We start from the raw sequence: 57,671 nt of genomic DNA on the forward strand, positions 1-57,671 counted from the left end.
CTGGTTTATTAGCGCTGATTTATGGGGATTCCTCAGCGCAGGGCCGGGGCTATTTTTATGCGTCGCTACGTTACTTGCCGCGCGTAAAAATAGCCGCCAGCAGTATCCATGCTGGATTAAGGGACGCGGCCTAATGTTTCCTGAAATTCTGGTCGTCGTATCAATAGTCACTTATCGGAAGATATTCGCCGCTGTTTCATCTGACAAGCGCCGGAGGATAAAAATTTACGCTTTGTGACGCCGCATAATTTGATTTGCAACCAAAACGTCGCGCGCAGTGAAAGCTGAAAAAATTAATCTGGATCATTAAATGTAAATTCAGGTCGTGAAATGTGATCGCGGTGAAAGTGTTTTCTACCCCTTACCAGGTATATTTGCGCTGCAGCAAACCATAATAAGGACAGGGAAATGAAAACATTTGTAGTAGCACTGCTTGCATTAAGTTGTTATTCCAGCGTGACTTATGCGCATGAAGCCGGGGAGTTTTTCGTGCGGGCCGGGAGCGCAACCGTCCGCCCGAGCGAAGGTTCCGAAAGCGTGATGGGCAGTTTGGGGAGCCTGAGCGTTAATAATAATACCCAACTGGGACTGACGCTGACCTGGATGGCAACTGATAATGTGGGAATTGAACTATTGGCCGCGACGCCGTTTCGTCATCGCGTGGGGCTGGCGGCGGCGGGAGGAGAAATTGCGACAGTTAATCACTTACCGCCATCGCTGATGGCGCAGTGGTACTTTGGCGACGCCGGTAGCAAAGTGAGGCCCTATGCGGGCATTGGCCTCAACTATACGGCTTTTTTTAATGAAAAATTTAACCGCCGGGGTAAGGAAGCGGGATTGAGTGATTTAAGCCTGAAAAATTCATGGGGCGTGGCCGGTCAGGTTGGGGTGGATTACCTGATTAATCGTGACTGGCTGCTCAATGCCTCGCTGTGGTATATGGATATAGATACAGAGGTAAAATTTAACGCAGGCGGTACGCCTCAGAATGTTGATACCCGCATCGATCCGTGGGTGTTTATGTTCTCTGCGGGCTATCGTTTCTGATAGCGCCTGCCTTAAAAATTTTTAGAGGGAACGGGGCGTTACCTGTTCTCTTTTTTTTACTGTCGTTTTCTCTCAACAAGCGTAAGGGTAAATAATACGGTCTGGTTAACTGGCTACGGCGACCCGCCGGCAGGAAGACTTAAGCGCGCCGCGTGTAAGGTGAACGTTGAGAAGCACACGACCAAAGCAGGCAAAAAACATAAAAAAGCCGCTGGCTTATAAGCCGGGACAATAACACAGGAATCAGAAAATATATAAACACGAAGCGGGGCGACTGAAAAACGTATTTACGCCATTACCGGATATGAAATTTTATGGCTGCGGGCTGGAAATAATGTTTAAAAATGCCGATCGCGTTAAGCAACCGGCATCGTGATATGCCTGCGCTATGAGTATATTAATTGTACTCTACGGTCAGAACGCCGGTTGTATGGCTGTCGTTCATCCAGCGCATCCATGTTTTACCTTTATCAGCAGGCAGTGGGTTCAGTGTGCCGTCTCGTGGGAGGAGCTGTGTAGTGAGTAAGGTTCCATCGCTGTCGCGGCAGGTGGAGTGAATGGTGTTCTGTTTCTGCACCACAGTGCAGGGATCTTCGATTATTTCGCCAGAAAATTGAATAACACCGTCGGTGTCAGCGAAAGCGGTCGTTGAGTTCATCATCCCTGATACGATTACGCCAGCGGCGGCCAGCGTAAGGCGGTTTAGAGCATTCATGATGAACCTCATATATTATAAAGAATAAAAATGTGCGCATGCGCACTATTTAGAGTAAAAGGCGTTGACATGGTTTACCAATCACATTTCCAGATATGAGAGATCTATTGAGAAAATAGTTACCTGTTGCAACAAAATAAGATAAGTCTGTAATCAATTCACAATAATCTGAATAAAAATTGATATGCCCGGGTAAAATGGGCGACGAATGAACAAAAATTCAGCATTCAGGCGAAAAGGATTTACGCGACGGGCTTTTTTGCGACAGGTATCGTGGCGGAACGGGACATGACAGGAAGGAAAGCAGCCGCAGGCATTTAAGGTTGGGTTATATAGCCGCGGATTGGCCAGTCAGCGAAATGCCCATTCAGGTGGGTAAACATAAAGAGGGCAAAACGTAGTTTTGCCCTGAGACTGCCGACAACCCCCATCCTGTCGCAGACAGGATGGATGAAACACAATAAAAAATAAGGAAAATCAAAGCATCGATTTTCGCCTGCTTACCGCAAAGAAGGAAAAAAACCGTTTTTTCCTTCTTTGTCAATAAGCTGCGGGTAAAACGTAATTTTGCCCTGAGGCTACAGATAAACAGCGATACATACGTCACCGGCCCGAAAAGCAGAAAATAAATCAGGTAAAACACTGTATTGCTTTTTTCGCGCGATCGCCGCAAAGAGGACAAAACTACGCTTTTGCCCGCTTTGATATAAAACCGGGAGTAAAACGTGGCCTTGTCCTGTGCATTAATCTGACAGGGCCGACAGCCGGCCCTGGGGGATCAGGCGCGGCGTGTGGCCGCTTTCATGCTCTGTACGAAAGCATTCAGTTCAACCAGCATCTGTGCGGGCTGTCGCACATTTTTTTCGATGATTTTAACAATAGCGGAACCGGAGATAGCGCCTGCGGCACCGGCATCCAGCGCCGCGCAAACCTGTGAAGGGTCGGAAATGCCAAAGCCCTGTAATGGCGGCGCGGCGCGGTACTCTGCGAGCTTTTCGACCAGATGACGCAGCGGCGTGCTGGCGCGATTTTCCGCGCCGGTAACGCCTGCGCGCGATAGCAGGTAAGTATAGCCGCGTCCGTAAGAGGCAAGTTGACGTAATAGTTCATCATCGGCGTTAGGCGGGCAGATAAAAATGGGCGCAACGTTATGGCGCAGCGCCGCCTGGCGAAAAGGAGCCGACTCTTCTACCGGAACATCGGCCACCAGCACAGAGTCAACGCCTGCGCTCGCACAGCGTGCATAAAATGCGTCAATGCCCCCGTTCCACACCAGATTGGCATACATCAACAGGCCAACAGGCAGGTCGGGGTATTTCTGGCGAATGGTCGTTAGCATTTCAAAGCACCGATCTGGCGTAGTGCCGGATGAAAAAGCGCGCAGGGTCGCGTTCTGAATGGTCGGGCCGTCAGCCAGCGGATCGGAGAAGGGAATACCTAATTCCAGCGCGTCCGCGCCGCCTTCAACCAGCGTGTCGATAATTTTCAAAGACTGTTCCGGGGAGGGATCGCCCAGCGTGACAAAGGGAACAAACGCCCCTTCCTTTTGGGCTGCAAGCCGTTTAAAAAGCTGTTCATAGCGTTCCATCAGATTTCCCCTCGTGCTTTCAGGATGTCGTGAACGGTAAAAATGTCTTTGTCGCCGCGACCGGAAAGGTTAACGACCAGCAACTGCTCTTTTTGCGGATTTTCACGCATCATGCGCAGGGCATGCGCCAGCGCGTGGGAGGATTCCAGCGCAGGCAGAATGCCTTCCTGGCGACACAGAATCTGAAATGCGTCCAGCGCTTCGTCGTCGGTAATGGATACGTAGTCGGCGCGCCCGGTGCTGTTCAGGTAGGCGTGCTGCGGGCCGACAGACGGGAAATCAAGTCCGGCGGAAATCGAGTAAGATTCTTCAATCTGGCCGTCTTCGGTCTGCATCATAGGCGATTTCATCCCGAAGTAAATGCCCGTGCGCCCGTGTTTGAGCGGTGCGCCGTGTTCGCCGGTCTCAATACCGTGACCGGCTGGCTCAACGCCTATCAGACGCACTGAGGTTTCGTCAATAAAATCGGCAAACATGCCGATGGCGTTGGAGCCGCCGCCTACGCAGGCTATCACGGCATCCGGCAGGCGGCCCTCTTTTTCCTGCAGTTGCGCCTTCGTTTCTTCACCGATCATGCGCTGAAATTCGCGTACAATCGTTGGAAACGGGTGGGGGCCGGCGGCGGTGCCAAGCATGTAGTGCGCGGTTTCATAGCTGCCTGACCAGTCGCGCAGCGCCTCGTTACAGGCGTCTTTAAGCGTTGCGGAGCCGCTGTGTACAGGGATGACTTCCGCGCCCATCAGACGCATACGGAACACGTTTGGCGACTGGCGTTCGGCGTCCTTCGCACCCATGTAAATGCGACATTTCAGACCGAGCAGCGCACAAACGATTGCAGAAGCGACGCCGTGCTGGCCTGCGCCGGTTTCAGCGATAATTTCTGTTTTGCCCATGCGTTTGGCCAGCAGCGCCTGGCCCAGGACCTGGTTTGTTTTGTGCGCGCCGCCGTGCAGCAAATCTTCGCGCTTGAGGTACAGCGTGGTTTGTGTACCTGCGGTAATATTGCGACACTTTGTGAGCGCCGTCGGACGCCCGGCATAATTTTTCAGCAGATCGGTAAACTGTGCCTGAAAATTAGGGTCGCTTTGCGCTTCAACGAACGCCGCTTCAAGCTGGCGCAGAGCGGGCATCAGAATTTGTGGAACATACATTCCGCCAAATTCACCAAAATAGGGGTTCAGTAATGTGCTCATCGTCTTTTCCTTAGTAAGCCCGCAGCGTGCGAAATACCGCCGCCAGCTTGTTGGCATCTTTAATTCCCGGCGCGGATTCCACACCGGAATTGAAATCCAGGCCAGCGCAGCCTGACTTTGCCGCTTCCACACAGTTGTCGGCGCCGAGGCCGCCTGCAAGCATCACGTTGTCAAGCTGGCTGGCGCCTGCGAGCAATGACCAGTCGAAGCGTTGTCCGCTGCCGCCCTGGCCGTTATCCAGTACGTAGCGGTCAACGTGGCTAAAGCTGCGCGGCGGCAGCGTTTCGCCTACGCTCAGCGCCTTCCAGATAGCCACGCCTTGCGGCAGGGCGGCGCGCAGCGTGTCGATGTACGCCTGATCCTCGCGGCCGTGAAGCTGCAGCGCGCTTAATCCCAGCGACTGCGCCAGTGAAACGGCATCGCTTACCGGCATATCTCGCACCACGCCGACGTAGCGCAGTGGAGCGGCGGCCATAATGTCACGCGCCCGGGGGGCATCGATCGCACGCGGCGAAGCAGGCACAAAAATCAGCCCGCCATAGATGGCTCCTGCGTTATACGCCGCATAAGCGTCTTCTGCGCGGGTCAGACCGCATACTTTGTTGTCGCCCAGTAACACTCGGCGCACGGCGCAGGATAAATCATCTTCGCCCATCAACGCAGAGCCAATCAGAAAGCCGTTGGCGAAGTGGCTTAGTTCGCGCACGTGGGCGTAGCTGCCAATGCCGGACTCGCTAATAACCGTGACATCTGGCCCGAGGCGCGGCGCCAGTTTGCGGGTGCGGTTAAGATCGACCGACAGATCGCGCAGGTCGCGGTTATTAATGCCAACGACTCTGGCTTTAAGCCGAATGGCGCGCTCAATTTCTTCTTCATTACTGGCTTCCGTTAGCACGCCCATATTCAGGCTGTGGGCCACGGCGGCAAGTTGACGGTATTGGTCGTCGTTCAGTACGGAAAGCATCAGGAGGCAGGCATCGGCCTGATAGTGGCGCGCAAGATAGATCTGATAAGGGTCGATAATAAAATCTTTGCACAGCACAGGCTGGGTTACGTTACGGCTTACTACGCAGAGAAAATCAAAGCTGCCCTGGAAATATTTTTCGTCGGTCAGCACGGAAATGGCAGACGCATAATCTTTGTAGATGCCCGCGATACGCGCCGGATCGAAGTCCTTACGAATCACCCCTCTGGATGGAGAGGCTTTCTTACACTCAAGGATAAACGCAGTGCGCGTGCCGCTCAGGGCGTCATAAAAGCTGCGTGTGCTGGGGACGATATCATTCTGAAAGGTTGCCAACGGCTGTTGCTGCTGGCGGGCCTTTAGCCAGACGGCTTTATCCGAAACGATTTTTGCTAAAACAGTGTCCTTCATCTGTGTTTTATCCTCTCGATGCCAGCGCGGCGACGCGGGCGTATGCTTCGCCGCTGCGTATAACTTCCAGCGCGTGGCTGGCATTTTCGCGTAAATTTTCATGGCCATGCAGGCGCATTAACATTGCGACGTTGGCGGCCACGGCTGATTCGTGGGCGCGCTCGCCTTTACCTTGTAACAGGCGCGCCAGAATGTCACGGTTTTCTTCCGGCGAACCGCCAGCCAGCGCCTCTTTTGTATAGGGCTGAAGGCCAAAGTCGTCAGCATCCAGATGATAATGGTAAAGCTCGCCGTTTTTCAGTTCGGCGACCTGGGTTGGGGAATGGAGCGACACTTCATCCATACCGCCGCTGTGCACGACGGCCGCGCGCCGGTAGCCGAGCACTTTCAGCGTTTCGGCAATGGGCAACACCAGCTCGGCGCTGTAAACGCCAATGAGAGTCAGCGGCGGATGCGCCGGGTTGATGAGCGGCCCAAGCACATTGAACAGCGTGCGGGTTTTCAACTGCTGGCGTACCGGCATGGCGTGGCGAAAGCCGGTGTGATACTGCGGCGCGAACAGAAAGCACACGCCCAGCTCATCAAGCGCCGCACGCGACTGCGCAGCGCTCATATCCAGTTTAATGCCAAACGCCGCCAGCAGGTCAGAAGAGCCGGATCGGCTGGAGATGCTGCGGTTGCCGTGTTTGGCAACTTTCATGCCGCATGCTGCGGCAACGAAAGCGCTGGCCGTGGAGATATTGATGCTGTTGCTGCCGTCGCCGCCTGTGCCGACGATATCGGTAAATGTATAGTCCGGGCGTGGGAATGGTTCGGCAGCCTCAAGCAGCGCGAAAGCCGCGCCGGCAATCTCAACGGGATCTTCGCCGCGCACCTTCATGCCGATCAGCGCAGCGGCAAGCTGGCCTTGCTCCAGTTCGCCGCGCACTATGGCGGTGAAAAGCTGGCGACTTTCTTCAAGAGTGAGCACCTGAGCCTGAAACAGTTTTTCTAAAATCGGTTGCATTGTGCCTTCCCTCTTGCTTACGCCAGCGCCCAGGCCAGCGTTTGCTCAAGAAGCGTTGCTCCCTGAGTGGTTAAAATAGATTCCGGGTGAAACTGAAAACCGCAGACCCGATCGGCGTCGTGGCGCACGGCCATCACCATATCGTTGAACTGCGCTGTGACTTTCAGCGACGCAGGAATATCGCTGCCTACTAACGAATGGTAACGCGCGACCGGCAGCGGCGAAATCAGTCCGGCGAACATAGCTTCGCCGTCGTGTTCAACCGCGGATGCTTTGCCGTGCAGAATTTCTCCCGCCTGGCCAACATAGCCGCCATAGGCTTCGATAATGGCCTGATGGCCAAGACAAATGCCTATGATCGGCAATTTGCCGCGCAGGCGAGCAAGCAGCGCCGGCATACAGCCTGCTTGCGACGGCGTACCGGGGCCTGGTGAGAGCATCAACACCGGATTTTCCATATCCGCCAGGCGTTCAAGCAGCGTCTGTACCGGCGCATGATTGCGGTAAATCACTACGCGGTAGCCGCTGGCCCGCAGTTGATCCACCAGATTCCAGGTAAAGGAGTCCACATTATCGAGCAGCAGAATGTCGGCCATCAGAAGATCTCCTTTGCATGATGCGCAGTTGCGATAGCGCGCAGTACCGCGCGCGCTTTATTACGGGTTTCGTCAGCTTCGGCCTGAGGAACGGAATCCAGCACCACCCCTGCGCCAGCCTGTACGGTAGCGATGCCGTCTTCCACATAGGCAGAGCGAATAACGATACAGGTGTCGAGGTCGCCGTGGGCGGTAAAATAGCCTACGGCGCCGCCGTAGCTGCCGCGTCGACGGCCTTCCTCCCTGGCGATAAGCTGCATGGCGCGCACTTTTGGCGCGCCGCTTAGCGTGCCCATATTCATACAGGCCCGGTAGGCGTGCAGGGCATCCAGATCGTCACGCAGTTCCCCCACCACGCGAGAGACCAGATGCATAACGAAAGAGTAGCGGTCAACTTTGGTTAAATCGGCCACGTAGCGGCTGCCCGGCCTACAGATACGCGCCAGATCGTTGCGCGCCAGATCAACCAGCATCAGGTGTTCAGAAAGTTCTTTATGGTCGGTGCGCATTTCCAGTTCGATGCGGCTATCAAGATCGCGATCAAGTTCGCCGTTTGGGCGCCGACCACGCGGGCGGGTGCCGGCGATGGGGTAAATTTCAATCTGGCGCGCGCGGGCGTCGTATTTTAACGAGCTTTCCGGGGATGCGCCGAACAAAATGAAATCATTATCCTGCATATAGAACATATAGGGGCTGGGGTTGCTCTTTTTCAGCACCTGATAAGCAGCAAGCGGCGAAGGGCAGGGCAGCGAAAAGCGGCGTGACGGCACGACCTGGAAAATCTCGCCCATGCGAATGGCCTGCTGCATTCGGCTGACCGCCGCGCCGAACTCTTCGTCGCTTTGATTACAGCTTAGCGACATTGTTTCCTGTTTCTGTACCGGCAGTTCAGCGCGAATGTTGCGCATTTGCCCGGCCAGCGCGGCAATGCGTTGGCTCAGGCGTTCATGTTCGGCGCTGACGGGGGTAAACAGACTGGCCTGGATGCGGGTGGATTTTTGTTTATGGTCGATAACCAGCAGCGTTTCGGCCAGATAGAAACAGTAATCGGGGCAGCGGTTCTCCTTACGCAGTGTGGGCAGGTCTTCGAAACCGGCCACTAAATCGTAGGCGAACAGACCGCCGAAGAACAGCGCTTCACGCTCGTGCTCCGGCACGGTAACCAACGTTTGCAGGATGCGCAGGGCATCAAATACCGACATGGACTGTAGGCGGCTGTCTTCGTCGAGCGTGCCTTCAGGGGCGGGGAAGGTCAGCTCGCGTCCCTGCGGCAAAGCGCGATTTCCCACGCACGGCGGCAGCGCGGCATCAAGCAGCGTCAACAGCGCGCAGCCGTTGGCGGAAAGCGCCTGGATGTTGACGGTGTTGCCCAGCGCCGTGATGCGCAGCGCGCTGTCGGCCAGCAGCAGGCTTTTCAGGTCATCTTTGCTGTCGATATCTGCCGATTCCAACAGCAGCGTGGCCGGGCGAGCGCCGCACAACTGGTTAAACAGCGCAGTGGGGTTTTCGCAATAGGGGGCGGCGAGAGTTAACAGCGCCAGTGCTGGTTTTGTATTTTCCATATAACCTTCCCAAATTCTGTTCATAAAAAAGCCCGCGTAACGGCGGGCCGGGTATCTGCATTGAAAACGCTACTATGCAGGCACGCTGCCCTGTTCAGAAAACGCGCCGCCAGAGGTTATGAGTGTGGATAGTTGTCTGCATAGCCCGATACCATGATTTTGTTTGAACTTGTGTACTAGTTAACTGGTTCGAGCGCGCAATGTCAATAGCGATTTTTTATTACCGGAGGGCTATGATGGCGTTCTTTTATTGCAAATATTCCAGGGGTCGACTTGAGCGAAACCAGCAATCGGTTAATTTATGATTTACACAGCCATACCACCGCGTCTGACGGCCTTCTGTCACCGGGGCAACTGGTGCAGCGCGCCGCAGAGAAAGGTGTGGGCGTACTGGCGATTACCGATCACGATACCGTCGCGGGCATTGCCGGGGCGCGTGCGGAAATTGCGCGTACCGGGCTGGCGTTGCGACTGATTAGCGGCGTGGAAATTTCCACGGTCTGGGAAAATCAAGAAATTCATATTGTCGGGCTAAATGTGGATGAGCGCCATCCGGCATTGCTGGCGTTTCTGGCGCAGCAGCATACGCTGCGCGAGTTGCGGGCCAGGATGATTGCCGAGCGTCTTGAAAAAGCCCGTATTCCGGGGGCCTGGGAAGGGGCAAAAAAGTATGCCAATGGCGCAACCGTAACGCGTGGCCATTTTGCCCGCTATTTGATTGAGTGCGGGCGTGCGACCGATATCGCCGGGGTTTTCAAACACTACCTGGCGCGTGGGAAAACCGGTTATGTTCCCGCGCAGTGGTGTACAATAGAACAAGCTATTGAAGTTATTCATCATTCAGGTGGTCAGGCGATTGTGGCTCATCCGGGTCGTTATCAACTGTCGGCCAAATGGCTTAAGCGGCTGCTGGCGCACTTTGCGCAATGCGGCGGTGATGCGATGGAGGTGGCGCAGTGTCAGCAATCGCCCGACGAGCGTAATCAGTTGACGCAGTATGCGCGGCAGTTTGCGCTGCTGGCCTCTCAGGGATCGGATTTTCATCAGCCCTGCCCGTGGATAGAACTGGGGCGCAAACTGTGGCTGCCGGAGAGCGTGACGCCGGTCTGGCAGCGCTGGAGCCAGAACGAACAGCAAGAGAGGGCAGTATGAGTCAGTTTTTCTATATTCACCCGGATAATCCGCAGCCGCGCCTTATTACTCAGGCGATGGATATTGTGCGTAAGGGTGGGGTTATCGTGTATCCCACTGATTCCGGCTATGCGCTGGGCTGTAAGCTGGAAGATAAAGATGCGATAGAGCGTATTTGTCGTATTCGTCAACTGGAAAGCGGCCATAACTTCACGCTGATGTGCCGCGATTTATCCGAACTGTCGACGTATGCCTATGTCGATAATGTGGCCTTCCGCCTGATGAAGAACAACACACCGGGTAATTACACTTTTATTCTCAAAGGGACGAAAGAGGTACCGCGCCGTTTGCTGCAGGAGAAACGTAAAACAATAGGCCTGCGCGTACCGTCGAACCCGATAGCGCTGGCGCTGCTGGAGGCGCTGGACGCGCCCATGCTTTCCACTTCGCTGATGTTGCCGGACAGCGAATTTACCGAGTCCGATCCGGATGAGATTAAAGATCGTCTGGAAAGACAGGTGGATCTTATTATTCACGGCGGTTATCTGGGCCAGAAACCCACAACCGTAATCGATCTTACCGACGATGTGCCGGTTATCGTGCGAGAAGGCGTTGGCGATGTGAGGCCGTTTCTTTAACCCAGGCCCTGGCGCAGCGGCGTCTTGCCTCGACATTATTGAAGCAGCCCCCCTGACGCTCGCGTTCGCAGGTTTAACCCAACACAGAATAACCCGGCGGCGAAAACATTTGTGGGAAACGCATCAGCCTCTGTCAGGCTGCTGCGCTGATAACGGCAGCCTGTCTGCGCGTGTTGACGCCTGCCGCGGTGAACCGGGCCTGGCGGGCGGATAATCCGCCTCCATTTCTGTATTCAACGCGGCCTGTGGGCGTTGTACTGCTTTTGACACCTGCCGTTTCGCCAGCTATACCCATAACAGCGCTGTGACGGGGAAAGGAGGCGCGCGTCGCGGTGTATTTCATCTTTTTGGGAGTAAAGCGATGACAAATACCGACAAAGCCCTCATCAATTTTTCTGAAGAACACGAACTGAATCATATTCTGCGTAAGCTGGGTAAAAAACAGTCCCAGGCCAACCGTGCGACGCTCCAGGAGGAAGGGAAGAAACTGAAAGCATCTTCCGGCAAACGCATTCTGACGCACGCTGAGTTCGAAGCCCATCTGATAGCCGAAAAAACCGTGCTGGAATAAGCATCGCGCCCGGGATCGTCGACAAATGCCAGGCCGAATGAAGTGCGAATTAAAGCAGTAAATTTTTTGTTGGCTAATCGCTAAAGAGGGGGCAGGTCACCGTTTTTGCTCCTCTTTGTTATCATTATGATCCCCGCCACAGAGCGTTTGCCTGTCTGGTGAAACCTGCGCGCAGCGCTTTTAATATGGCTATGGTTGATTCCTGCTCCTGTCTTTTATAGTCGCATCTGAACTTAGCGTGAACAGTTAACTTCTCTTTAGTTTGCAGACGTCTACATCACTGCGCTTAACAAAAGTGAGCCGGGCTTCGCGCTACATTTTAGCGATAGCCTGGTCCGAGCCGTATAGACAATACGGCAGAAGCGAAAGCACAAATCTGGCTTAAGATGCCCCGGCGCGCTTTTGGTTAACGGTAGCGGGAGCCAGCGGAACAAAACTTGTTGAATCATTTAGTGTGAAGTTAGTGTAGTATGTGCGGCCATAAAACATGGCGCGGCAGCTTGCGTGATACGTTGTTTATTATGCTGTTTAACGCGAAATTTTTACAAACCAGCGAGTTAGGCGGTTGCTCCGCCTGGCGCGCTGTTTTAAAAAGCATACCAGACGCCTGTGAAGGCGACACCCGAGGAAGCTCAATGAACGACAAGAGCGAAAAGCTACAAAAAGTGCTGGCGCGAGCCGGTTATGGTTCCCGCCGCGAAATCGAAACCCTTATCTCTGCCGGCCGCGTTAGCGTTGATGGTAAAATCGCCACGCTCGGCGATCGCGTTGAAGTGACGCCAGCGCTGAAACTGCGTATTGATGGCCGCATTATTTCCGTGAAGCCTGCGACAGGCCAGATTTGCCGCGTGCTGGCCTATTATAAGCCGGAAGGTGAACTCTGTACCCGTAGCGACCCGCAAGGGCGGCCAACAGTATTTGATCGTCTGCCAAAGCTTCACGGCGCACGCTGGATTGCCGTAGGACGCCTGGATGTAAATACCTGCGGACTACTGATTTTCACCACAGATGGCGAGCTGGCGAACCGTCTGATGCATCCGAGTCGTGAAGTTGAACGTGAATATGCGGTGCGCGTTTTTGGTCAGGTGGATCCGGCGAAACTTAACGAGTTGACCCGCGGCGTTCAGCTTGAAGATGGCCTGGCAGCCTTTAAAACTCTGCGTTTTAGCGGTGGTGAGGGCATTAATCAGTGGTATAACGTCACTCTGACGGAGGGCCGCAACCGCGAAGTGCGTCGCCTGTGGGAAGCCGTAGGCGTGCAGGTAAGTCGCCTTATCCGCGTGCGTTATGGTGATATTCCGCTGCCGAAAGGGCTGCCGCGCGGCGGCTGGACGGAACTTGACCTTGCGCAAACTAACTACCTGCGCGCGCTGGTGGCGCTGGCGCCGGAAACCACCAGTAAAGTGGCAGTAGAAAAGGACCGCCGGCGCACCAAGGCCAACCAGATTCGCCGCGCGGTGAAGCGCCACAGTAAAACCAGCGCCCGCCGCACCGGCGGCGGACGTACGAGCTGACGGCCGCGCATTGCGCGGATATGCGCGGGAGGCCCAAAAGAACAGAACCAAAGGCGAATAGTGGGCAAGCAGACGCAGGACGCGCGAGGTTTGCGAAAGCGGCAGAACGCTGTTATCAGGCTGTGTCCTTTAATTCTCATGATGCCGGCGCTGAGCGAAACCCCCGCAGACAAGGCGAAGGGCGCAGTGGCCCTCTGTTCAGGCCCAACAACGCAGTCAGCGGGGGTTTCGCACGCGCCCCGGAGGGCTGGGGTTATTTTTACGCGCCGCTGATTTGGACCTGCCAAACTGCGCAGCTTGTGCCTTGCCGCGCGTAAAAATAGCCGCCAGCAGCATCCATGCTGGATTAAGGGACACAGCCTAGTAATCAATCCCGATACTGGCCTTCACGCCGGCATCGAATGCGTGCCTGACCGGGCGCATTTCAGTGACGGTATCAGCCGCTTGCGTAAGCGCGCGATGGCATCCCCGGCCCGTAATAATAACGCTTTGATGCGCGGGCCGCGCCGCCAGCGCGGTCAGTACCTCGTCCAGCGCCAGATAACCGTAGGCTATCATGTAGGTTAATTCATCCAGCACCACCAGATCCAGCGCAGGGTCTGCCAGCATACGCCGCGCATGCCGCCACGTTTGCTCACAGGCAGCGGTATCGCCGTCGCGGTTTTGCGTATCCCACGTAAAGCCCGTCGCCATAACCTGAAATTCCACGCCGAGCGGTTCAAGCAGCGCGCGCTCGCCGTTTGGCCATTCGCCTTTAATAAACTGAATTACGCCGGCGCGTTTGCCATGTCCTGTGGCGCGGGTGACGGTACCAAACGCTGCCGTGGTTTTACCTTTGCCGTTGCCGGTAAATACCATCAGAATGCCGCGCGATTGCTGCGCGGCGGCAATCCGCGCGTCCACTTTTTCTTTCAGCCGCTGCTGGCGCTGCTGGTGGCGCTCGTCGCTCATTCGGCTATCCCCGGCTTGCGTCCGGGTTGGGCGTCAAAGCACATGCCGGTTTTGCGACGGCTGTCATCGCCCATCAGCCACAGGTAGAGCGGCATCAGATCGCGCGGGGTTTTAAGCTTGTCGGGATCTTCCTGCGGAAAAGCGCTGGCGCGCATTTTTGTGCGGGTGCCGCCAGGATTGATGGTATTAACCCGCAGGTTACGATGGCGATACTCCTCTGCCAGCACCTGCATCATTCCTTCCGTGGCGAATTTGGACACCGCATAGGCGCCCCAGCCCGCCCGCCCCTGGCGACCAACGCTGGAGCTGGTAAAAACCAGCGAGGCGGCTTGCGATTTTAGCAGCAGCGGGAGCAACGCCTGCGTGAGATAAAAGGGGACGTTGACGTTAACCTGCATTACGCGCTCCCACACTTGCGGATTTTGTTCGGACATGGGCGTAATATCGCCAAGTATGCCGGCGCTGTGCAGCACGCCGTCAAGGCGCGGCACTTGTGACGCCAGGCGTTGACCGAACTGCTGGCAAGTTTGCGCATTGGCGCTGTCATAATCCAGCACCAGCCACTGCGCCATAGTCTGCGTGCGCGTATTAATCTCCCGGGCAACGGCGCGCAGTTTCTCTTCATTACGCCCAACCAGAATGACGCTGGCGCCGTAGCGGGCATAGGTCAGGGCCGCTTCGCGACCAATACCGTCACTGGCGCCGGTGATCAGAATAATACGGTTTTCAAGCAGGTCGGTTTTGGGTTGGTAATGCACAATCTTCTCCTCATTACCAGGGGGTGAGCAAAAGGGGCGGCAATCAATCATTTCTGTAGCTTCGTTTTATGCCTGATTCGCCCGTTGATTTCAATGAGCGGGGAGCGAAGGCAGAGAAATGTTAACATTTTGCAAATATTTCCTGGCGGAAAGCGGGAGGGCGGCCATTATAGTGAGCAAGGCGACCCGTGGGGCGCTACAATAGCGCGTTTGTGATTTTTATGGGAAAAGGCGGAACTGTGGATTTGATTGTAGAGTATGGATTATTTTTGGCCCGGGTGGTTACAGTGGTAGCGGCAATCGCTGCTGTGGCGCTGATTGTGTCCAGCCTGGCGCATCGTAAAAAACAGCAGCGCGGCGAGATGCAGGTGACCCGGCTGAATAAACAATATGAAGAGATAAAGGAAACCATGCAAAGCGCGCTGCTGGACGGCAATCAGCGTAAAGTCTGGCTTAAGGAGCAAAAAAAGCGCCTTAAGCGGGAGAATAAAGCCGCCAAAGAAAAGGCAAAGCGCGGTGAGAGCGCCGTAGTAAAGCCGGTAATGTATGTTATTGACTTTAAAGGTAGTATGGATGCGCATGAGGTTAGCGCGCTGCGTGAGGAAGTGAACGCCGTGCTCTGTGCTTATAAACCGAATGATGAAGTGCTGCTGCGCCTGGAAAGCCCCGGCGGCGTGGTACACGGCTATGGCCTTGCGGCCTCGCAACTGCAGCGTTTACGCAGCCGCGGCATCCCGCTTACGGCAGCGATAGATAAAGTGGCGGCCAGTGGCGGCTATATGATGGCCTGTGTCGCCAGCCATATCGTCAGCGCGCCCTTTGCAATTGTCGGATCAATTGGCGTAGTGGCGCAGGTGCCGAATTTTCACCGCCTGCTTAAGCGCAACGATGTGGATGTGGAATTGCATACGGCGGGGCAATATAAGCGAACGCTGACGCTGTTTGGCGAGAATACCGAAGAAGGGCGTGAGAAGTTTCGCGAAGAGCTGAACGAAACCCATCAGTTATTTAAACATTTCGTTGCCGATATGCGCCCGACGCTGAATATTGACCAGGTAGCAACCGGCGAACACTGGTACGGTAGTCAGGCTCTCGAAAAAGGGCTGGTGGATGAAATCAGCACCAGCGACGACTGGCTGTTAGCGCGCCTGGAACGCTTTGAGGTAGTGAAAGTACGTTATGTTATACGCAAAAGCCTGACCGATCGCTTAACGTTTAGCGCGGCGAACAGCGTTGACAGGTTAATGCTGCGCTGGTGGCAGCGCGGCGAAAAACCGCTGCTGTAAAGTTTAACGCGGCTATTTGCGTAGCGCTAAGTTTGATGATGAAGCAGGCAAAAACGGCGTTTTCTCCTTTGCGAATATCCGATAAAAGTTAATAAAGCGTTTCGGGCCGAAACCGCTCGGCCCTGCATCTGTTAACCGCCTCAGCGCCGCCTGCCTACCCTAATTTTTATCGGTTGTCGCTTTTATGGCAAAAAAGCGATTAACGTATAAAAACGTTTGCGTACCTTTTAACAACGATAAAAACCGGCTTTTTTATATTGCATCGCTCTGTGGCTGATAGCGTGTAGTCGTTGTAAAGACAGTTTACGCTGACAGGTGATATTTTCCAGACAGCACATGGGCCAGGTGTTTAAACATATTAAATACCGCTGTGCTTTTTGCCGTCGGCAGCCCCTGCTCATCAAGAAAATATTCGCCACGAAAAATCAGCACGCCGTTTTGCTGTACGACGTCGGTTGCCACCATGCCATTAAGATAATCCTCATGTTCACGGATAATTTTATTGGCCTCTTTGAGCAATGTTTCTCGATCGATCGGTTGCGTATTCGCTTGCATCATCTTCTCCTTACAAACTGCGCATAGTTTACGTCTGCGTTCATTGCAGGGCAAATTTTGCTGCCGTTTATGCACGGGCGCACAAAGACTTGCAGGCTGGCGGAATGTAATAACTCATGCTAATAAAGTTGCGTATCAAATTTTATCAGGTACAGTGTGACGCTTTCGCAGATCAGATAACAGAATTGCTTGACATTCCGGTGAACCTCCGTCGTGCGGGAAAGAATTTGCGTGAAAAACCTGTTTTTCGGCACCTCTGTATGGGCGTTGCGCTGGCTGTCAGGCGAAGGAAAAAGAGGGTTGATAACCCTGTTCGCCGTCGCAATATTGAAAGCTCATCGCCTGAGAGGGTGAATTAACGTGCGACGTATTCCTGGAAGAATCAGATTAGGTATAGGTGAATATGGGTAAAGCTCTCGTCATCGTTGAGTCACCGGCAAAAGCCAAAACGATTAACAAGTATCTCGGCAATGACTACGTGGTGAAATCCAGCGTAGGGCACGTCCGCGATCTGCCGACCAGCGGCTCGACGCAGAAAAAGAGCGCTGACTCTGACTCCGCCAAAACGACCAAAAAGGTCAAAAAGGACGAACGCGGCGCACTGGTAAAACGTATGGGTATAGACCCCTGGCACAACTGGGAAGCGCATTATGAAGTGCTTCCCGGCAAGGAAAAAGTGGTTTCCGAGCTCAAGGCGCTGGCTGAGAAAGCTGACCACATTTACCTTGCAACCGACCTCGATCGGGAAGGGGAGGCGATTGCCTGGCACCTGCGGGAAATTATCGGCGGCGATGAAAAACGCTACAGCCGCGTGGTGTTTAACGAAATTACCAAAAATGCTATCCGTCAGGCGTTTGATCAACCGGGCGAGCTGAATATTGACCGGGTTAATGCCCAGCAGGCGCGCCGTTTTATGGACCGCGTTGTGGGATATATGGTATCGCCGCTGTTGTGGAAGAAGATTGCCCGCGGCCTGTCTGCCGGGCGCGTGCAGTCTGTGGCGGTGCGCCTGGTTGTTGAGCGCGAACGCGAAATTAAGGCGTTTGTACCGGAAGAATTTTGGGAAGTAGACGCGAATTTAACTACGCCGAAAGGCGATGCGCTGCCGGTGCAGGTTACGCATTATCATGACAAACCTTTCCGCCCTGTTACCCGTGATGAAACGATGGCCGCCGTAAGCCTGCTTGAAAAGGCACGCTATACCGTCGTTGAGCGTGAAGATAAACCGACCAGTAGCAAACCGGGCGCGCCGTTTATCACATCTACTTTGCAACAGGCAGCCAGCACGCGGCTTGGCTTTGGTGTGAAAAAAACCATGATGATGGCCCAGCGTTTGTATGAAGCCGGTTACATCACTTATATGCGTACGGACTCCACTAACCTGAGCCAGGACGCGCTGAACATGGCGCGTGATTATATCGGCGGCAATTTTGGTAAAGATTATCTGCCAGGGGCGGCCAATCAGTATGCCAGCAAGGAGAATTCGCAGGAAGCGCACGAAGCGATTCGCCCTTCCGACGTTAACGTGCTGGCAGAAACGCTAAAGGATATGGAAGCCGACGCCCAGAAGCTATATCAGTTGATCTGGCGCCAGTTTGTGGCTTGCCAAATGACGCCGGCAAAATACGACTCCACTACGCTGACCGTTGAAGCGGGTGATTTCCGCCTCAAGGCGCGGGGCCGTACGCTGCGGTTTGACGGCTGGACAAAAGTAATGCCTGCGCTGCGCAAGGGCGATGAAGATCGCACGCTTGCGCCGGTTAAAAAAGGCGAAACGCTAACGCTTATCGATCTTCTTCCTGCGCAACACTTTACCAAACCGCCCGCGCGCTTTAGCGAAGCGTCGCTGGTGCGCGAGCTGGAAAAGCGCGGTATCGGCCGTCCGTCCACTTATGCATCCATTATTTCGACCATTCAGGATCGCGGCTATGTGCGTGTGGAAAACCGTCGCTTCTATGCAGAAAAGATGGGAGAAATCGTTACCGACCGCCTGGAAGAGAACTTCCGCGATCTGATGAATTATGACTTCACCGCGCAGATGGAAAATAGCCTGGATCAGGTGGCTAACCACGAAAAAGAGTGGCGGCGCGTGCTGGATAGTTTCTTTAGCGATTTCAGCGAAAAACTGGAAACTGCGAGCAAGGATCCGGAAGAAGGCGGTATGCGCCCGAACACGATGGTACTGACCAGCATCGACTGCCCGACCTGCGGACGGGAAATGGGGATACGCACCGCCAGCACGGGCGTTTTTCTCGGCTGTTCAGGGTATGCGCTGCCGCCGAAGGAACGCTGCAAAACCACGATTAATCTTGTGCCAGAAAACGAAGTGCTCAACGTGCTGGAAGGGGATGATGCGGAAACCAACGCGCTGCGCGCCCGGCGTCGTTGTGCCAAATGCGGTACGGCGATGGACAGTTACCTTATCGATCCCCGACGCAAGCTACACGTGTGCGGTAATAATCCCGCCTGCGACGGTTATGAGATTGAAGAGGGCGAATTTCGCATCAAAGGCTATGACGGCCCGGTTGTCGAGTGCGAGAAATGTGGTTCGGAAATGCACCTGAAAATGGGGCGCTTTGGCAAGTATATGGCGTGTACCAACGAAGCGTGCAAGAACACGCGCAAGATCCTGCGCAACGGTGAAGTGGCGCCCCCGAAGGAAGATCCGGTACCGCTGCCGGAGCTGCCTTGTGAAAAGTCTGACGCTTATTTCGTGCTGCGCGATGGGGCCGCAGGCGTATTCCTTGCGGCTAATACGTTCCCGAAATCGCGTGAAACCCGCGCGCCGCAGGTAGCCGAGCTTTATCGCTTCCGCGATCGTCTGCCGGAGAAGCTGCGCTATCTGGCCGACGCGCCGCAGGAAGACCCTCAGGGCAATAAAACGATTGTGCGGTTTAGTCGTAAAACGAAGCAGCAGTATGTTGCTTCAGAGAAAGACGGCAAAGCGACCGGCTGGTCGGCGTTTTTCGTTGACGGGAAATGGGTTGAGGCGAAAAAATAGACTTATTTTAAGAAGTAACAGAGGGGGTCGGCACGTTCCGGCCCCCTTTTTTATATGCCGTTAACCACTTTTTTCATATCTATACAGGAGAGCGATCGGTGATATAGTGGTTATCATTGCTTTCTTTTTTATGATGAAATCGTCTTAAACGACGCTTTATTTCCCCCCGGATGGCAGGCTATGAAACTACAGCAGCTTCGGTATATCGTTGAGGTGGTAAACCATAATCTCAACGTCTCTTCGACAGCGGAAGGACTTTACACCTCGCAGCCAGGCATCAGCAAACAGGTAAGAATGCTTGAGGATGAACTGGGGATACAGATCTTTGCTCGCAGCGGTAAACATCTGACGCAGGTGACCCCCGCAGGCGAAGAGATAATCCGTATTGCGCGTGAAGTGATGTCCAGAGTTGACGCTATCAAAGCTGTGGCGGGCGAACATACCTGGCCGGACAAAGGCTCGCTGTACGTAGCCACCACGCATACGCAGGCACGTTACGCGCTGCCTGAGGTCATTAAAGGTTTTATTGAACGCTATCCGCGCGTTTCACTGCATATGCATCAGGGGTCGCCGACCCAGATTGCAGAAGCGGTTTCCAAAGGTAACGCGGATTTCGCCATTGCAACGGAGGCGCTGCACTTATATGACGATCTGGTGATGTTGCCGTGCTATCACTGGAACCGTTCTATTGTCGTTACGCCCGATCATCCGCTGGCTTCGAAAACCCATACAGGCATTGAGGAGCTGGCGCAGTACCCGTTAGTGACTTATACCTTTGGCTTTACCGGGCGCTCTGAGCTGGATATGGCTTTCGGTCGGGCAGGGCTGACGCCGCACATTGTTTTTACCGCAACGGATGCCGATGTCATAAAAACTTACGTGCGCCTGGGGTTGGGCGTTGGCGTTATTGCCAGTATGGCAGTCGATCCGGTTTGCGATCCTGATTTGGTGCGTCTGGATGCGCAGGATATTTTTAGCCACAGCACAACCAAAATAGGTTTTCGCCGTAGTACATTTCTGCGCAGTTATATGTATGATTTTATTCAGCGATTTGCGCCGCACCTTACGCGTGATGTTGTGGATACCGCCGTAGCGCTGCGATCGAATGAGGATATTGAGGCGATGTTCCGCGATATTAAACTGCCTTGCCGTTAACCTTTGCACGGTATTTTAGTTGTTAAAAATACCGTGCGTTTTTACGCCAGCACGTCTGTTTTACGTTACGACTATTTTTTCTGTTTTTTATCCTTATTCCCGGAAGTATTACCAGGTTACCTGGGCGCCATAAAAGAGAAAATTAACCGTAACCAGGCAAATTCAATATTTCATTTAATGTTAAGCGGCCAACAGGTTACTTTTCTGTACAGAAAATATTCGTAAAAACGATGGCATTTCGTGGCCGGTTTAATTGACTTTAATCCGAAAGCGTTACGCCTGAACTACCGCCTGGCGTGAACAAAATGAGGGATGCCGATTATAAGTAACCAGCGATGTCAGTCGATGAGGAAACGCTGTCGCAGGAGGACTTCGCGCTGAAGCAAAAAGCCCGGGTCGCGTTTTCCTGGTATCGGCGCTTTTCTGGCTGGTTATTAATAGCGAATGCGTTTTCTTTTTAAAATGTAATAATTAACTAACCGCCAGGTCGCCCGTTGTGATATTAACGCTTATTCAGCGAGCTGAATATAAGCGATATGCGTTAAATAAATTACGGCGGCGGTCCGGCGCCCTGCGTTTATTGTTAGCGTGTCCGGCTCCATGCATCTGGTTGCCGGATATTATAAAGCGCCTGGGTTTTCCGGGCGTTTTGCTTACTGGCGCTGCCGGCGAAGGCCATTTGCCGGTTTTGTTGCCAAATGGTTGCATAGTTTTTGTGTTATCTTTAAATGCAAACCCGAAAAATAGTCGGGTACCGCTTTTTAAGTGAGACGGAGGAGCTATGTCGCTAACCCTACGTGAAACCTGCCAGGATATGCTGCAGGTACACAATAAAAGCTATCGCTATTACAGCCTGCCAAAAGCCGCAGCCATTCTGGGCAATATTGACCGCCTGCCAAAGTCGCTCAAAGTTTTACTGGAAAATTTGCTGCGCTGGCAGGATGGTAATTCCGTTACCCATGAGGATATCCACGCGCTGGCTCACTGGGTGAAAACGGCCCATGTAAATCGTGAAATAGCCTACCGTCCGGCGCGCGTGTTAATGCAGGACTTTACCGGCGTACCGGCTGTTGTCGACCTTGCTGCCATGCGTGAGGCGGTAAAACGCCTCGGCGGCGATGTGGAAAAGGTCAATCCGCTTTCGCCGGTCGATCTGGTGATTGACCATTCTGTTACCGTCGATCATTTTGGCAATAACGACGCCTTTGACGCCAACGTCAGGCTGGAAATGGCGCGTAACCACGAACGTTATGCTTTTTTGCGCTGGGGACAGCAGGCTTTTAACCGTTTCAGCGTGGTGCCGCCTGGCACCGGTATCTGTCATCAGGTTAATCTTGAATATTTAGGTAAAACCGTATGGAGCGAAGAACAGAACGGTGAAGGGGTCGCCTGTCCTGATACGCTGGTCGGTACGGACTCCCATACCACGATGATTAACGGCCTTGGCATTCTGGGCTGGGGGGTTGGCGGTATCGAGGCCGAGGCGGCAATGCTGGGCCAGCCGGTTTCGATGCTTATTCCTGACGTGGTGGGTTTTAAACTGACCGGTAAACTGCGCGAGGGCATCACGGCGACCGATCTGGTGTTAACCGTAACGCAAATGCTGCGCAAGCACGGCGTGGTCGGGAAGTTCGTAGAGTTTTTTGGCGACGGGCTGGACAGCCTGCCGTTGGCCGATCGCGCAACCATTGCCAACATGGCGCCGGAATATGGCGCGACCTGCGGATTTTTCCCGGTTGATGCGGTTACGCTGGAATACTTGCGCCTGAGCGGGCGTAGCGAAGCGCAGGTGGCGCTGGTTGAAGCGTATATGAAGGCACAGGGAATGTGGCGTAACGCCGGCGATGAACCGGTATTTACCAGTGCGCTGGCGCTGGATATGGGCGAGGTTGAAGCAAGCCTGGCCGGGCCGAAACGCCCCCAGGATCGCGTGGCGTTGCGCGATGTGCCCCGGGCTTTTCGCGCCAGTGAAGAACTGGAAATTAACGCTCCACAGCCCCCGCGCCAGCCGGCGCCCTGCCTGCTGGAGGGTAAAAGGGTAGATTTGCCCGACGGGGCCGTTGTGATTGCTGCGATTACTTCCTGCACTAACACTTCTAACCCGGGCGTACTCATGGCTGCCGGTTTGCTGGCGAAAAAGGCTGTTGAACGAGGACTGGTGCGTAAACCGTGGGTAAAAGCATCGCTGGCACCGGGCTCGAAAGTGGTGTCGGATTATCTGGCGAAAGCCGGCTTGACGCCGTATCTCGACGAGCTGGGTTTTAATCTGGTCGGCTATGGTTGCACTACCTGCATTGGTAATTCCGGCCCGTTACCGCAAGCGGTGGAAAATGCGATCCGCGCCGCCGATTTGACCGTAGGCGCGGTATTGTCCGGTAACCGAAACTTTGAAGGCCGCATTCATCCACTGGTAAAAACTAACTGGCTGGCTTCGCCGCCGCTGGTGGTTGCGTATGCGCTGGCGGGTAATATGAACGTAAATCTGGTCCAAAATCCTCTGGGAGAAGATAAAAACGGCACGCCGGTCTATCTGAAGGATATCTGGCCGTCTACGCAGGAGATAGCCCAGGCGGTAGCCGATGTTTCAACGGCTATGTTTCATAAAGAGTACGCTCAGGTGTTTGAAGGGACGCCGGAATGGAAGGCTATCGACGTTGTTCATTCCAGCACCTATCATTGGCAGCCTGACTCCACCTATATCCGCCTGACGCCGTTCTTTGATGACATGCTTCACGCACCGAAGCCCGTTGAGGATATTCACGGCGCGCGCCTGCTGGCGATACTGGGCGACTCCGTGACCACTGACCATATCTCACCGGCAGGCAGCATTAAAGCAGACAGCCCGGCCGGGCGCTATCTTCAGGAACATGGCGTAGCGCGTGAAGAATTTAACTCTTACGGTTCAAGGCGCGGCAATCATGAAGTGATGATGCGCGGTACGTTTGCCAATATCCGTATTCGTAATGAAATGGTGCCCGGCGTGGAAGGCGGTATGACGCGCCTGTTGCCAACACAGGAAGTGATGTCTGTTTATGATGCGGCGATGGCGTATAAAAAGCAGGGCGTCCCGCTGGCTGTCGTGGCGGGCAAAGAGTATGGTTGCGGCTCCAGTCGCGACTGGGCGGCGAAAGGGCCACGCCTGCTTGGCGTGCGCGTGGTGATTGCGGAAACTTTTGAACGAATACACCGCTCCAACCTGATTGGGATGGGAATACTGCCGCTGGAGTTCCCGGATGGCGTTAACCGTAAAACGCTGCGTTTGACCGGGGAAGAGCGGATTGATATTCATAATCTGGCTGCACTGGAACCGGGGGCGACGGTATTGGTAACAATAACGTTCCCCGCAGGTCACGTCGAAACCGTTAATTGCCGCTGTCGCATTGATACGGCGACGGAACTGACGTATTACCGCAACGACGGTATCCTGCACTATGTTATACGCAGCATGTTGAATTAAAAATAATCCACCTGCGTAGCAGGTGGATCGAGACGGCTGACAAACCCCATCCTGTCGCAGACAGGATGGATGAAACACAATAAAAAATAAGGAAAATCAATAGTTTGATTTTCGCCTGCTTACCATAAAGAAGGGAAAGGCCCGTTTTTTCCTTCTTTGCCAACAACCTGAATCCACCTGCGTAGCAGGTGGATCCCGGATGTGCGGCTTGCGTTATTCCGAGAGCAGGTGACCCATACGCGCGGCCTTCGTATCCAGATAGTGGGCATTTTTGGGATTACGCCCGACAATAAGCGGTACGCGCTCCACAATATTAATGCCCGCTTCAGTCAGTATTTCAACTTTGCGCGGATTATTGGTCAACAGGCGAACGGCCTCCACACCAAGCAGTTTGAACATATCGGCGCACAGGGTAAAATCACGCTCGTCGGCGGCGAAGCCCAGTTGATGATTCGCCTCCACTGTGTCATATCCCTGATCCTGGAGCGCATAGGCGCGAATTTTATTCAACAGACCAATGTTACGGCCTTCCTGGCGATGATAGAGCAAAATACCTCGCCCCTCCTCAGCAATGCGCGTCAGCGCCGCCTCTAACTGGAAACCGCAATCACAGCGCAGGCTGAACAGCGCATCGCCGGTAAGGCATTCTGAGTGGACGCGCGCCAGTACAGGCCCGCTGCCGCTGATATCGCCATAAATCAGCGCGACGTGATCCTGCCCGGTCGCCAGTTCTTCAAAACCCACCATCAGGAAATCGCCCCAGGGGGTAGGCAGTTTGCACTCTGCCACGCGTTTAAGCTGCATGTGATTCTCCAGATAAACCTAAACCGCCCGCCGGAATTCGGGCTGTATGCCATTATTATCCGTTATTTTGCCATATTCAGGCCATTAACGCCTCCTTGCTGTCCAGGCTGCTATCTTCGCCGTTTCGCACGCTCAGGGTTTTACCGCAGATGCACTTTTTCAGTTATCCTTGACGAGCTTTGTAAAATAAGGGAATACCATGCTGACTATTGCCAAACGTACTGCTTTTGCCGCGCTGCTGCTGCTTATCGTACCGGTATTTGCCATGCTATCAGGTTGGGTATGGCGACCAGATCAGGATGCGCTGTGGTTAAAAATGATGTACTGGATAACGGAAACGGTCACGCAGCCCTGGGGGATTATTACCCATGTGGCGCTTGTCGGCTGGTTTCTGTGGTGCCTGCGCTTCAGGTTGAAAGCAGCGCTGGCGCTGTTTACGCTTCTTGCTATTGCGATACTGGCAGGTCAGGGCGCTAAGTCTGTCATAAAGGAGCAGGTTCGGGCGCCTCGCCCGTATGTGGCGTGGCTTGAAAAAACTCACAACGTTCCGGTTGAGCAGTTCTACAATTTAAAGCGTAAAGTTCGTAGCCAGTTGGTGGCGCGCCAGTTGCAGGATGAAACGCGCATTCCTTCATGGCTGCGCGCGCACTGGCAAAATGACACCGGCTTTGCTTTTCCATCAGGGCATACCATGTTTGCCGCAAGCTGGGCGCTGTTAGCCGTGGGGCTACTGTGGCCGCGGCGGCGTATTATCTCTATCTCGCTGCTGATGCTGTGGGCCTGTGCGGTAATGAGCAGCCGGCTGCTGTTGGGCATGCACTGGCCGCGTGACCTGATTGCGGCAACGCTCATTTCCTGGCTGCTGGTGACGCTGGCCTGCTGGCTGGCGCAACGGTTTTGCGGGCCGCTGGCTCCGCCTTGCAAAGAACAAACTGAAATTGATAAACGCGCGCGCTGATAGCTTAATGGAGTACAAAAGCCGCAAGCGGCTTCATAAATTAAGCGTTGCCAGGCGGTTAGTGATTCCCCGTCAGTAAGGGAAATGGTAATTTATAGCGCTGAACATGATGTTCCGATCAGTTTTTACCCAATAACAACATATGGGAAGTGATGTGAAATATATACTTATTTTATTACTGGTTCTGGCGATTTTTATCGTTTCAGTCACCCTGGGCGCGCAAAACGGGACCCAGGTGCACTTTAACTATCTCATTGCGCAGGATGATTTTAGTATTTCTACGTTGCTGGCCGTGCTGTTCGGCGCAGGCTTTATTATTGGCTGGCTCATCTGCGGCCTGTTCTGGCTGCGCGTTCGCGTCTCGCTAATGCGCGCCGAGCGCAAAATCAAGCGTCTTGAACAACAGCTAATTACGTCCAGTGTCGTGAATCCAGCGACGTTGCCTGCGTCCGCAAAGGAATAAATTTTTATGCTGGAGCTGTTATTTCTGCTGTTACCCGTTGCCGCAGCCTATGGCTGGTATATGGGCCGCAGAAGCGCGCACCAGGATAAACAACAGGAAGCGAATCGCCTGTCGCGTGAATATGTGGCGGGGGTTAATTTCCTGCTTACAAATCAACAGGATAAAGCAGTTGATTTGTTTCTTGATATGTTAAAAGAGGACACCAGCACCGTTGAGGCTCACCTCACGCTTGGCAATCTGTTTCGCTCGCGCGGCGAAGTTGACCGGGCTATACGTATTCATCAGTCCCTTATGGAAAGCGCGTCGTTGAGTTATGAGCAGCGTCTGCTCGCAGTGCAGCAACTCGGGCGAGATTACATGGCGGCAGGTCTGTACGATCGTGCGGAAGATATGTTTAATCAACTGGTGGATGAGACCCATTTTCGCGTCGGCGCGCTTCAGCAACTGCTGCAAATTAACCAGGCCACCAGCGACTGGCAAAAAGCTATTGATACCGCAGAGCGCCTGGTGAAACTGGGGCAGGAAGGGCAGCGCGTTAAAATTGCGCATTTTTACTGTGAGCTGGCGCTGCAAAGTATGGGAAATGACGATCTCGATCGCGGTCTGGCTTTATTAAAAAAAGGGGCTGCGGCAGATCGCAACAGCGCACGCGTGTCCATTATGATGGGCCGTATTTTTATGGCGCGCGGCGACTATGCCAGGGCGGTGGAGCATCTGAAGCGGGTCATTGAGCAGGATAAAAACCTGGTCAGCGAAACGCTGGAAATGCTGCAAAACTGCTATCAGCGTCTCAATAAACCGCAGGAGTGGGAAGCGTTTCTACGCCGCTGCGTGGAAGAAAACAGTGGCGCAACAGCGGAACTGATGCTGGCAGAAATCGTTGAGCAAAAGCAGGGCAGAGAGGCCGCGCAGGAATATATTACCCGGCAGTTGCAGCAACACCCGACGACGCGTGTCTTTCACCGGTTAATGGACTATCACATCAGCGAAGCGGAAGAAGGCCGCGCCAAAGAGGGCCTGATGGCGCTGCGAGATATGGTGGGCGAGCAGTTGCGCACCAAGCCGCGCTATCGCTGCGAAAAATGCGGATTTACCGCTTTTACTATGTACTGGCACTGTCCGTCCTGCCGCGCCTGGTCCACCATTAAGCCGATTCGAGGACTTGACGGGCAGTAATATTTCTAAAAAAATCGCACTTTAGTTACAACATGCTAAACAGAATCTTTATGTCCACCCGGCATACATCGTGCGAAAACGCAGTCAGACAACAACACAACTGTCAATTTGCCAGGGGGGCGGGTAAAATGCGTGCCGTTTATTTACTGTGACACGCAAAAGGAACAGCCATGAAGTCTGCCGAAACCGTTTCACGCTCTGTTACGGATTCCCCCATTATTGTCGCGCTGGACTATAACGATCGCAGCCAGGCCCTGGCGTTTGTCGATCGTATTCAGCCGGCGTCCTGCCGTCTTAAAGTTGGTAAAGAGATGTTCACGCTGTTCGGGCCGCAGTTTGTTCGTGAATTGCACCAGCGCGGTTTTGATGTTTTTCTCGACCTGAAATTCCACGACATTCCGAACACCGTGGCAAAAGCCGTAGCGGCGGCGGCAGAGCTGGGCGTATGGATGGTCAATGTTCATGCCAGCGGCGGCGCGCGCATGATGCGCGCGGCACGAGAAGCGCTACTACCGTTTGGTAAAGACGCGCCGATGTTGATTGCCGTAACGGTGCTTACCAGTATGGAAGCCAGCGACCTGGCAGACCTGGGCCTGACCACGTCTCCGGCCGATTACGCTATGCGCCTGGCGCGTCTGACGCAGACATGCGGCCTGGATGGCGTGGTGTGTTCGGCACAGGAGGCAGTAAGCTTTAAACGTGAATTGGGGGCTGGATTTAAGCTGGTGACGCCCGGCATCCGCCCGGCAGGTAGCGAAGCAGGCGATCAGCGACGTATCATGACACCGAAGCAGGCGTTGCGTGCGGGAGTGGATTATATGGTGATTGGCCGCCCGATTACCCAGGCCGCCGAACCAGCCCTGGCGCTGTGTGATATTCTTGCCTCATTGAACGGAGAGGCCTAATGCGTGATGACAACAGCCGACTGGTTTATTCAACTGAAACGGGCCGTATTGATGAACCTAAAGCAGTAGCTAAGCGGCCGGTCGGTGACGGTATTGTGCGGATTCAGCGCCAGGTCAGCGGGCGAAAAGGCAAGGGCGTGTGCATCATCGCCGGCATTAACGCTGATGACGATGAGCTGGCGAAACTCGCAGCGGAACTAAAGAAAAAATGTGGTTGTGGCGGGGCGGTAAAAGAGGGGGTGATTGAAATTCAGGGCGATAAACGCGAGCTACTAAAATCGCTTCTTGAAGCAAAGGGCATGAAAGTAAAACTTGCCGGCGGCTAAAAAACGCCGGGCTGCGGTTTGCGCCGCAGCCCTTTGTATAAACTGACTCGTATCGTACTATGACAGTAGTGCGCTAATAAATTATCAGCTTATTTAACCTGGTGGCCGATAATCCCGCCGACGGCAGCGCCGCCCAGCGTTCCCAGCGTACTGCCGTCAGTCAGAATAGAACCACCGATGGCTCCCGCACCTGCGCCAATTGCCGTGTTGCGGTCGCGTTTAGACCAGTTACTGCACGCGCTCAGAGACAGCGCCAGGGTAACAGCCAGAACAGCAGCAGCGATTTTTTTGCTATTTAACGACATAATACTTTCTCCCGAATATAAGATTCACAGAAGCAAGTTTCCGTTCAAGTATAGTGTTCTTTTACACTTAAGGCGCTTCTGTGAGAGATGCTGCGATAAAAAGCGAAAAATCACTGGTGTGATCGTTTTGCCTTACTTATCAAGGTTGATGATTGTAGATTTTGCAGGGCATTAAGACAGGTAAATATTCTTAAAATAATTGTGCGACAGGAACCCCGCCATACGGATCAACGCCACCGCTGAGGCATCTGTCAGCGGTGGCCTGTCTCCCCGGGCAGTAAGATAACAGGGCTCAACCGCTGCGGTAGGACGGGCGAGAGAAGTATTACGCCGGGCTTGCCGCTGTCAGCCAACGCGGTATTACACTATCAGCACGCATTACAGCGTGACCGATAAATCCAAATGGCTATCTGCGTATTATTCCCGGTTCGCATGCAAGCAGAGCATGGCTGTTTCCCTTTTCGTTGCATATCGTCACTTAGCTATCCACGCTTTCGCATATTCAGAGGCGGTGTCTAAAGTGAAATTATCCAGCGTATTACACGTCGTCGATTTTCAGCGGTATGACATAGCTATCAGCGCGCCTGATGGCGACAGCAATAAAAATTAACATCAACGCAATGTGCTTAAGCTTATGTCTGACGTATAAAATAAAAACTTATCTGCACTCACTTTATTACTATTATAAGGGTGATGTGTGAAGGAATATCCTTTATTATCAGTAATAGCCATTAAATAAGTTCGATGAAAATAGTGAGTTATGCTAAATGGAAGTGCTCATTAAAACTTTGGTAAGGAGGCTGACATTATCGCTGGCGCTCCAGGAATTGTTAGTGGTTTACTAATAAATTACGATTGGTTGAACCTTTTAAAATTTATTCATCGATCTGTAAAAACTATTTGACTTTATTTTACTAAAAATGCACTATTTTACCGCGGGTGATTCTTTTTAGTATTACTTTTGCCTGTGTTGTAGTGTTATTTAAATATCTATCATAAACAAAAAATAGCGGCATGGATGGCGTCGTGCGTAAGCTATTGTCTGAATAAGTCCCCCAATCCGTTTCATCTTTATTAATGCCGGTGCATTATTGCCGCCTGTTTTATTCCATTAATATCTTTCTTTTTAATTACTTGCAATTTTCAACCTGACACCGTTAGTTATAAAAAGCTAAATTTCCTGAAGCAAAATTAAATTCTGCAGTTTTCTAACTCTTGTCTTTCTGATTCTTTTTTCTGATATTACCAGGGTGTGGGAATGCGCACCCTGAAAAAATCGACATTTTTAATTAATAAAAATGGGCAGGGATAACGCATATAGAAAAAGTTTTTTAACGTCAATAGCCCGGATAAGGTAAAATAAGGAACATTCAATGCAATTCGAGACCGGTGAAAAAACAGTGTGGTGCCTGCTACGCTGTAAACAAAATACGTGGCGCACAACAATGCTGTCGCTTGAACAGTTAGGACTGCGCGTACATTGCCCGCTCATTCATGAACGCAGACGGCGTAAAGATACACAAAATAGCTTTCGCCTGGTCTGTTATCCCGCATTTCCTGGTTATATCTTTGTTTGTCTCAATGCCGAACGGTTTTCTGTAACGCCACTGTATTCCATTCCGGGAATTTTAGGGCTGGTTAAATGGGGAAAAAGAATTGCCCGTATTGATAGTGCTACGATGTCAGCATTAATCATGGCAGGAACCAGAGTTCTGGAAGCCACAACGTCAGAGTTTCAGTGTATTGGAATCCCGGATAAGCTTACTGCAACAATAAAAAGGATTTATGAACAAACCGATCCTGATGAACGCGTTAATTTTCTGCTTGATTTAGTTTCCCGGGAACGTATTGCGCTGATAAAGAAAGAAGAAAACCTGTCATATTAATTTTACTGCTTCTCACCATATTTACGCTAACCCCATCCGATGGCTACGTTGGAAAATTAACGGGCTATATTTTTAAAACCATACAGGAGTTATTGCTATGTCATTTCATGAACTTGTTAAACAACAAATATCGGATCTTACCGATTTTGATGTGAATCAACTACGAAATGAGACGTCGGTAGCGGAAATTGGCCTGGCAAGCCTCGATTTTCTCTCCATACAGGTAGCGATTAAAAGAAAGCTGGATATAGAAATCGATCTTAATCGATTAACTACTGCCAATGTTACTACATACGGGGACCTCATTACTTTTCTGGAAACATATTAACAGGAGTATACGACATCATGAACAGAGTCGTTGTTACGGGGTATGGCGCTATTTGCCCACTGGGTGATAACAGTGGCGATATCTGGCAGGCCATTATGAGAAAAGAAAGAGGCTACACGCGTGTCGACAACCCAGGCGAGGGCATTAATGCCCGTTTCTTTGGGAAAATCGAGCGCCCGCTTAACCTCCGCGCTTTTTCTAAAAGAATACTTAAAAATACGCCGCGCTTTGCACAACTTGCCCTGATTGCAGCAAAGGATGCTATTGCTATGGCGTTTGCCGATACTCACACCCCGCTTGCGCACTATTCGCCACGGCAATGCGGCGCAATTGTCGGCACCGGTTGGGGAGGGTTTGATGATACTGCTGCGAATTTTTATCAGTACCGTGAAGGTACGGCGTCCATTCAGAGCTGTTTTCACACTATGCCCAGTATTGCAACATCGGCTGTTGCCATTAACTGGGGTTTAAAGGGCTATCAGAATACGCCGGTCGCCGCCTGCGCTACCGGAAATATTGCGATTGGCGATGCCTGGGCACTGCTTAAAAGCGGCACAGTGCAAATGTTGCTGGCTGGCGGGGCGGAAAGTACGCTCACGCCTTTTCCTGTGTGGTCGATAGACGTGCTCGGCGCGCTCAGCAAGGAGCAGCACGATCCGGTTAAAGCCTGCTGCCCGTTTAGCCGGGAGCGTAGCGGTTTTGTGATGTCGGAAGGCGCAGCCATGCTTTGCCTGGAGACGCTGGATAACGCCCGGCGGCGTAATGCGGTTATCTATGGCGAAATTGTTGGATACGCCAATCACAGCGATGCCTGGGTAAACCTGACCGCGCCAGCTCCGGATTATGAAGGAAAAATTGCCGCAATGACGGGCGCGTTGCACAGCGCGGGCCTGACGATTAATGAGATTGATTATATCAATGCGCACGGAACGTCAACGCCGGCCAATGATGTGAACGAGACAGAGGTAATTAAAAAAGTTTTTGGTGAGCGCGCCCACTCTGTCCCGATATCCAGCACAAAATCGTATACCGGCCACCTCATTGCCGCTGCCGGAGCGATTGAAACGATATTTTGCCTGAACAGCATAAATGGCGACGTGGTTCCGGCGACCATCAACCTCCGCCACCCTGATCCGGCATGTGATTTAGACTACGTTGCCAACGAACACCGTTACCTTTCGCAGCTTAAGCATGTCATGAACGTTAACTATGGCTTTGGCGGCGCGAATAGCTGCCTGATTATCAAAAGGATGTTGAATGATTAAGGCGTTTGATAATGAAGATATAAAGCGTTGGGCGCATTTTTCCGGGGATTACAATGGTATTCACTTTGACGCTGAGCTGGCGAGGAAAAATGGTCTCAGGGATATAATCATCCAGGGGATGCTGGCTCTGACAGAAGTAAAAATACAATTGTGCCCCAGGGTGGATAAACCCTCTACAATACATTTCTATCTGAAAGAACCTGTCGCCAGAGACACCGATATCCATTATCAGCTCTGCGCACGCCCGGGCGGCTATTTTTGCTCGGCGTCCACATCGGATAAAACGTGTATTACCGGCAGACTGAAAGAGGGCATCCCGGGGGCAATAGCGCGAGCCGCTACGCCTGTCGATATCGATAATAGGTTTATTCATGAACAGCTAACGCTCCTTCGCATGCTATTTCCGGATATGAAAGAAAGCTGGATATTAATGGATGCCTTTCTTTTCAGCGTTTGCTTTAAATATCAGCATGGCGATCCTTTCTTTATGAAAGCGAAGAAGATAACGCGCCAGCCGGATAAGTCCAGAGTCGTCACATACCAGGTTGACCAGACCATTATTCTCACTGATGGCATATTTAACTATGATTTTACCGATCTTGCAGGATTAACTTTTTATTTTCAGGACAGGGATATTATTAAGGAAGACTTTTCAGTCTATAGCATCCTTGATTATCAGGTCTATTATCATCAGAAACTTCTTTTTCAGTCCTCAATGGGAAGCGTCACCCGGGCCTCATTAAATGAAGGGCAGCAATAATATGGTCAGAAAAAATAAATGGGTGCTGGTCACGGGCGGCAGTCGTGGTATCGGAGCCTGTATTGTAACGACATTAGCCGGTGCCGGTTATGACGTTATCTTTACCTGCCATGACAGCCAAAAAGAGGCGCTACGGTTAGTTGATGAGGTCAGTCATGATAACAGCCGGTGCCAGTATTACCGATGCGACGTTAGCGATGCTGAGCAGGTGAAAAAGCTCTGTAAGCATTTAATCACAGAGTATGGCGCGCCTTACGCTATCATTAATAATGCCGGAATAACGCTGGATAACCTCCTGATTAATACACGTTCCGAAGACTGGCATCGCATTATTGCGACAAATCTGGACGCACAGTTTTATTTTTCTCAACAACTTTTACCGGCCATGCTCTCAACCGGAAGCGGTTGCATTATTGGTATTAGTTCGGTTGCGGGTATCAGAGGAAATATTGGCCAGACAGCCTACTCGGCCTCAAAAGCGGCGCAGACAGGCTTTACCCGTAGTCTGGCAAGAGAGGTCGGACGATTTAATATTCGTGTTAACAGTATCGCCCCAGGCATTATTGATACCGCTATGCTCAAATTATTGCCTCCAAAAGCTTTAACACGGCTGGTTTCTCAGGTTGCACTTGGTAAACCCGGTTGCACGGAAGATATAGCTGCTATGGTGGAATTCTTATTAAGCGATCGTGCGCGTTATATTACCGGCCAGACGCTGGTGATAGACGGTGGATTGTCAATTTAACAAAAAGGTTAACTGTATGAAATTAAGGAAAGTACCGAATGAGGTATTCAGCATGATGGATCTTAATGCGAAATTTAACTATCGCTGGATGCCGGATACGACATTTTCACTGATGGGGTTGGGTATATCCTACTTGCTGGAATTCTTCGAGTTTTACGGCGATGCAATCAGTAAATATTATGACCGGTTTATTAAAAACACCCCCTACGAAGACTCGCGATTTCATGATTTTATTTCTCAGGAGCGGCGGCATGCCGCCGCGCACAAGCGCCTGAATATGTTTATGGCTAAAAACCATCTGCCGCCGACGCGGGAAAAATACCACCCCCGCGTTTATGATTTCATGTATATGACGTATAAAACGTTTGTTGAACCGAATATTCAGGGGATTGAGGCAGATGAAAAAGACGGTAAAACGCTTGATGGCGATAGCTTTCGTGAAGCGCTAAAAACACTTGCTGTATTTGAAACGGAAGTGTGTATGGCCGCATTTTCTTTTTTTGATAATTTATTTGATAAAGGAAAAATTGAGCATATCGCATCGTTATCCGAGAACCTGGCCGTGCTGTATCTTCTCGGCTATCACTATGCTGAAGAGATGGAGCATTGTCATGTTTCTATTGAAACCTACGAAAATATCTATGGTGAAACACTCTGGAATGAGAAGTCAATAGAACAATATAGTGGCAACAACGATATCCTCTCACACCGTATTATTAACGCCACGCTGTTTGTCGCCCGGGAAATGGGCGTAGAAATCACGGTTAAACAGATAAACTCACGACTGCCGGACAGAAAAAGAAGTATACGTCCGGGGTTTAATGCCAAAAGCGCGCGGGAAAAATCTAAAATCGATTATTTAGTCAATAAATGGGATTTGGAGTGGGAGCCGCTGCTGCTCAGTAAAATTAAACAACAGCTACAGGAACGGGCAGCCTGAGGCAGGAAAAACGGCTGATAACGAATAAGGATAAATACCCTATGAATATGCGCTCCCGGCCCACGCGGGATGACGACAGGACGCCGCGCCTGGATAATTCACATAACCGCCACGTGACTCAAAAACCTGCCCTTGTCATTATTTTTTATTATCAACGTTGCCCGCAGGTGTTGTCTGAAGCTCTCACATTGCTTTGTACGTCAGCATATACCCTGCGTACCGTGAATTTGTGCGAGTGCCCGTTGCAGGAAGAAGGCGATAGTGCAACGTTAACAACGGTGCAACGGATTAATGCGGCGTTTGAACGGGCCGTAACCGGACATCACACGATAATAGCGATCGGCGCAGGCGAAGCGGCGTTGCCGGCGGCCTGCTGGGTTCACGACTATGCGCCTGCGCTGGCAGCGCTAATACTTGCGGCGCCGCGCTTTTTGAGCAGCCCTGGCGGGATGGCGACATCTTTTCAGCGTGAAGCGACCTGGATGCGCCGCCGGTTATTCTCAGACTGCGCGGCCATTGGCATACCTGTGCTGCTGGCCTATACCTGCCGTATTTTACGGCGGGAAAAATCGGCGCTCGCAACGCTTAAGGCAGGGCTGGCAACGGCCGTTGTCCATCAGGAAATCGTCGAAGTTGACAAGCCGTCTGCATATGCCCGGCTGGCAACGTTATTTGAACAGTTTATCCAGCATAGCCGCAGCCTGTCGGCTGATACGCTGTCTTTGCTGTATGCCGACTGTGCCGGTAATACCTGTGAGGAGAGAAACCGGCTTAGTGAAGCGGAAACAAACAGGATTAAAAGAGTGTACTGGCAATTAAGTCGTGCCGCGCTCACTGTGTGTGGTCGTCATTCGACAGGTATTGCTCTGGGGCTGGAACACGGGTTTGATTCCGGTGTGATGCTGGATTATGTCTACAGCAATCAGGCGACCGGCAAAAATGGGGTAGGCCGGTTTATTGACAGGCTTTATCTTAATAGTATTCCCTGGCGGGGGGTAAGGATCAGAGAGCAACTGGTTGCGCAGTTTATCGCCGGGGCTGTCGGCAGGTTAAAGGGCAGGGGGAATGAGATCAACCTGCTGGATATTGCCGCAGGCTATGGCCGGTATTTCTTTCAGCTTCCTGAACAAACGCTGCTGGCGATTAACGCGGCTTTACTCAGGGATTACGATCCGCTAAACGTTGCGCGCGGAAACGCGCTTATTCAGGAAAAAGGGCTGGAAAACAGCGTAACTTACCAGCAAGCCGATGCTTTTTCTGAAGCAGACCTGACGGCGCTTCCTGCGGATCGCACGCTTGCGATAGCTTCCGGGTTTTATGAACTTTTTAGCGATAATGCGCAGGTTTTAATGTCTCTCAGGGGGATTTCACGCTCGCTGATGCCGGGGGGATATCTGGTTTATACCGGTATCCCCTGGCACCCCAGGCAGGAGTTTATGGCGAGGGTTATGGTGCGTAATGGCGATAAAAGCGCATGGGTTTTGCGCCGACGCACGCAGCGTGAACTGGATTTTCTTATTGCCAGCGCTGGCTTTGTGAAATTAACCCAGCGTACCGATCCCTGGGGCATTTTCTCCGTGTCGTTAGCCTGTAAACTCCCGACAGAGAGCGCTCCTTAATGCGGCTGCTGAGACTGCTGACAAACCCCATCCTGTCGCAGGCAGGATGAAACACAATAAAAAATATGGAAAGCCAACGCCTTGGTTTTCGCCCGCTTACCACAAAGCAGGAAAAAACGGAGTTTTTCCTGCTTTGTTAATAAACTGAGCAGCCGCTTTGCGGCTGCTTTTTTGAACCCGGTAATCAGGCCGTCGGCCGACAGATGATGCTACGGGTTTCCATGCGCACTTCAGCGATAGTTACATCTATTACATCGGTGACTTTATAAGCGGTTTCACCTTTGATTTGCACCGTACCATTTTCCTGACTGCATACCAGCTCATCACGTACCGCGTGCAGGAACGGCGCAGGGATAAAGGCAATGGCGCCGTTATCAACCAGACGAATGCGCATACCGCCACGGCTGATATCGATAATTTCCGCCGGGAAGCGGGTATCGGTACCGGCATGTTTTTGTAAAAAACGGGCGTACAGCCAGTCCCCCACGTCGCGCTCCGCCATGCGATTCAGGCGGCGGCGCTCGCTCATCTGCACTGTCAGATCTTCCTGCGGACGCGGTGCGGATTCGCCTTTAATAATCGCTTTCAGCAGACGGTGGTTAACCATATCGCCAAATTTGCGGATAGGCGATGTCCAGGTTGCATAAGCCTCCAGACCAAGACCAAAGTGCGGGCCGGGCTGCGTGCTGATCTCTGCGAAAGATTGATAGCGGCGGATGCGGCTGTCTAAAAAACCGGTCGGCTGCGCGTCGAGTTCGCGGCGCAGTTTGCAGAAACCTTCAAGCGTCAGCACCTCTTCGGCGTCAATATGCACCCCGTAGGTTTTCAGCATTGCGGCAAGTTGTTCAGTATTAGCCGGGTCAAAACCGGTATGAACGTTATAGATGCCAAAACCCAGGCGCTCGCGCAGCACAATAGCGGCGCAGACGTTAGCGGCAATCATGGCCTCTTCGACGATACGGTTAGCGATGCGGCGCGGTTCGGCGACAATGTCCAGCACTTCGCCTTGCTCGCCAAGTACAAAGCGGTAATCCGGGCGATCTTTAAATACCAGCGCATGTTCGTGTCGCCAGCCGCTGCGGCATTCGCATACGCGCTGCAATAGCGTTAACTGCTGTGCGATAGCGTCGCTTTCCGGCTGCCAGCTTCCCTGGCCTTCAAGCCAGTCAGAGACATCGTCATAGACCAGCTTCGCTTTGGATTCTATCGTGGCGGTAAAGAAGCGAATGTCGTCGATAGCGCCATTATCGAGCAGCGTCATACGGCAGGCGAGCGCCGGGCGCACTTCATTTGGACGCAGCGAACACAAATCGTCGGACAGCTCGCGCGGCAGCATCGGGATATTAAAGCCCGGCAGGTAGTTGGTGAAAGCGCGTATCCGGGCGGCTTTGTCCAGTTTACTGTCTGCGGCGATCCACGCGGTTGGATCGGCGATAGCGACCGTCAGGCGCAGTTTGCCCTCGGCGTCCTGCTCCACGTATAGCGCATCGTCCATATCCTGCGTGCTGGCGCTGTCGATAGTGACGAAATTCAGCGCCGTTAAATCTTCACGCGTCAGCCCCTCGTCAAGCATCTGCGTTGCCACGCCGTCTGGCGCTTCGCGTTCGAGATTGTGACGCGCCAGGGTGACCCACCACGGCGCGAAATGGTCATCGCCAAAGGTAATAAAGTGGGTCAGTTCAGCGTAAAAACCGCGATCGCCTTTCAGCGGGTGGCGGCGCATTTCCGCCACGGCCCAGTCGCCTTCCTGGAATTCATGCTTCAGGCCGCGTTCGGGGCGACAGGGGATGGCATCTCTTAATAAAGGATGATCCGCAATGATAGCGTAGCGATCCTCTTTTTTTTGCACGCGGCCCACAAAGCGAGTGAGAAACGGTTCGAGCAGCGCTTCCGGTTCGGCGGTTTCACGATCTTTGTCGGTGTGAATCACAGCGGTTACGCGGTCGCCGTGCATAACTTTTTTCATCTGCGGGGGCGGTATGAAGTAGCTTTTGTTGGCATCCACTTCAAGAAAGCCAAATCCTTTTTCTGTGCCTTTTACCACCCCTTCGACGCGTGGCGTTTGAGCGTGGAGTTGCTGTTTTAGCTGAGCAAGCAGCGGGTTATCCTGAAACATAGCATTGAGTTTTCGTGGCCTAAGAGCGGCAGACATTTTTACGCGAATACGCCTGTTGCAGCAAGCGCTGTTTCGTCTTAATCGGCGCAGCCCAGCCCTGTAGGGGCTGTCCAGCCAGCCGCAACGGCCACGCCATTCGGCCAAACCCCATGGCTAAGCGTGTAAAGCGGCGCCAGCGCAGTGTGGGTAACGACCGGGCAGATTGAGGTGAAAGAAAGGCGATAACGCATAGCGGAAAAAGCATAAGAAGCCGGGCGACGTCAGCCGCCCGGCGGGCGCTTATTTCAGTTCCAGTTCGTTCATAGCGGCGATGCTGAAGCCGCCGTCTACGTGAACCACTTCGCCAGAGATACCGGCGGAAAGGTCAGAGCACAGGAAGGCCGCAGAGTTGCCTACATCTTCAATAGTGACGGTGCGGCGAATAGGGGTAACCGCTTCGCAATGCGCCAGCATTTTACGGAAATCTTTAATGCCGGATGCCGCCAGGGTACGGATCGGACCTGCGGAGATAGCGTTAACGCGCACGCCTTCCGGTCCCATAGCGTTAGCCATATAGCGAACGTTCGCTTCCAGCGAGGCTTTTGCCAGACCCATGACGTTGTAGTTCGGAATTGCGCGCTCGGCGCCCAGGTAGGAGAGCGTCAGCAGGGCGGACCCCGGGTTTAGCTGACTGCGGCAGGCTTTCGCCATTGCCACAAAGCTGTAAGAGCTGATGTCGTGCGCGATTTTGAAGCCTTCGCGGGTAACGGCGTTGACATAGTCGCCGTCTAACTGGTCGCCTGGCGCAAAGCCGATGGAGTGCACGAAGCCGTCAAATTTTGGCCAACTTTTCGCCAGCTCAACAAACAGCGCGTTGATGCTCTCGTCCTGAGCGACGTCGCACTCCAGCACCAGGCTGGACCCCATCTCGGCAGCGAATTCTTCCACGCGGCCTTTCAGCTTTTCGTTCTGGTAGGTAAAAGCCAGTTCAGCGCCTTCACGGCACATCGCCTGTGCGATACCGTATGCAATAGAACGGTTACTGGCGACGCCTGTTACCAGAATGCGCTTGCCGGTAAGAAAACCCATAGCATTTGATCCTTATCGTTGTGGCTCAATCACGCCTTTCAGTCGGCGTTGGTGAAATTAGTACGGATAACGGGGGATTATATCCCACAGCCCTGGTCCTGTGTCGATAATTTTCACCCGCATTAAGGCTGTGGTCGGCGCAGAGATAACGCAACTAAACGGGCCCGCCAACGCTAATATCTGGTGCCGTCCATTTTCCTGGCCGGGCGCGTCAATTCGACAGGTCCGCCAGCGGAGCATATAAGCGGAAGAAGGAAACCATCGCGCGCAAAACATTATCCAGGCGCGTTCATTCGTTACTATTTTCGTACAGCGGCGCGCGCTTTAGCGGTCTTTACGCCACGCGTCCGCCGTCAGGGCTTCGCCGAAATGCCCGGCTATCAGCCGCTTCGTCAGCTCGTGCAACGGCGAGGCCAGCACGTCAGCGGTGCTGCCGCGCTCCACCACTTCGCCCTGATGCATCACCAGCACCTGGTCGCTGATGTGCTTCATCATGCCCAGGTGCTGCGTCACGTAAATGTAGGACAACCCCTGTTTTTCCTGTAATTCCAGCATCAAATTAATAAGCTGCGAACGCATTGACATATCCAGCGAGGCCAGCGCTTCATCGGCGATGATCACTTTCGGGCGCAGAATTAACGCGCGGGCGAGGCCCAGGCGCTGCTTTTGTCCCGGGGCCAGCATATAGGGATAATAATCGGCGTGATCCGGCAACAGGCCGACCATACGTAGCGTTTCTACGATGTGCTGACGACGCGCCTGCGCTTCAAGTTCGGTATTCAGGCGCAGCGGGAAATCAAGAATTTGCGACACGCGCTGGCGGGGGTTAAGCGATGTGGACGGATCCTGAAATATCATGCGGATTCGTTTGCTACGAAACGCGTAATCGCCGTAGGTTAGCGGATGATCATCAATCGCCAGTTCGCCAGTAGTGGGGGCGATTACGCCAGCCAGCATTTTCGCCAGTGTGGATTTTCCGGAACCGTTTTCGCCAATAATCGCCAGCGTCTGGCGCTCGCGCAGGGTAAAGCTTAGCGGTTTTACCGCCTCTAACGTCTGGCGGTGGAACCAGCCGGTACGATAGCGGAAAGTTTTGCTCAGATTGCGTACTTCAAGCAGCGTTTCGACCATCACTCCTTCTCCATATTCAGCGGGAAATGGCAGGCATAGAGATGGTTTCGCGCGCCCGTTAGCCGTGGGGTTTCGATACATTTTCGCTGTGCATAGGGGCAGCGAGGCCCCAGGCGGCAGCCGACCGGCAGGTGTTCGAGCAGCGGGATTGCCCCCGGTAGCGTATTCAGGCGGTTTTTGTGCGGCATGGGGCTGCCGAAATCCGGAATTGCGCGAATCAGGGCCTGGGTATAGGGGTGATGCGGCATGGCGATAAGCTCTTCACTCGGCGCCGTTTCCACCGTCTGGCCGCAGTACATCACGTTAATGCGGTCAGCCCAGTGGCTTAACATCTGCAGATCGTGGCTTATTAGCAAAATAGTGGTGTTATTATTTTGATTCAGACGGCTTAGCAGACGGAAAATTTGCGCCTGCGTGGTCGGTTCCATTGCGTTTGTCGGTTCGTCGGCAATCAGCAGCCGTGGTTGGTTGGCAAGCGCGATGGCAATCATCACTTTCTGGCATTCGCCGTCGGTCAGTTCGTAAGGGTAGCTGCGCATGGCGTCTTTATGATCTTTAATGCCCACCCTGTGCAGCAGTTCGATGGCGCGCCGACGACGCCAGCCTAAGCGCTGCCACCAGCGGCCTTTGTACGTCCAGCCGGGGATATTTTGCATTAGTTGGCGACCAATATGTTCAGACGGGTCGAGGCACGACTGCGGTTCCTGGAAAATCATCGACACATTATGCCCCATCAGTTTGCGCCGTTCGCGCACGCTCAGGCGCAGCAGGTCAATATCATCAAAGCGCATGCGGTCGGCGCTCACGCGCCAGTTGTCGCGGGTCACGCCGCAGATAGCTTTAGCGATGATGCTTTTCCCGGAGCCGGATTCCCCCACCAGCCCGCGAATTTCACCTTCATTGAGCGTCAAATTAACGCGGTCTACCGCTTTGACCCAGCCGTCGCTGGTGCGAAACTCAATAGTCAGATTACGAATATCAAGCAGCGGCATTATTCCACCCCCGCCATAATGGCGCGGCGCAGCCCGTCACCGAACAGGTTGACCAGCAGTATGCTGGTCATAATTGCCGCGCCCGGCAACATTACCGTCCAGGGCGCCGCGTATACCAGTTCCAGCGCATCGCCAAGCATCGCGCCCCATTCCGGGGAGGGAAGCTGGGCGCCAAGGTCAAGAAAACCGAGCGCGGCGATATCAAGGATAGCCATAGACATGGTGCGCGTGACTTCGGTGACCAGCAACGGGGCGGCGTTGGGCATCACGGCGTACCACAGAATGTTTATGGTTGATGCGCCATCAAGGCGCGCGGCGATAACGTACTCTTTTTCCAGTTCGTCATGCACCATAAAATAAACCGAACGTACGATGCGCGGCATTAGCGCCAGCCAGACGGCAAACATAGCGTGGCTGAGCTGCGGGCCGAAAAACGCGACGACAATGATGGCCAGCAGTAGCGATGGGATGGAGAGCAGCGTGTCGAGCACGTGGTTAAGTATTGCCGAGCGCAGGCCGTGCGTGGCGCCGGCAAAAATGCCAAGCAGCAGGCCGACTGCGGTAGCGCCCAGCGTGACCACGAACGCGCCGCCGACCGTCGGCAGCGCCCCGCTAAGCAGGCGCGTAAGCACATCACGGCCTAAATCGTCGGTGCCGAGGAAAAAAGAGACCTCACCGTAGTGCGACCACGACGGCGGCAGAAGCTGATAGCCGAGGAACTGCTGGTCAATGCCGTAAGGCGCCAGTAGACCGCCGAACAGGCATAGCGCCAGGAGCGCGCCGCAGCCATAAAAGCCCGTCATCGCGCCGGGATCGGCGTAAAATTTGCCCCAGACATTTCGCAGCGCGCCGGGGGCGCGCCTTTCGCGATAAACGCTATCGTAAGGCATACCACTCCTTATTTTTTAGCGGGTTAGCCATAGCGCCCAGAATATCTGAAACCACATTGACCACCAGCACCAGTGTGCCAAGCGTCATCACGCCTGCGGAAATGGCCGCATAATCCTGTTGACGAATGGCGTGAACCAGCCAGCGTCCCACGCCCGGCCAGCTAAACACCACTTCAGTGATCATCTCCAGCGTCAGCATGGTGGAAAACTGCAGGCCCAGACGTGGAATAATCGGCGGCAGGGCGTTGTGCAACACGTGCCGATGCAGGATAGTAAAACGCGATAATCCGCGGGTGGCCGCGGCTTTAATATAATTCTGATCGAAGACTTCAATGGTACTGTTGCGCATCAGGCGGATCACTTCGGTAGTCGGTACTACTGCCAGCGTTAAGACTGGCAATACCATATGACGCAACGCACTGACGATCATTTCACGTCGCCAGGGCGAGTCGGTGCGCCAGGCGTCAATAAGTGCGAACCCGGTGACGGATTTCACCTCATAAAGCAGGTCGAAGCGCCCGGATACCGGCAGCCAGTCAAGCGTCAGGGAAAAGAACAGCGTCAACAGCAGCGCCAGCCAAAAAACCGGGATAGAAAACCCAACCAGCGCCAGCGCTGTAACTAGCCTGTCCTGCCATTTATTGCGCATCACGCCCGCCAGCATTCCGGCAGGAATACCGACCAGCAGCGCCAGCGTAAAGGCGTAAAAACACAGTTCCAGCGTGGCCGGAAAGACGTTACGCAGTTGCAGGTTAATTAACTGGCCGTTAATACTTGAAACGCCAAAATCCCAGTGCAACAGGCCGGAGAACCAGAAAAGCCAGGCATTCCACGGCGATGCGCCTTGCAGTGGCGCATGCGGCGTAAAATAGCTAAGGCTAAAGCCGACGAGACTGAGAAAAAACAGCGTTACCAGCAAAAGCAGCAGGCGTCGTAATGTAAAAATGATCATGGCGTCGTTTCCCGGGCGTCATCACGGTATACGCCAGCAAATGAGGCGCTGCCAAAGGGGCTAATCACCAGCCCCCGAATATCGTAACGATAAGCCAGCAGGCGCAGCGAAGAAGCCAGCGGCAGCACAGGCAGCTCTGCGGCCAGGATGCGTTGGGCGCGGTCGTATTCTTCAATGCGCGTCGCCAGTTGCTGAGAGCGCAGCGCCAGTTGCAGCACGTTATCAAAATCCGGGTTACACCAGTGGGTATAGTTAGTCTGAGAACGAATCGCCGCGCAGCTTAGCAGCGGGCGAAAGAAGCTGTCGGGATCGTTACTGTCTGCGGCCCAGCCGGTAAGCGTCAAATCGTGATTCACATCCATCAGACGCGCCTCCTGAAAACGTCCTTCAACGGGAACAATAGTGATCCTGACGCCGATTTGCGCCATATCCGCCTGCAACAGCTCAGCCATTTTCAGTGGGCTGGGGTTCCACGCCTGTGAACGGGTCGGCACCCACAACTGAAGCTGAAGGTTCTCCACGCCCAGCGCCTTAAGACGTTCCCGCGCTTTTTGTGGATTGTATTCCGTGACCCGGGCGCCGTTGTCATAGGCCCAGGAGGCGCGCGGCAATATGGAAGCGGCGGTCTCCGCCGTGCCGTAGTAAATGGACTGCATCAGGCGTTGATTATTAATAGCCAGCGCCAGCGCATGGCGTACGGCCGGGTTATTTAGCGGTGGTTTGTTGGTGTTAAACGCCAGATAGGCGATATTCATGCCAGGGCGCAGCGACAGGCGCAGACGCGGATCGTCGCGCAAAATGGTAAGCTGGCTGGCCGCAGGCCAGGCCAGCACGTCGCATTCTCCGGTCAGCAGTCGCGAAAGGCGCCCGGTGCCGCCGGTGCCAAGGTCAATGACGACCTGCGGCATTCGCGGCACGCCGCGCCAGTACCTGGGGTGACGCGCCAGCCGGATATATTGGCTGGCGCGATAATCGCTTAACTGGAACGGCCCTGTACCCACAGGCTGGCGGTCGAGCTGTTCCTGCTTGTCTTGCGCCGCCAGCTTATCGGCATACTCTGCCGACATCACTGATGCGTAATGGGTGGCGAGATGCCACAGGAACGACGCATCCGGTTTGCGAAGGCGAAACTCCACGGTGTCGCGGTCCAGCTTGCGCACGCTCTTTACGTTGCTGCCAAACTGCAAACTGTCGAAATAGGGGTAGCGGCCGCCGTTAATGTAATGCCAGGGATGATTCTCATTGATAATGCGCTCAAAGCTGAATACCACGTCGTCGGCGTTAAAGGCGCGACGCGGGGTGAACCACGGGGTGGTCTGAAACTGTACGCCGCGACGCAGGTGAAAACGATAAGTTGCGCCGTTATCCAGCACTTCCCAACGCTCCGCCAGCTCCGGCACCAGCCGGTAAGTGTAAGGATCGACCTCAAGCAGACGATCGTAAAGCTGCGCTGCCAGCGTATCGACGGTAAGGCCGCCGCTGGACTGCTGCGGGTTAAAACTATTGACCTGGCCGCTAACGCAGTAGACAAAACCGCTTTGACGAATATCCGTTTCAGGTTTTTCCGGCGCGGCGGCACGGGTAGCGCCGCTAAGCGTCGTCAACGTCAATAAAAGCAAAGGAATAAATCCGCGCATAAGTTTTTGAGTTTTCATCTGCAATAAACAAAGTGTATCGCACATTAGGGCGCTCCCCAAATCCCGGCGCGTTGCCTGGCGCTTTGTTGCTCGTTCAGCGCAGCGGCGTGAGTTCGTAAAGCACCAGCGCGTTGCTTTCCAGCGTCTCTTCCACCACCCAGTCATTAGCAAAGATCTCGTCCCACATCCGCATCTGCGGGCGCGCCCGGTGGCGAACCCACTCGAGCGCTTCGGCATCGGGGCCGCTGGCTGATTGCATACGTTCCAGCAAGGGAAAGAGCGCGCCGTTTTGCTGATCAAACCGTAGCCTGCGAAGGCGCCAACGGCCAGGCGGCACGCCTGTGATTGTCAGGCAAATTCGGCGTCGAAAGCGCTGTATAAACGCATCCTGGCCGCAAAGATCCGGATTAAAGGCGACCGTATTGCTCAGCAGCAGCCGCCAGCCGCCGTTGCTCCGTGTCAGAAGATAGCCCGGACCCAGGGCGAGGCGCTCGCCGGTAAGCCGACGCCACAGGCGCAGCACCCAGTACACCGGACGCGGTAGTGTATCGCCAAACCAAATTGCCAGGCTTGTTGTGTCAACACGTTCCCCCTCCAGCGCTTCGCGCTGCAAAGTGGAGTTAAGCCAGAAACCCACGCAAGTCACGCTATCCGGAAGCGTAAGCAGGCTGTGCATCACCAGAGCGCCGCGAAAAAAACCGCCATTGGTATTGCGTGTTTGTCCGGTCAGGGTATTCCAGGTAAGCAGGCGTATTGGGCGCGTTAATCCGTGACGGTGTAACTCGCGGGTAATGGCCCGCAGCTTGCGGGCTGGATAATCGATTGCGTGCTGTAACGGCGTGTCATCACCTTCGTTCCCGGGCGTTAAAGACGCGTTTGCGTCTGCGGCGCAGGCGATAAAATCGGCGTCATGCAGCAGCGGTTGACGCCAGAGCGGATCGTAGGGAATAAGAGAGATATCGGCCCCAAAATCATAGCCAATGCCGACAGGCGCGTCGGGCAGATACGTGCGGACAGCCTGCGCCAGCGCCTGCCAGCTTTGTTCATTTTGTGAAGGCGTCCTGGCGGGTGACCATATCCACAAAAAGCGCCAGCGCATAAGCAGGGGTGTTGAAAAATGGTTCACGCACTGGTGTAAAAAGGCGCGTAATCGTTCGGGCGAACTGGCGGCGTCCAGCCGCAGGGTGAGCGTCAAACCCAGTTCCTCGACGAGGCTAATAATCCGCTGAAAACGTGTCCAGTTAGGGTTTATCACAAGCGGCGGCTGCCAGTGGTTGGCAAGCAACGGGCTGTTGAGTATCGGCTCAACGATATCCAGGCCGTTGAGCGACAGCGTGCGGCGCAGTTCGCGCAACTGGGTCTGTACGTCATGCTGCAATATATCCTCAATCTCACGCAGGGTGATGATGATATTGCGGCCACGCTGCGGGCGCGCTTTTGCTTCCTGCACAGCGATGCGGATCTCTTCGCTGGTTTCAAAACGCAGCGGCGCGGGCGGGCTGACGCTGTTTTGCGTGCGGCGCAGCAGGGTAAAAAGCAGGTGTGAAGGCACGGCATGGACGCTGTGCTTTGGCGTGCTCTCATCGCGTACCGAGGCGGGGGGAGCGTTATGGGGAGCGCGGCGAAACTGGCGCGGCGTTTTGCCGTAATGTCGCTTAAATAAATCGATCATCTGCCGGTTGTTGGCAAAACCCTGTTCCAGGGCAATCTGATGCACGGGTTTACTGGTGGAGCGCAGCGCTTTTACGGCATTTTGCAGCCGCAGGGCGGTTATAAATTGCATAAAACTCACGCCCACCTCTCTGCGAAACAGCTTTGACAGCCAGGCTTGCGAAACAAACTCAGCACGGGCAATTTCCCCCAGGCTGATACGGCGCCCGACGTTGGCCTCAATACGCTGCACCACCTGAGTAATACGGCGGCTCCAGTGCTGATGACGGCTACTGTGCGCCTGCGTTGGTTGCTGGAAGCCGGCAATCAGAATCAGCATAAGCTCGCTCAACCAGCGGTTAAGCTCAAGACGATAGCGAGGTTCGTCTTTGATTACCGTTGCCAACAAAACCTGATGTAGCGCGTTACGTAAGGCGCTGTTCCAGCGCTCCTGGTCGCTTTGCGGGGTTTGCTGATAATCGTAAAGAAAGAAATCGGGATACCAGCGCGCTATCCACTGACCCGTGAGCGTGATGACCATTACCGCATTTTCACCTGCTCCTTCCAGTATCCAGTCGGTATGGCGATTAACTAACGCAATGGCTCCCTCCCTGAGCGAGTTGAAGCGATCGCCGCTTTGCAAAAACAGTTCGCCGTGCAGCAGTTGGATCAGCGTAAGACTATTGCCTCCCGGTTCGGCCAGATATCGTACCTGATGCAGATCAACGGAAAACTCCGTCAATTCACGATCGACCATTTCTACTCCTTTGCGCCGGGGTCAAAAAATGGGTGCTTGATTTTTGTTATAACCGCACTGTATGAAAAAAAGTCGGCGCTGCCGCGTCACTTTAAAACAAAAAACGCTATTTTAAAGCCGAAAAATCGCCATACACTCGGAAGGCGTATAACAAAAATGACAAAGGTGAATGACATGCAACACATCATAACGGCATTACGCGAGCAGGAAGAGACGTTCACGGCGCTGAGGCGCCAGATTCACAGCCAGCCAGAAATCGGGTTTGAAGAGCATCTTACCGGCAGCCTGGTGGCTCGCTTACTGGAAGAATGGGGATATCAGGTCCATCGTGGGTTAGCCGGGACTGGCGTCGTTGGAACGCTGAAGTGCGGTAACGGAGGAAAGCGGTTGGGGCTGCGCGCCGATATGGATGCGCTGCCGATGAGCGAAAATAGCGGCAAAGCCTGGAGCAGTAAAACCGAAGGCCGTTTCCACGGCTGCGGCCACGACGGCCACACCGCCATTTTGCTTTGTGCCGCGCAATATCTTGCGCGCACGCGCAATTTCAACGGAACGCTGCACCTTATCTTTCAGCCTGCAGAAGAGCTGTTGTACGGCGGGCGGGTGATGCTGGAGGATGGGCTGTTTGATAAATTTCCCTGCGATGCGATCTTTGGCCTGCACAATATGCCGGGATATAAACTCAACCATTTTGCCTTTCGCGACGGCCCGATGATGGCCTCCTCCGATACGCTGCATATTGAGGTAAACGGCGTTGGCGGTCACGGCGCGTTGCCGGAACGCACCGTAGATGCCACGCTGGTGGCCTGCCAGATTGCCGTGGCTTTGCAAACTATCGTGTCACGTAATATTACGCCATTCCAGCCTGTGGTGGTGACTGTCGGCAGCATACAGGCCGGCGAGGCGCCCAATATTATTAACGAAAAGGCGCTGATGAAATTGAGTATCCGTACGCTGGATGAAGGCGTGCGTAAAACAGTACTGCAGCGCGTGCGCGAAATTGCGCAGGCGCAGGCGGCAAGCTTTAACGCCACGGTGACGCTGACGCATGTAAACGGCAGCCCTGTGTTGGTCAATGCCCCTGAAGCAAACCGGCTTGTGCGCGACGTTGCCGCCGGGTTGTTTGGAGAAGACTGTGTGGGGGAATGCGCGCCGTTCATGGGCAGCGAAGATTTTGCCTTTATGCTGGAGGAAAATCCGAACGGTTGTTACTTTATTGTCGGCGCCGGCGATGAGCCGGAACGCTGTATGGTGCACAATCCCGGATATGATTTTAACGATAAAAATATTGTTCCTGCCGCGGCGCTCTGGTGTGCGCTGACCGAAAAATATCTGTGCTAATGGATTGGCCACAGCCGTAAATGGCCCGGCTATCCCCCGGAGTGAGGGTGATATAATGAGTACAATTTTGCTTGATAATGCACGCTTTGTCGGTAATGACCGCCTGCTAACCGGCATTGTTCTTGGCGTTCTTACATTCTGGCTTTTTGCTCAGTCGATGATTAACGTAGTGCCTGCTATTGAAGCCAGCGTAGCGATTCCGGTGGAGACGTTGACGATGGCCGTCAGCCTCAGCGCGTTGTTCAGCGGCTGCTTTATTGTCGCCAGCGGCAGCCTGGCGGACCGTTTTGGCCGAATGCGCCTGACTCGCCTCGGGCTGATGTTGAGCGTGCTCGGCTGCCTGATGCTGGTAATAGCGCAGGGTCCGCTTCTGTTTTTGCTGGGCCGGGCGGTGCAGGGGTTTTCAGCCGCCTGTATCATGCCCGCGACGCTCGCGCTGCTGAAGGAGTGGTATGACGGTAAGGCCCGTCAGCGCGCCATCAGTTTCTGGGTTATCGGTTCATGGGGCGGCAGCGGACTTAGCTCGTTTGTGGGCGGCGCCATCGCCACCGGGCTTGGCTGGCGCTGGATTTTTATTGTTTCCAGCGGCGTCGCGTTGCTGGCGCTTTACCTGCTGCGCAATGCGCCGGAGAGCCGCAGCGCAATGGCTGCCCGAACAAAGCTGGACTGGGGTGGGCTGATAAGCCTGGCGGTGACGCTGGTATTGCTGAATCTGTTTATTTCCAAAGGGCGAGTCTGGGGCTGGGCCAGCGCAGAGTCTTTCACTATGCTGGGGGCGACGCTTGTGGCGGCGTGCTGCTTCTGGCGGCTGGAGCGCGTCAGACAGGGCGGCAATGCGTTGATTGATTTTGAGCTGTTCCGCAACCGGGCCTGGAGCGGCGCTACGCTGTCAAATATGTTGCTCAACGGTTGCGTTGGCACCATGATGATCGCCAGTATTTATATGCAGCAGGGACGCAGCTTCAGTTCGTTTAAAGTCGGCATAATGACCCTTGGCTACCTGGTTACCGTGTTGGCGATGATTCGCGTGGGAGAACGGTTACTGCAACGCTATGGCGCGCGGCTGCCAATGATGGCTGGCCCGACCATCACCGGCGCTGGCGTCATGCTGCTGTCATGCACGTTCCTTAGCGACGCCGCCTACATCATAGCCGTATTCCTTGGTTATATTCTTTTTGGGTTGGGGTTGGGGTGTTATGCGACGCCTTCTACCGATACCGCCGTGACCCATGCGCCCGGCGAGAAGGCGGGCGTGGCATCAGGCATTTATAAAATGGGCAGTTCGCTCGGCGGGGCGTTTGGTATTGCCGGGTCGGCGTCGCTGTTTGCGCTACTGATGACGTTCGGCATTGAGCGCGCCGCGCAGTTTACGCTGCTGGCTAATACCGGCCTGTGCCTGCTGGCGGTTATGGTGAGCTGGCTAATGGTGCCGCGCAGCAGATCTTAAAACGGTGAAGCTGTCCGCCTGAAGCGAACAACTACGCGTCGCCCCCGGCGAGGCGGCTTTTTCCTGAACCTGCTGTACATTCATGCCCGGCTGTTGCAGCCGGGCGATATATTTACCTTATCCGGCGTTAGCGCGGAGCGCCGCAGGGCTTACGACGGGTTGATTTCATGTTTCTTCAGTAGCGCGCGTAGCTGGTGATACGTCAGGCCCAGCAGTTGCGCTGCCTGTTTCTGGTGATATTTCGCCTGTTGCAGGCCCTGTTCAACGAGCGCCTTTTCCTGTTGATGCTGCCAGCGACGTAAATCCAGCGGCAGGGCTGGTAGTGAGGTATTTAGCGCAGATGCGCCAGATATGGTCTTTTGAGGGCGTTGAAACGGGTCGAGGATAATTTCAGACACGGGGCTGTCGCTATTGCCGTGACGGTATACTGAGCGTTCCACCACATTTTTTAGTTCACGAATGTTGCCCGGCCAGGCGTAGCCGAGCAGCGTTTCACGCGCATCATCGCTGAATCCCGTAAACAGCGGCAACTGAAGTTCGCGGCACATTTGGATGGCGAACTGTTCTGCCAGCAACATAATGTCGCTGCGGCGCTCGCGCAGCGGCGGGAGCCGTACTACGTCAAATGCCAGCCGGTCGAGCAGGTCGGCGCGAAAGGTGCCTTCTTCCGCCATCTGCGGCAGATCGGCGTTCGTGGCGCATACCAGCCGCACATTAACCTGAAGCGCCTGACTGCCGCCCACGCGCTCCAGCTCGCCGTATTCAATCACGCGCAGCAGTTTCTCCTGAACCATCATTTGCGCGGTCGCCAGTTCGTCGAGAAACAACGTTCCGCCGTCGGCGCGTTCAAAGCGGCCTGGATGACGCTTTTGTGCGCCGGTAAAAGCCCCCGCTTCATGACCGAACAGTTCTGAATCAAGCAGGTTTTCGTTTAACGCCGCGCAGTTAAGGGAAATGAACGGCCCCTGCCAGCGGCGTGACAGAAAATGCAGACGGCTGGCGATAAGCTCTTTACCCGTACCGCGTTCGCCTGTCACCAGCACGGGCTTATCAAGCGGGGCAAGCCGGGAAACCTGCTCCAGCATTTCGAGAAAGCTGTTGTCTTCGCCCAGCAGATTATCTTTGTATTCCGTCATGATGAATTTAACTATTTGTTGGTGAACTTCACTACTTTAGCGTGGCAATCAAAAACTGTAAACGGTTATAACATCAAATTATTCAAAGAGTTAAATAGTTGGCATGCTTATTGTATTAAGCTTTCCGTGACGGGCAATGACCCGCAGGACCAATAACTGAGGACTACATTATGGGTATTTTTTCTCGTTTTGCCGATATCGTGAACGCCAACATCAACGCTTTGCTGGAAAAAGCGGAGGATCCGCAAAAGCTGGTACGTCTGATGATTCAGGAGATGGAAGATACGCTGGTGGAGGTTCGCTCTACATCAGCGCGCGCGCTGGCCGAGAAAAAACAGCTCACCCGGCGTATCGACCAGGCCGTTGCCCGGCAGGCTGAATGGCAGGAAAAAGCGGAACTGGCGCTGCGTAAAGAAAAAGACGATCTGGCCCGTGCGGCATTGATCGAAAAGCAAAAGCTCACCAATATGATAGCCGCTCTGGAAGATGAAGCGATTCATGTCGATGATACGCTGGAGCGCATGAAAAAAGAGATTGGCGAGCTTGAAAATAAGCTGAGCGAAACCCGCGCGCGGCAGCAGGCGCTGGCGCTTCGTCACCAGGCAGCCTCTTCGTCACGTGAAGTACGCCGCCAGCTTGACAGCGGTAAACTGGATGACGCGATGGCGCGTTTTGAATCCTTTGAGCGCCGCATTGATCAAATGGAAGCGGAAGCCGAAAGCCATCGCTTTGGCAAACAGAGCAGCCTCGATCAGCAGTTTGCCGATCTGAAGGCCGATGATGAAATCAGCGAGCAGTTAGCGGCGTTAAAAGCTAAAGTACAGCGCGGCGACCAGTAATATTTTTGCGGCGCGCTGGCGCCGCACGTTTGACCTGTAAGGAGCACACATGAGCGCGCTATTTCTTGCCATCCCGCTGACGATTTTTGCATTGTTTGTCGCCCCTGTTTGGCTGTGGCTGCATTATAGCAACCGCGCGGAACGGGGCGCGCAGCTTAATGACAGCGAACGCCAGCGTCTGGCTCAACTGAGCGACGAGGCGCAGCGGATGCGTGAACGCATTCATACGCTGGAGCAGATACTTGATGCCGAACATCCGAACTGGAGGAATGACTAATGGCGATAACGTTTTCCGGACGTAAGCTGTGGCGTATTCCACAGCGAGGTATGATTAAAGGGGTATGTGCGGGTCTTGCCTGTTACCTGAACGTACCGGTAAAACTGGTGCGCCTGATCGTAGTTTTGTCGCTGATATTCGGATTGTTTTTCTTTACTATCGCGGCGTACATTATCCTGACGTTCGCACTGGACCCGATGCCGGACGATGTTTCAGAAGACGCGCCGTCCACCCCAAACCTGCTTGATGACGTCACGCTCGAACTGGCGCAGAGCGAGCGTCGGCTGCGCGCGATGGAGCGCTATGTGACGTCTGACGCCTTCACTTTACGCAGCCGCTTTCGCCAACTGTAAGCCTGACCGGGATTTTGAGGAGAGTGAGTATGAAAACTACGCCGTTGCGCCGTGCTGCGGTTAAAGCAAAACCGACAGTCAAAATTGTGGGCAAACTGGTTGTGCTGACTGCGTTACGCTATGGCCCGGCGGGTGTGGCCGGGTGGGCGATAAAATCCGTTGCGCGCCGCCCGATTAAAATGCTGCTGGCGGTGGCGCTTGAACCGCTGCTCTCTCGCCTGGCAGCCCGCCTGTCCCGCCGCTTCGCGAATAATGCTCCGCGCTAATCTCTCTGCCGCCGTCAGGCGGCATGATGATGAATTCGCGCGCCTCAGGTAAACTTCATGCAGGCCGCGTTGCGGCCATCTCCGACAAGGCGGATGACACAGGAGTGTTATGAAGCGAATCAAAAATGAACTGCAGTCCCTGATAAACCGCGGTATGGATCGCCATCTGCGCTTAGCCGTAACCGGTCTGAGCCGCAGTGGTAAAACCGCATTTATCACGGCGATAGTAAACCAACTTCTTAACGTACACGCCGGCGCCAGGCTGCCTTTGCTGAGCGCGGCGCGCGAAGAGCGTCTGCTGGGCGTAAAACGCGTGCCGCAGCGGGATTTAGGGATACCGCGCTTTACCTACGACGAAGGGTTGGCGCAGCTTTATGGTTCGCCGCCCGCCTGGCCTACGCCGACACGCGGCGTTAGCGAAATGCGCCTGGCGCTTCGTTACCGCTCAAACGACTCTCTGCTGCGCCATTTCAAAGACACCGCCACGCTGTGGCTGGAAATTGTCGATTATCCGGGCGAGTGGCTGCTCGACCTGCCGATGCTGGCGCAGGATTATCTTACCTGGTCGCGACAGATGACCGGCCTGCTTCAGGGCCAGCGCAAAGTGTGGTCTCACAGGTGGGCTGAGCTGTGCGTCGGGCTGGATCCGCTGGCGCCCGCCGATGAAAACCGCCTTGCGGCCATCGCCGCCGCCTGGACTGATTACCTCATTACCTGTAAAGCTGAAGGCATGCATTTTATCCAGCCGGGGCGCTTTGTGCTGCCGGGGGAGTTGGCCGGTGCGCCCGCGTTGCAATTTTTCCCCTGGCCGGATGTGGAGCGTTACGGCGAATCCGCGCTGGCGCAGGCCGACAGGGGAAGTTATTTTGCCATGCTGCGCGCTCGTTTTGAGTACTACTGCAATAACATCGTAAAAGGGTTTTATCGCGAACACTTTTTACGCTTTGATCGCCAGATTGTCCTGGTGGACTGCCTGCAACCGCTCAACAGCGGGCCGCAGGCGTTTAACGATATGCGGCTTGCGCTGACGCAGCTCATGCAAAGCTTTCACTACGGTCAGCGCACGCTGTTTCGCCGTATGTTCTCGCCGGTTATCGACAAACTGCTTTTTGCCGCTACAAAGGCGGACCACGTTACGGTCGATCAGCACGCAAACATGGTATCGCTGCTCCAGCAACTGGTGCAGGACGCCTGGCAAAATGCGGCGTTTGAAGGCATCAGTATGGATTGCCTTGGTCTGGCATCAGTGCAGGCGACACAAAGTGGTATTGTGGACGTGCAGGGAGAGAGCATTCCGGCGCTGCGTGGCCACCGCCTGAGCGACGGCGCGCCGCTGACTGTCTATCCGGGCGAGGTTCCGGCGCGTCTGCCTGGCAGTGCGTTCTGGGAAAGCCAGGGCTTTCAGTTTGCGCAGTTCCGCCCGCAGGTGATGGATGTGGATAAGCCGCTGGCGCATATCCGGCTGGACGCGGCGCTGGAATTTTTACTGGGAGATAAACTGCGATGAGCGAGCCGCTGAAGCCGCGTATTGATTTTGACAAACCGCTGCAAACCGATACGCAGTCCAGGTTTAAATCCGCCCATGCTTTCAGCGAGCCGGAGGCCGGGCGTTTCACGCCGACGCCGGCGGATACGTCGCCTGAGGAGCAAGAGGGGGCCGCAGAAGCCGCCGTGGATGCCGCGCTGCGCCCCAGGCGCAGCCTGTGGCGAAAAATGGTGGGTCTTGGGCTGGGCATCTTTGGCGTTAGCGTTACAGGCCAGGGCATTCAGTGGGCGCATACTGCCTGGATTACACAGGACTGGGCCGCGCTTGGCGGCTGCGCTGCCGGCGTGCTCATCGTTGGCGCGGGCGTTGGATCCGTAGCGAGTGAATGGCGGCGGCTGTACCGGTTGCGCCAGCGCGCCGAGGCGCGCGATGAGGCGCGGGAACTGCTCGCCAGCCACGGCAACGGCCGCGCGCGGGCGTTTTGTGAAAAGCTGGCGGCGCAGGCCGGGCTGGATCACGGGCATCCGGCGCTTCAGCGCTGGCATGCGGCGATTCACGAAAGCCAAAACGATCGGGAAATCGTTACGCTGTATGCGCATATCGTACAGCCTGCGCTGGATGCGCAGGCACGGCAGGAAATTCGCCGTTCGGCAGCGGAGTCGACGCTTATGATCGCCGTAAGTCCGCTGGCGCTGGTGGATATGGCGTTTATCGCCTGGCGCAATCTGCGGCTGATTAACCGTATCGCCGCGCTTTATGGCATTGAGTTGGGTTACTACAGCCGCCTGCGTCTGTTCCGGCTGGTGCTGCTTAACATTGCCTTCGCCGGCGCAAGCGAACTGGTGCGTGAAATTGGCATGGACTGGATGTCGCAGGATTTGGCCGCACGGCTGTCGGCGCGCGCGGCGCAGGGCATCGGCGCGGGGTTGTTAACTGCGCGTCTGGGTATTAAGGCAATGGAAATCTGCCGCCCGCTGCCGTGGTTGGATGACGACAGGCCGAAGCTCAGCGATTTCCGCCGCCAGTTGCTTATGCAAATGAAAGAAACGCTGCAAAAAAATAAGAGCAGCGGTCCTGCCTGAACTTTCGCGCCAGTTGCGACGACCGGCGCGTATTTCTTTCTCCACGCTGTCAATTTTTGTTGACAGATCGCTTCTTGGACGCGTTGAAACAGAGTATTATTCAGCAATTCTTACACTGCTTTGTTCGTCAAGGTTTCCCATGCGTCTTGAAGTCTTCTGTGAAGACCGTCTTGGTCTGACCCGTGAACTACTCGATCTTCTGGTGCTGCGCGGCATTGATTTGCGGGGTATCGAAATCGACCCTGTTGGCCGAATCTATCTCAATTTTTCCACACTCGATTTCGCTACCTTCAGCAGCCTGATGGCGGAAATCCGGCGCATCCCAGGCGTGACGGATGTGCGTACTATTTCCTGGATGCCTTCAGAGCGGGAGCACCGTGCCTTGAGCGCGCTGCTGGAGGCGCTGCCGGAGCCTGTGCTGTCGCTGGATTTGAAATGTAAAATCGAGCTGGCTAACCCGGCAAGCTGCGCGCTGTTTGGTCAGAATGCGCAACGCCTACGCAATCTTAATGCGGGGACGTTGATTACCGGTTTCAATTTTCAGCGCTGGCTGGAAGAGGCGCCGCAGGCGTCGCACGTTCAGCATGTGGTCATTGCCGGGCAACATTTTTTAATGGAAGTGACGCCGGTATATCTTGATGCTCAGGACGACGCCGTTATGACCGGGGCGGTGGTGATGCTGCGCTCTACGGCGCGCATGGGGCGGCAGTTACAGGATCTCAGCGATGCGGATCTGGAAGCGTTCAGCCAGGTGGTCGCCGTCAGCCCTAAAATGCGCCACGTGGTGGAGCAGGCGCGTAAGATGGCGACGCTCAGCGCGCCGTTGCTGATTGTCGGCGATACCGGTACCGGTAAGGATTTGCTGGCTCACGCCTGTCATCTGGCAGGGCCGCGTTCGCAAAAGCCGTTTCTGGCGCTTAACTGCGCGTCCATTCCGGAAGATGCGGTGGAAAGTGAACTGTTCGGCCATGCCCCGGATGGTAAAAAGGGCTTTTTTGAGCAGGCTAACGGCGGTTCGGTGCTGCTGGATGAAATTGGTGAGATGTCGCCGCGTATGCAGGTTAAGCTGCTGCGCTTTCTTAATGACGGCACGTTTCGCCGCGTGGGCGAAGACAGCGAGGTACATGTTGATGTGCGCGTCATTTGCGCAACACAAAAAAACCTGGTCGAACTGGTGCGCAAGGGGCTGTTTCGCGAAGACCTCTACTATCGCCTCAATGTGCTTACGCTTCATCTGCCGCCGCTGCGCGAGCGTCCACAGGATATCATGCCGCTGCTTGAGTTGTTTGTCGCGCGATTTGCCGATGAACAGGGGATGGCGCGCCCGAAGCTGTCAGCGGAACTGGGGGCGATACTCATCCGTTATGGCTGGCCTGGCAATGTGCGTCAGCTAAAAAATGCTGTTTACAGCGCGCTTACCCAACTGGATGGATTCGAACTGCGGGCGCAGGATATCCCGCTGCCGGACTTTGACGCCGCTGCGCTTTCGGTAGGGGAAGAGGTGCTGGAAGGGTCGCTGGATGAAATTACCCGCCGTTTTGAACGCTCGGTGCTGGTTCAGCTTTATCGTAACTACCCAAGCACCCGTAAGCTGGCGAAGCGGTTGGGCGTATCCCATACCGCTATTGCCAATAAGCTGCGCGAATATGGACTCGGTCAGCGAAAAACAGAC

At 54.2% G+C, this 57,671-nt stretch carries 49 protein-coding genes, 1 pseudogene and 1 other annotated feature (1 of these 51 running past the window's edge); of the genes and pseudogenes, 30 read left to right on the plus strand and 20 right to left on the minus strand.

Features of this window, described 5'->3' with window-relative positions; genetic code table 11:
- Positions 1-408: 408 nt before the first annotated feature.
- Positions 409-1,047, plus strand: a complete 639-nt coding sequence (ompW, locus tag JJB97_RS10885; protein WP_238714040.1) for an outer membrane protein OmpW — start codon at positions 409-411, stop codon at positions 1,045-1,047.
- 397 nt (positions 1,048-1,444) lie between these two features.
- Here ompW and JJB97_RS10890 read toward each other — a convergent pair whose 3' ends face one another.
- The 6 genes and pseudogenes from JJB97_RS10890 to JJB97_RS10915 all read right to left on the minus strand — a co-directional run bounded on the left by JJB97_RS10890 (position 1,445) and on the right by JJB97_RS10915 (position 9,082).
- Positions 1,445-1,762: a hypothetical protein gene (locus JJB97_RS10890; protein WP_238714041.1), complete on the minus strand. Its 318-nt coding sequence runs from the start codon at positions 1,760-1,762 to the stop codon at positions 1,445-1,447.
- Between the two features lie 778 nt (positions 1,763-2,540).
- Positions 2,541-3,350 (minus strand): tryptophan synthase subunit alpha, encoded by an 810-nt coding sequence (gene trpA, locus JJB97_RS10895; protein ID WP_238714042.1) that lies wholly within the window; start codon positions 3,348-3,350, stop codon positions 2,541-2,543.
- Positions 3,350-4,543 (minus strand): tryptophan synthase subunit beta, encoded by a 1,194-nt coding sequence (gene trpB, locus JJB97_RS10900; RefSeq protein WP_238714043.1) that lies wholly within the window; start codon positions 4,541-4,543, stop codon positions 3,350-3,352. Before trpB ends, trpA begins: the two co-directional genes overlap by 1 nt.
- A 10-nt stretch (positions 4,544-4,553) precedes the next feature.
- Positions 4,554-5,918, minus strand: coding sequence for a bifunctional indole-3-glycerol-phosphate synthase TrpC/phosphoribosylanthranilate isomerase TrpF (gene trpCF, locus JJB97_RS10905; RefSeq protein ID WP_238714044.1), 1,365 nt, complete (start codon positions 5,916-5,918; stop codon positions 4,554-4,556).
- 7 nt (positions 5,919-5,925) lie between these two features.
- A pseudogene (gene trpD, locus JJB97_RS10910) lies at positions 5,926-7,520 on the minus strand (bifunctional anthranilate synthase glutamate amidotransferase component TrpG/anthranilate phosphoribosyltransferase TrpD).
- Complete coding sequence (locus tag JJB97_RS10915; RefSeq protein WP_238714088.1) at positions 7,520-9,082, minus strand: anthranilate synthase component 1; 1,563 nt, start codon at positions 9,080-9,082, stop codon at positions 7,520-7,522. The pseudogene trpD and the gene JJB97_RS10915 overlap by 1 nt, the downstream one beginning before the upstream one ends.
- A 22-nt stretch (positions 9,083-9,104) precedes the next feature.
- Positions 9,105-9,200 (minus strand) — a sequence feature (Trp leader region).
- A gap of 155 nt (positions 9,201-9,355) precedes the next feature.
- Here JJB97_RS10915 and rnm point away from each other — a divergent pair.
- The 4 genes from rnm (at position 9,356) to rluB (ending at position 12,936) form a co-directional block, all read left to right on the plus strand.
- Positions 9,356-10,234, plus strand: coding sequence for an RNase RNM (rnm, locus tag JJB97_RS10920; protein WP_238714045.1), 879 nt, complete (start codon positions 9,356-9,358; stop codon positions 10,232-10,234).
- A complete protein-coding gene (locus JJB97_RS10925; RefSeq protein ID WP_238714046.1) occupies positions 10,231-10,851 on the plus strand; it encodes an L-threonylcarbamoyladenylate synthase in 621 nt (206 codons plus the stop codon). Before rnm ends, JJB97_RS10925 begins: the two co-directional genes overlap by 4 nt.
- 361 nt (positions 10,852-11,212) lie before the next feature.
- Positions 11,213-11,422 (plus strand): hypothetical protein, encoded by a 210-nt coding sequence (locus JJB97_RS10930; protein WP_238714047.1) that lies wholly within the window; start codon positions 11,213-11,215, stop codon positions 11,420-11,422.
- A gap of 635 nt (positions 11,423-12,057) precedes the next feature.
- Positions 12,058-12,936: a 23S rRNA pseudouridine(2605) synthase RluB gene (gene rluB / locus JJB97_RS10935; protein WP_238714048.1), complete on the plus strand. Its 879-nt coding sequence runs from the start codon at positions 12,058-12,060 to the stop codon at positions 12,934-12,936.
- 360 nt (positions 12,937-13,296) lie between these two features.
- On the opposite strand, the gene cobO is transcribed toward rluB, so the two are convergent.
- The gene (gene cobO / locus JJB97_RS10940; RefSeq protein WP_238714049.1) at positions 13,297-13,887 is read right to left on the minus strand and encodes a cob(I)yrinic acid a,c-diamide adenosyltransferase; all 591 of its coding nucleotides are present in this window, start codon (positions 13,885-13,887) and stop codon (positions 13,297-13,299) included.
- Positions 13,884-14,645, minus strand: a complete 762-nt coding sequence (locus JJB97_RS10945; RefSeq protein WP_238714050.1) for a YciK family oxidoreductase — start codon at positions 14,643-14,645, stop codon at positions 13,884-13,886. The genes cobO and JJB97_RS10945 overlap by 4 nt, the downstream gene beginning before the upstream one ends.
- 239 nt (positions 14,646-14,884) lie before the next feature.
- Between JJB97_RS10945 and sohB the strand changes: the two genes are divergently transcribed.
- Positions 14,885-15,931 carry a protease SohB gene (gene sohB, locus JJB97_RS10950; protein WP_238714051.1) on the plus strand — a complete coding sequence of 349 codons (1,047 nt, stop codon included), beginning with the start codon at positions 14,885-14,887 and terminating at the stop codon, positions 15,929-15,931.
- Positions 15,932-16,234: 303 nt separating this feature from the next.
- Here the strand turns inward: sohB and JJB97_RS10955 are convergent, their stop codons facing one another.
- Entirely contained in the window at positions 16,235-16,486 is a 252-nt protein-coding gene (locus JJB97_RS10955; RefSeq protein WP_238714089.1) for a YciN family protein, read from the minus strand.
- 403 nt (positions 16,487-16,889) lie between these two features.
- On the opposite strand from JJB97_RS10955, the gene topA reads away from it, so the two are divergent.
- The 3 genes from topA to acnA all read left to right on the plus strand — a co-directional run bounded on the left by topA (position 16,890) and on the right by acnA (position 24,099).
- Positions 16,890-19,487: a type I DNA topoisomerase gene (gene topA / locus JJB97_RS10960; protein ID WP_238714052.1), complete on the plus strand. Its 2,598-nt coding sequence runs from the start codon at positions 16,890-16,892 to the stop codon at positions 19,485-19,487.
- A 180-nt stretch (positions 19,488-19,667) separates the two neighbouring features.
- Positions 19,668-20,642: an HTH-type transcriptional regulator CysB gene (gene cysB / locus JJB97_RS10965; RefSeq protein WP_238714053.1), complete on the plus strand. Its 975-nt coding sequence runs from the start codon at positions 19,668-19,670 to the stop codon at positions 20,640-20,642.
- Positions 20,643-21,423: 781 nt separating this feature from the next.
- Positions 21,424-24,099: an aconitate hydratase AcnA gene (gene acnA / locus JJB97_RS10970; protein ID WP_238714054.1), complete on the plus strand. Its 2,676-nt coding sequence runs from the start codon at positions 21,424-21,426 to the stop codon at positions 24,097-24,099.
- Between the two features lie 213 nt (positions 24,100-24,312).
- Here the strand turns inward: acnA and ribA are convergent, their stop codons facing one another.
- Positions 24,313-24,903, minus strand: a complete 591-nt coding sequence (gene ribA / locus JJB97_RS10975; RefSeq protein WP_238714055.1) for a GTP cyclohydrolase II — start codon at positions 24,901-24,903, stop codon at positions 24,313-24,315.
- Between the two features lie 199 nt (positions 24,904-25,102).
- Between ribA and pgpB the strand changes: the two genes are divergently transcribed.
- The 5 genes from pgpB to yciH all read left to right on the plus strand — a co-directional run bounded on the left by pgpB (position 25,103) and on the right by yciH (position 28,731).
- Positions 25,103-25,861: a phosphatidylglycerophosphatase B gene (gene pgpB, locus JJB97_RS10980; RefSeq protein ID WP_238714056.1), complete on the plus strand. Its 759-nt coding sequence runs from the start codon at positions 25,103-25,105 to the stop codon at positions 25,859-25,861.
- Between the two features lie 154 nt (positions 25,862-26,015).
- Entirely contained in the window at positions 26,016-26,324 is a 309-nt protein-coding gene (locus JJB97_RS10985) for a LapA family protein (protein ID WP_238714057.1), read from the plus strand.
- A gap of 6 nt (positions 26,325-26,330) precedes the next feature.
- A complete protein-coding gene (gene lapB / locus JJB97_RS10990) occupies positions 26,331-27,500 on the plus strand; it encodes a lipopolysaccharide assembly protein LapB (protein ID WP_238714058.1) in 1,170 nt (389 codons plus the stop codon).
- 170 nt (positions 27,501-27,670) lie between these two features.
- A complete protein-coding gene (gene pyrF / locus JJB97_RS10995; protein ID WP_238714059.1) occupies positions 27,671-28,405 on the plus strand; it encodes an orotidine-5'-phosphate decarboxylase in 735 nt (244 codons plus the stop codon).
- Positions 28,405-28,731, plus strand: coding sequence for a stress response translation initiation inhibitor YciH (yciH, locus tag JJB97_RS11000; RefSeq protein WP_238714060.1), 327 nt, complete (start codon positions 28,405-28,407; stop codon positions 28,729-28,731). The genes pyrF and yciH overlap by 1 nt, the downstream gene beginning before the upstream one ends.
- An 89-nt stretch (positions 28,732-28,820) precedes the next feature.
- On the opposite strand, the gene osmB is transcribed toward yciH, so the two are convergent.
- Positions 28,821-29,036: an osmotically-inducible lipoprotein OsmB gene (gene osmB, locus JJB97_RS11005; protein ID WP_238714061.1), complete on the minus strand. Its 216-nt coding sequence runs from the start codon at positions 29,034-29,036 to the stop codon at positions 28,821-28,823.
- Between the two features lie 1,373 nt (positions 29,037-30,409).
- Here osmB and JJB97_RS11010 point away from each other — a divergent pair.
- The 7 genes from JJB97_RS11010 (at position 30,410) to JJB97_RS11040 (ending at position 36,579) form a co-directional block, all read left to right on the plus strand.
- Positions 30,410-30,922, plus strand: a complete 513-nt coding sequence (locus JJB97_RS11010; protein ID WP_238714062.1) for a transcription termination/antitermination NusG family protein — start codon at positions 30,410-30,412, stop codon at positions 30,920-30,922.
- 97 nt (positions 30,923-31,019) lie between these two features.
- Positions 31,020-31,250 (plus strand): acyl carrier protein, encoded by a 231-nt coding sequence (locus JJB97_RS11015; protein WP_238714063.1) that lies wholly within the window; start codon positions 31,020-31,022, stop codon positions 31,248-31,250.
- A 17-nt stretch (positions 31,251-31,267) separates the two neighbouring features.
- Complete coding sequence (locus JJB97_RS11020; RefSeq protein ID WP_238714064.1) at positions 31,268-32,515, plus strand: beta-ketoacyl-[acyl-carrier-protein] synthase family protein; 1,248 nt, start codon at positions 31,268-31,270, stop codon at positions 32,513-32,515.
- Positions 32,508-33,275 (plus strand): MaoC/PaaZ C-terminal domain-containing protein, encoded by a 768-nt coding sequence (locus JJB97_RS11025; RefSeq protein WP_238714065.1) that lies wholly within the window; start codon positions 32,508-32,510, stop codon positions 33,273-33,275. Before JJB97_RS11020 ends, JJB97_RS11025 begins: the two co-directional genes overlap by 8 nt.
- Before the next feature lies 1 nt (position 33,276).
- Positions 33,277-34,020 carry an SDR family oxidoreductase gene (locus JJB97_RS11030; RefSeq protein ID WP_238714066.1) on the plus strand — a complete coding sequence of 248 codons (744 nt, stop codon included), beginning with the start codon at positions 33,277-33,279 and terminating at the stop codon, positions 34,018-34,020.
- Positions 34,021-34,036: 16 nt separating this feature from the next.
- Positions 34,037-34,960: a metal-dependent hydrolase gene (locus JJB97_RS11035; protein WP_238714067.1), complete on the plus strand. Its 924-nt coding sequence runs from the start codon at positions 34,037-34,039 to the stop codon at positions 34,958-34,960.
- A gap of 41 nt (positions 34,961-35,001) precedes the next feature.
- Positions 35,002-36,579: a class I SAM-dependent methyltransferase family protein gene (locus JJB97_RS11040; RefSeq protein WP_238714068.1), complete on the plus strand. Its 1,578-nt coding sequence runs from the start codon at positions 35,002-35,004 to the stop codon at positions 36,577-36,579.
- 184 nt (positions 36,580-36,763) lie between these two features.
- Here JJB97_RS11040 and JJB97_RS11045 read toward each other — a convergent pair whose 3' ends face one another.
- The 8 genes from JJB97_RS11045 to JJB97_RS11080 form a co-directional block, all read right to left on the minus strand.
- Positions 36,764-38,695, minus strand: a complete 1,932-nt coding sequence (locus JJB97_RS11045; protein WP_238714069.1) for an exoribonuclease II — start codon at positions 38,693-38,695, stop codon at positions 36,764-36,766.
- A gap of 279 nt (positions 38,696-38,974) precedes the next feature.
- Positions 38,975-39,763 (minus strand): enoyl-ACP reductase FabI, encoded by a 789-nt coding sequence (fabI, locus tag JJB97_RS11050; protein WP_238714070.1) that lies wholly within the window; start codon positions 39,761-39,763, stop codon positions 38,975-38,977.
- A gap of 324 nt (positions 39,764-40,087) precedes the next feature.
- The gene (gene sapF, locus JJB97_RS11055) at positions 40,088-40,894 is read right to left on the minus strand and encodes a putrescine export ABC transporter ATP-binding protein SapF (RefSeq protein WP_238714071.1); all 807 of its coding nucleotides are present in this window, start codon (positions 40,892-40,894) and stop codon (positions 40,088-40,090) included.
- A complete protein-coding gene (gene sapD, locus JJB97_RS11060; RefSeq protein ID WP_238714072.1) occupies positions 40,894-41,886 on the minus strand; it encodes a putrescine export ABC transporter ATP-binding protein SapD in 993 nt (330 codons plus the stop codon). The genes sapF and sapD overlap by 1 nt, the downstream gene beginning before the upstream one ends.
- Positions 41,886-42,776: a putrescine export ABC transporter permease SapC gene (sapC, locus tag JJB97_RS11065; protein ID WP_238714073.1), complete on the minus strand. Its 891-nt coding sequence runs from the start codon at positions 42,774-42,776 to the stop codon at positions 41,886-41,888. Before sapC ends, sapD begins: the two co-directional genes overlap by 1 nt.
- A complete protein-coding gene (sapB, locus tag JJB97_RS11070) occupies positions 42,763-43,728 on the minus strand; it encodes a putrescine export ABC transporter permease SapB (RefSeq protein ID WP_238714074.1) in 966 nt (321 codons plus the stop codon). The genes sapC and sapB overlap by 14 nt, the downstream gene beginning before the upstream one ends.
- Positions 43,725-45,365, minus strand: a complete 1,641-nt coding sequence (gene sapA / locus JJB97_RS11075; RefSeq protein ID WP_263457939.1) for an ABC transporter substrate-binding protein SapA — start codon at positions 45,363-45,365, stop codon at positions 43,725-43,727. Before sapA ends, sapB begins: the two co-directional genes overlap by 4 nt.
- A gap of 94 nt (positions 45,366-45,459) precedes the next feature.
- Positions 45,460-47,772: a helix-turn-helix domain-containing protein gene (locus JJB97_RS11080; protein ID WP_238714075.1), complete on the minus strand. Its 2,313-nt coding sequence runs from the start codon at positions 47,770-47,772 to the stop codon at positions 45,460-45,462.
- 174 nt (positions 47,773-47,946) lie between these two features.
- Between JJB97_RS11080 and JJB97_RS11085 the strand changes: the two genes are divergently transcribed.
- Together JJB97_RS11085 and JJB97_RS11090 are read left to right on the plus strand one after the other, a co-directional pair.
- A complete protein-coding gene (locus tag JJB97_RS11085) occupies positions 47,947-49,113 on the plus strand; it encodes a M20 aminoacylase family protein (protein WP_238714076.1) in 1,167 nt (388 codons plus the stop codon).
- A 55-nt stretch (positions 49,114-49,168) separates the two neighbouring features.
- On the plus strand, positions 49,169-50,560 hold the full coding sequence (locus JJB97_RS11090) for an MFS transporter (RefSeq protein ID WP_238714077.1): 1,392 nt from the start codon (positions 49,169-49,171) through the stop codon (positions 50,558-50,560).
- 149 nt (positions 50,561-50,709) lie between these two features.
- On the opposite strand, the gene pspF is transcribed toward JJB97_RS11090, so the two are convergent.
- The gene (gene pspF, locus JJB97_RS11095; RefSeq protein ID WP_238714078.1) at positions 50,710-51,696 is read right to left on the minus strand and encodes a phage shock protein operon transcriptional activator; all 987 of its coding nucleotides are present in this window, start codon (positions 51,694-51,696) and stop codon (positions 50,710-50,712) included.
- Between the two features lie 170 nt (positions 51,697-51,866).
- Between pspF and pspA the strand changes: the two genes are divergently transcribed.
- The 7 genes from pspA to tyrR all read left to right on the plus strand — a co-directional run.
- Positions 51,867-52,535: a phage shock protein PspA gene (gene pspA / locus JJB97_RS11100; RefSeq protein WP_238714079.1), complete on the plus strand. Its 669-nt coding sequence runs from the start codon at positions 51,867-51,869 to the stop codon at positions 52,533-52,535.
- Positions 52,536-52,584: 49 nt separating this feature from the next.
- Entirely contained in the window at positions 52,585-52,812 is a 228-nt protein-coding gene (pspB, locus tag JJB97_RS11105; RefSeq protein WP_238714080.1) for an envelope stress response membrane protein PspB, read from the plus strand.
- On the plus strand, positions 52,812-53,165 hold the full coding sequence (gene pspC, locus JJB97_RS11110; RefSeq protein ID WP_238714081.1) for an envelope stress response membrane protein PspC: 354 nt from the start codon (positions 52,812-52,814) through the stop codon (positions 53,163-53,165). Before pspB ends, pspC begins: the two co-directional genes overlap by 1 nt.
- A 29-nt stretch (positions 53,166-53,194) precedes the next feature.
- On the plus strand, positions 53,195-53,431 hold the full coding sequence (gene pspD, locus JJB97_RS11115; protein ID WP_238714082.1) for a phage shock protein PspD: 237 nt from the start codon (positions 53,195-53,197) through the stop codon (positions 53,429-53,431).
- A gap of 109 nt (positions 53,432-53,540) precedes the next feature.
- A complete protein-coding gene (locus JJB97_RS11120) occupies positions 53,541-54,938 on the plus strand; it encodes a YcjX family GTP-binding protein (RefSeq protein WP_238714083.1) in 1,398 nt (465 codons plus the stop codon).
- On the plus strand, positions 54,935-55,999 hold the full coding sequence (locus JJB97_RS11125) for a TIGR01620 family protein (RefSeq protein ID WP_238714084.1): 1,065 nt from the start codon (positions 54,935-54,937) through the stop codon (positions 55,997-55,999). Before JJB97_RS11120 ends, JJB97_RS11125 begins: the two co-directional genes overlap by 4 nt.
- Before the next feature lie 139 nt (positions 56,000-56,138).
- Positions 56,139-57,671: the 5' portion of a transcriptional regulator TyrR gene (gene tyrR, locus JJB97_RS11130; protein WP_238714085.1), read on the plus strand. It continues 6 nt past the right edge of the window; the window shows 1,533 of its 1,539 coding nt (coding positions 1-1,533); the start codon lies at positions 56,139-56,141; its stop codon lies beyond the right edge, outside the window.

It is taken from the genome of Tenebrionibacter intestinalis, from assembly GCF_016632365.1.
Taxonomy (GTDB): Bacteria; Pseudomonadota; Gammaproteobacteria; order Enterobacterales; family Enterobacteriaceae; genus Tenebrionibacter; species Tenebrionibacter intestinalis.

Excerpts from the sequence above, each read along its gene's own strand:
- ompW (WP_238714040.1), top strand. The coding sequence starts at position 409 with ATGAAAACATTTGTAGTAGCACTGCTTGCATTAAGTTGTTATTCCAGC.
- JJB97_RS10890 (WP_238714041.1), bottom strand. The coding sequence starts at position 1,762 with ATGAATGCTCTAAACCGCCTTACGCTGGCCGCCGCTGGCGTAATCGTA.
- trpA (WP_238714042.1), bottom strand. The coding sequence starts at position 3,350 with ATGGAACGCTATGAACAGCTTTTTAAACGGCTTGCAGCCCAAAAGGAA.
- trpB (WP_238714043.1), bottom strand. The coding sequence starts at position 4,543 with ATGAGCACATTACTGAACCCCTATTTTGGTGAATTTGGCGGAATGTAT.
- trpCF (WP_238714044.1), bottom strand. The coding sequence starts at position 5,918 with ATGAAGGACACTGTTTTAGCAAAAATCGTTTCGGATAAAGCCGTCTGG.
- JJB97_RS10915 (WP_238714088.1), bottom strand. The coding sequence starts at position 9,082 with ATGGAAAATACAAAACCAGCACTGGCGCTGTTAACTCTCGCCGCCCCC.
- JJB97_RS10925 (WP_238714046.1), top strand. The coding sequence starts at position 10,231 with ATGAGTCAGTTTTTCTATATTCACCCGGATAATCCGCAGCCGCGCCTT.
- JJB97_RS10930 (WP_238714047.1), top strand. The coding sequence starts at position 11,213 with ATGACAAATACCGACAAAGCCCTCATCAATTTTTCTGAAGAACACGAA.
- rluB (WP_238714048.1), top strand. The coding sequence starts at position 12,058 with ATGAACGACAAGAGCGAAAAGCTACAAAAAGTGCTGGCGCGAGCCGGT.
- cobO (WP_238714049.1), bottom strand. The coding sequence starts at position 13,887 with ATGAGCGACGAGCGCCACCAGCAGCGCCAGCAGCGGCTGAAAGAAAAA.
- JJB97_RS10955 (WP_238714089.1), bottom strand. The coding sequence starts at position 16,486 with ATGCAAGCGAATACGCAACCGATCGATCGAGAAACATTGCTCAAAGAG.
- topA (WP_238714052.1), top strand. The coding sequence starts at position 16,890 with ATGGGTAAAGCTCTCGTCATCGTTGAGTCACCGGCAAAAGCCAAAACG.
- cysB (WP_238714053.1), top strand. The coding sequence starts at position 19,668 with ATGAAACTACAGCAGCTTCGGTATATCGTTGAGGTGGTAAACCATAAT.
- acnA (WP_238714054.1), top strand. The coding sequence starts at position 21,424 with ATGTCGCTAACCCTACGTGAAACCTGCCAGGATATGCTGCAGGTACAC.
- ribA (WP_238714055.1), bottom strand. The coding sequence starts at position 24,903 with ATGCAGCTTAAACGCGTGGCAGAGTGCAAACTGCCTACCCCCTGGGGC.
- pgpB (WP_238714056.1), top strand. The coding sequence starts at position 25,103 with ATGCTGACTATTGCCAAACGTACTGCTTTTGCCGCGCTGCTGCTGCTT.
- lapB (WP_238714058.1), top strand. The coding sequence starts at position 26,331 with ATGCTGGAGCTGTTATTTCTGCTGTTACCCGTTGCCGCAGCCTATGGC.
- pyrF (WP_238714059.1), top strand. The coding sequence starts at position 27,671 with ATGAAGTCTGCCGAAACCGTTTCACGCTCTGTTACGGATTCCCCCATT.
- yciH (WP_238714060.1), top strand. The coding sequence starts at position 28,405 with ATGCGTGATGACAACAGCCGACTGGTTTATTCAACTGAAACGGGCCGT.
- osmB (WP_238714061.1), bottom strand. The coding sequence starts at position 29,036 with ATGTCGTTAAATAGCAAAAAAATCGCTGCTGCTGTTCTGGCTGTTACC.
- JJB97_RS11010 (WP_238714062.1), top strand. The coding sequence starts at position 30,410 with ATGCAATTCGAGACCGGTGAAAAAACAGTGTGGTGCCTGCTACGCTGT.
- JJB97_RS11015 (WP_238714063.1), top strand. The coding sequence starts at position 31,020 with ATGTCATTTCATGAACTTGTTAAACAACAAATATCGGATCTTACCGAT.
- JJB97_RS11020 (WP_238714064.1), top strand. The coding sequence starts at position 31,268 with ATGAACAGAGTCGTTGTTACGGGGTATGGCGCTATTTGCCCACTGGGT.
- JJB97_RS11025 (WP_238714065.1), top strand. The coding sequence starts at position 32,508 with ATGATTAAGGCGTTTGATAATGAAGATATAAAGCGTTGGGCGCATTTT.
- JJB97_RS11030 (WP_238714066.1), top strand. The coding sequence starts at position 33,277 with ATGGTCAGAAAAAATAAATGGGTGCTGGTCACGGGCGGCAGTCGTGGT.
- JJB97_RS11035 (WP_238714067.1), top strand. The coding sequence starts at position 34,037 with ATGAAATTAAGGAAAGTACCGAATGAGGTATTCAGCATGATGGATCTT.
- JJB97_RS11040 (WP_238714068.1), top strand. The coding sequence starts at position 35,002 with ATGAATATGCGCTCCCGGCCCACGCGGGATGACGACAGGACGCCGCGC.
- JJB97_RS11045 (WP_238714069.1), bottom strand. The coding sequence starts at position 38,695 with ATGTTTCAGGATAACCCGCTGCTTGCTCAGCTAAAACAGCAACTCCAC.
- fabI (WP_238714070.1), bottom strand. The coding sequence starts at position 39,763 with ATGGGTTTTCTTACCGGCAAGCGCATTCTGGTAACAGGCGTCGCCAGT.
- sapF (WP_238714071.1), bottom strand. The coding sequence starts at position 40,894 with ATGGTCGAAACGCTGCTTGAAGTACGCAATCTGAGCAAAACTTTCCGC.
- sapD (WP_238714072.1), bottom strand. The coding sequence starts at position 41,886 with ATGCCGCTGCTTGATATTCGTAATCTGACTATTGAGTTTCGCACCAGC.
- sapC (WP_238714073.1), bottom strand. The coding sequence starts at position 42,776 with ATGCCTTACGATAGCGTTTATCGCGAAAGGCGCGCCCCCGGCGCGCTG.
- sapB (WP_238714074.1), bottom strand. The coding sequence starts at position 43,728 with ATGATCATTTTTACATTACGACGCCTGCTGCTTTTGCTGGTAACGCTG.
- sapA (WP_263457939.1), bottom strand. The coding sequence starts at position 45,365 with ATGCGCGGATTTATTCCTTTGCTTTTATTGACGTTGACGACGCTTAGC.
- JJB97_RS11080 (WP_238714075.1), bottom strand. The coding sequence starts at position 47,772 with ATGGTCGATCGTGAATTGACGGAGTTTTCCGTTGATCTGCATCAGGTA.
- JJB97_RS11085 (WP_238714076.1), top strand. The coding sequence starts at position 47,947 with ATGCAACACATCATAACGGCATTACGCGAGCAGGAAGAGACGTTCACG.
- JJB97_RS11090 (WP_238714077.1), top strand. The coding sequence starts at position 49,169 with ATGAGTACAATTTTGCTTGATAATGCACGCTTTGTCGGTAATGACCGC.
- pspF (WP_238714078.1), bottom strand. The coding sequence starts at position 51,696 with ATGACGGAATACAAAGATAATCTGCTGGGCGAAGACAACAGCTTTCTC.
- pspA (WP_238714079.1), top strand. The coding sequence starts at position 51,867 with ATGGGTATTTTTTCTCGTTTTGCCGATATCGTGAACGCCAACATCAAC.
- pspB (WP_238714080.1), top strand. The coding sequence starts at position 52,585 with ATGAGCGCGCTATTTCTTGCCATCCCGCTGACGATTTTTGCATTGTTT.
- pspC (WP_238714081.1), top strand. The coding sequence starts at position 52,812 with ATGGCGATAACGTTTTCCGGACGTAAGCTGTGGCGTATTCCACAGCGA.
- pspD (WP_238714082.1), top strand. The coding sequence starts at position 53,195 with ATGAAAACTACGCCGTTGCGCCGTGCTGCGGTTAAAGCAAAACCGACA.
- JJB97_RS11120 (WP_238714083.1), top strand. The coding sequence starts at position 53,541 with ATGAAGCGAATCAAAAATGAACTGCAGTCCCTGATAAACCGCGGTATG.
- JJB97_RS11125 (WP_238714084.1), top strand. The coding sequence starts at position 54,935 with ATGAGCGAGCCGCTGAAGCCGCGTATTGATTTTGACAAACCGCTGCAA.